Here is a 57,671-nt window from a genome sequence, read left to right on the forward strand (position 1 = left end):
ATCACGGCGAGCCCGAGGGCCACCCTGTAGTAGGCGGACATCGCGGCGAGGTCGCCGACCCTGAGGGTCAGCGTGCCCATGGTGGTGTCGGTGGGTAGCAGGTCCGGCATCGGTTACTCCTTCATCTGGCTGTACCCCCCTACAGCTACTTGAAGCTTCAACTTATTCCCGGGGGCCCCGGTCGACCACGCGGCCGCGCAACACCACCGCGCGGAGCGCTGCCAGCGTCCCGATATCGACCCGCGGATCAGCGGCACAGATCACGGCGTCGGCGGCGGCACCCTCCTCGATCCCGGGGAAGCCCAGCCACGTCCGGGCCGACCAGCAGGCGGCATCGAGCGCGGCCACGGGTCCGAGGCCCGCGGCGGCAAGGGCCGCGACCTCGTCCGGCAGGCGTCCGTGGGCGATGACGCTTCCCGCGTCCGTCCCCGCGAAGACCGGGACCCCGGCGTCGAAGGCCCGCCGCACCATCGCGTGACGACCACCCCACAGGGTGCGCATGTGCGCGGCGTAGTCGGGGTACTTGGCGGCGGCCCCGTCGGCGATCGCCGGGAAGGTGTCGATGTTGATCAGGGTGGGCACGATCGCGACCCGCTGCTCGACGAAGCGGGGCACGTGCCGGGGCAGCATGCCGGTCGCGTGCTCGATGCAGTCGATCCCCGCATCCAGCATGGCGTCGAGGGTCTCCGCCGCGAAGCAGTGGGCCGTGACCCGCGCACCCTCGGCGTGGGCGGCGTCGACGGCCTCGCGGATCGCCCGCGGTGGGAAGGCGGGGGCGAGATCACCCAGGCCGCGGTCGATCCAGTCCCCCACGATCTTGACCCAGCCGTCCCCGCGCCGGGCCTGCTCCGCCACCGCGGCAGCCAGATGCTCCGGCTCCACCTCGACGGCGTAGTCGCGGAAGTAGCGCCGCGTCCGCGCCACGTGCCGGCCTGCGCGGACCAGGCGCGGCAGGTCCTCGCGCTGCTGGATCCACCGGGTGTCGTTCACCACGCCCGCGTCACGGATCAGCAGCGTCCCCGCATCGCGGTCCGCCAGGGCCTGGCGTTCGGCGACGTCGTCGGGCACCAGGCCGCGACCGTCGAGGCCCACGTGGCAGTGCGCGTCGACGAGACCGGGCAGCACCCACCCCTCGAGCACGCGCGCCGGCCGGCCGGAAGGACGTGCGAAGGTGAATCGACCGTCCCGGACGTAGACGTCGCGGACCGTCCGGGTGGGTGAGAGCAGCACGGTCCCGGTGAGGTGGAGGTAGCCGCCGTCGTCCGGACTCATGCCGCCGTGTCCTGCCCCGTCCGCAGGAAGGACCGGACGAGCGCGGCTCCGTCCTCGGAATCGTGGGGGCGGTGACCGCCCGGTGCCTGGCGGTGGATCGCTCCGGTCCCGGCGAGATAGTCCGCGACCTCCTCGTAGAGCGGTTCCCAGCCGCCGGTGAGGACGGACGTCGGAACACCCGGCACGATCGACAGCGGCGCCTCCCACGGCGGGCTCTGCAGCCGCAGGCGCGCTGCGCCCCGCCTTCCCTCGGTGGTGTCGGCCGTTCCCGCCTCGGCCGAGAAGGTTCGGCGGAAGAGGCTCCTGCTGAATTCCTCGTCCGACACGGGGTGCCGGGCGGCGAACAGCGGCGCCATCAGGGCGATGTGGGCGGACGTGGCCGGGAGATCCGCGGTCAGCGAGAAGCAGGCGGGTTCCACGAGCGTCAGCGTCCGGACGAGGTCGGGCCGCTCGACCGCCAGCATCATCGCGGCCACGGCGCCCTGCGCGTGCGCGACGACGTGTCCGCCCGCGCCGAGGGCTTCCGCGATGATCGCCTGGTCACGGGCATGGTCGGTCGGCAGCGGCTCCTCCGTCGCGGAGAAGCCGTGCCGCCGGACGTACAGGCAGTCGAAGTCCAGCGACAGACCGTGCTGCCGGGGCCACGCCGCGGCGCCGAAGGACCCGGCGCCGTGCACGAACACCACGCGCTCACCGCCCGTCACGCCGCGACCCCACCGCTCGGGCACCGGCCGGCCAGCACCGCGGCGGCTACTTCCCGAGGAACTTCTCGAAGCCCTTCGGGAGATTCATCGCCGACGGGTCGAAGTCCGGCTGGCCGCCTCCGAAGGCCGCCCCGGTCGGCGCAGCGGCACGCGCGGCGGCCCGTCGCTGCTCCGCCTCCTGCGCCTCGAGCGCAGCCTTGGCCGGGTTGCCCGAGCGGGGCTTCTTCTTCCCCTTGGCAGCCGCGGCCTTGGTCTTCCGCGGGCCACCGAATCCGCCCGGGCCCGCCATGCCCGGCATCCCCGGGATACCGCCGCCGGAGGCCATCTTCTTCATCATCTTCTGGGCCTGCGTGAACCGTTCGAGCAGGCCGTTGACCTCGGACACGTGCACGCCGGAGCCGCGGGCGATCCTCGCGCGGCGCGAGCCGTTGATGATCTTCGGGGCCACACGCTCGTGCGGGGTCATCGAACGGACGATCGCCTCGACGCGGTCGATCTCGCGCTCGTCGAAGTTCTCCAGCTGCTCGCGCATGTTCGCCGCACCGGGCATCATCATGAGCATCTTCTTCATGGAGCCCATGTTGCGGATCTGCTGCATCTGGGCGAGGAAGTCGTCGAGCGTGAAGTCCTCCTGGTCGGAGAACTTCTTCGCCATCCGGGCGGCTTCGTCCTTGTCCCAGGACCGCTCCGCCTGCTCGATGAGCGTGAGGATGTCGCCCATGTCGAGGATGCGCGAAGCCATGCGGTCCGGGTGGAACAGCTCGAAGTCGTCGAGGCCCTCGCCCGTCGAGGCGAACATGACCGGCTTGCCGGTGACCGAGGCGACGGAGAGCGCGGCACCACCGCGGGCGTCGCCGTCGAGCTTGGTCAGGACCACACCGGTGAAGTCCACGCCCTCGTTGAAGGCGAGCGCCGTGTTGACCGCGTCCTGGCCGATCATCGCGTCGATGACGAAGAGGACCTCGTCCGGCGTGACGGCCTCACGGATGTCCGCAGCCTGCTGCATCAGCTCGGCATCGACGCCGAGGCGGCCCGCGGTGTCCACGATCACGACGTCGTGCAGGCGGGCGCGCGCCTCGGCGATGCCCTGGCGTGCGACGGCGACGGGATCGCCCGTGGCGGACTCGAACTCGGAGCTGACGCCGGGATGCGGTGCGTACACCGGGACACCGGCGCGCTCACCGTTGACCTGGAGCTGCCGGACCGCATTGGGCCGCTGGAGGTCGCACGCCACGAGGAGGGGGCTGTGCCCCTGGCCCTTGAGCCACTTCGAGAGCTTGCCGGCGAGGGTCGTCTTACCCGCACCCTGCAGCCCCGCGAGCATGATGACCGTCGGCGGGTTCTTCGCGAGACGGATGCGGCGCGTCTCGCCGCCGAGGATCCCCACGAGCTCCTCGTTGACGATCTTGACGATCTGCTGGCCGGGATTGAGTGCCTGCGAGACCTCGAGCCCGAGGGCGCGTTCCTTGATGGCGGACGTGAACGCCCGGACCACCGGGACGGCGACGTCGGCGTCCAGCAGTGCCCGCCTGATCTCACGCACCGTCGCGTCGATGTCCGCCTCGGTGAGGCGGCCCTTGCCGCGCAGGTTCTTGAAGGTCGCAGTCAGCCGGTCGGAGAGTGAATTGAACACGTGCCGTGAACTACTTTCATCGGGGGACAGGGAGACTCAACTCCCTAGGGTATCAACTGGCGACCGGGCAGCACCGCCCGCACAGGGGCCGTGGCCCGGCGCGGCGCGCAAGTCCCGGCGCCCCCTCCGGGAGCGGGACACACGCAGGGATAAGTGGCACAGTGAAGGCGTGGACACTCACTCGCTCGCAGAACACGATTCCATCCCCGCAGAAGCCGACACCCGCGTGCGGACCCTGCTGATCCTCGGAGCGTCCGGGGATCTGACCGGGCGGCTCCTCCTCCCCGGCCTCGCGCGGCTCATCCGCATGCGACGCGGCGACGGGCTCACCCTGGTGGGGGCGGGTTCCGACGACTGGACGGACGCGCACTGGCGCGAGCGGATCGACGGGGCCTTCGCGACCGCCATGGAGAAGGCCGACGACGCCGGCCGTGCGGCGCTCCAGGACGTGCGGGACCGCAGCTCTTATCATTTCCTCGACGTCACGAAGGACGGCCTGGCCGACCTCGTCCACACGCTCGAGGGCCCGGTCGCCGTCTATTTCGCCCTTCCTCCGGCGGTCAGCCAGCTGGCGTGCAGCGCGCTCGGCCCCGACTCGCTGCCCAAGAGCACCCGCCTCGTCATGGAGAAGCCCTTCGGCACCGACCAGGCCAGCGCGCACCGACTCAACGAGAAGCTCGCCCGGCTGGTCCCGGAGCAGAACATCCACCGCGTGGACCACTTCCTCGGCAAGGCGACGGTCTTCAACATCCTGGGCCTGCGTTTCGCGAACCGGATCCTCGAGCCGGTGTGGAACAACCTGCACATCGAGAAGGTCGAGGTGATCTTCGACGAGGACCTCGCCCTGGAGAACCGGGCGCGCTACTACGACGGCGCCGGCGCACTCCGTGACATGATCCAGAGCCATCTCGTCCACGTGATGGCCCTCCTCGCGCTCAACGCGCCGTCCACCCTGCACGAGCGCGACCTGCGCGACCACATCGGATCCATCCTGCGGGCGAGCACCGTGGACCTCGACAGCCCGGCGAGCAGCCGACGCGCCCGCTACACCGCCGGCACGATCGGGGACCGCTCCATCCCCGACTACACGGCGGAGCCGGGTGTGGACCCCTCGAAGAACACGGAGACGCTCGCCGAGGTGACGGTGTCGATCAACAACGAGCGGTGGTCGGGCGTGCCCTTCATCCTGCGCTCGGGGAAGGCGCTCGGGGCCAAGCGCAAGGAAGCCGTGATCACGTTCCGGCCGGTCAGCCACCTGCCGCTGGGGTTCACCGGGCAGGACGCACCCACCAAGCTGAGGATCGGCTTCGGTCCCGACACGCTGCAGCTGGAACTGGACGTCAACGGCCCGGGTGACATCTTCTCGCTGGACCGCGCCACGCTCAGCGCGGACCTCAACGAGACCGATCTGCTCCCCTACGGTGAGGTGCTCGACGGCGTGCTGGCGGGCGACCCGACACTCTCGGTCCGCGGCGACACCGCCGAGGACTGCTGGCGGATCGTCGAGCCAGTCCTGAAGGCCTGGGCCGAGAACCGCGTGCCGCTCGAGGAGTACACGGCCGGATCGGCCGGGCCCGAGGACTGGCCGTCGTCGCACGGTCGGGCCTGACCGGCACCCGCCACTCGCAGCACACGGAAGGCCCACGGAGCCCACAGGACCCGCAGGGAGCACAGACAGGAGGAGGGCCACCCCATCGGGTGGCCCTCCTCCTGTCTGTCTGTCTATCTGTCTGTCTGTCTGTCTGTCGGTCGATGGGGGCCGGAGCCTCCGGGACGGCCTACAGGGCCGCGTCCCCCCGCTCGCCCGTGCGGACCCGGACCGCCTCCTCGACCGGGATCACCCACACCTTGCCGTCACCGGCGCGGCCGGTGTTCGCCGTGGAGACCAGCACGTCGACGATGTCGGTGACCCAGGCGTCCGCCACCAGGACCTCGACGCGTGCCTTCTGCAGGAGGTCGACGGTGTACTCCGCACCGCGGTAGACCTCGGTGTGGCCGCGCTGGCGGCCGTAGCCGCTGGCCTGGCTGACGGTGAGACCCTGCACACCGTAGTTCTCGAGAGCTCCCCGGACGCCGTCGAGCTTGTCCGGACGGACGATCGCTGTCACCAGTTTCATGAATGGACGCCTTCCGTGACGTTCTGCTGCGTGGACTGCCGGTCGGGCTGGGCATCAGCCGGCTGCTGTGCGGGCCGGGCGAACATCTGCTCCGCGAACGGGTGGAAGGACCCGCCGACCCCCAGGCCGCCGAACTCGTAGGCGGTCTCCGCGTGCTCCGAGAGATCCACGCCGGACACCTCGTTCTCCCCGCTGATACGGAAGCCGATCGTCTTGTGGATCGCGAGACCGATGATCGCGGTCATGACCGCCGAGAGGGCGATCGCGATGGCAGCGGCGACGACCTGCGCGAGGAGCTGGGCTGCGCCACCACCGTAGAACAGGCCACCACCCTCGCCGTCGACGGGAAGCATGATGAAGCCGATGGCCAGCGTGCCGAGGATCCCCGCGACGAGGTGGACGGCCACGACGTCGAGCGAGTCGTCGAAGCCGAGGCGGTACTTGAGGCCGACGGCGAGGGCGCAGACGGCACCGGCGACGAGGCCGAGGCCGACGGCACCGACCGGGCTGACGTTGGCGCAGGCCGGCGTGATGGCCACCAGGCCGGCGACGATGCCCGACGCTGCCCCGAGGGAGGTGGGGCGTCCGTCACGGATGCGCTCCGTCATCAGCCAGCCGACCATCGCCGCTGCGGGAGCCGCCATCGTGTTGATCCAGATGAGGCCGGCCTCCTCGGCCGAGCCCGCCGCTCCGCCGTTGAACCCGAACCAGCCGAACCAGAGGAGCGCTGCGCCGAGCATGACGAAGGGGATGTTGTGGGGGCGCTGTGCGGGGTCCTTGCCGAAGCCCTGGCGCTTGCCGAGGATCAGGGCGAGGACGAGCGCGGCGACGCCGGCGCTGATGTGCACCACGGTCCCACCGGCGAAGTCGACGGCCTCGCCCACGGCTCCACCGACGGCTCCGTCCGCACTGAGGAGGCCTCCGCCCCACACCATGAAGGCGAGCGGGCAGTAGACGGCCGTGACCCAGATGGGGACGAAGATCGTCCAGGCACCGAACTTCGCACGGTCGGCGATGGCACCGCTGATCAGCGCGACGGTGATGATGGCGAAGGTGGCGCCGTAGCCGGCGCCGATGAGGTCCTCGGTGCCGAGGAGGCTGGTGAGGCCGAAGGACGCGAACGGGTTGCCGAAGAGCTGGGCGACGCCGTCACCGCCGGTCATCGAGTAGCCCCAGAGGACCCAGACGACACCCACGAGTCCGACGGCGATGAAACTCATCATCATCATGTTCAGGGCGGCCTTGGCGCGCGTCATCCCGCCGTAGAAGAAGGCGAGGCCGGGGGTCATGAGGAGAACGAGGGCGGCGGAGACCATCACCCAGACGTGGCCTGCTGTCAGATCCATCAAACACGATCCTTCCAAAGGGGCGGGTACTTCCCGCCCCTCAAGAATGGGGTGGCCGTGTTTCCGTCCCTGGGGCCGCGCATTGCGGGCAGGTTACATCAGTCTCACGCACGTAAAAGACGCGTGACGCGCATGTTTCAGGAACATTTCAGCACTGCCGACCGCTCCCGGCGGGGCGGTCGTCGCGGGCCCGCTGCCTCAGTTCAGGAGCGCGTCGACGAAGGCCTCGGCGTCGAAGGGGGCGAGGTCGTCCGCACCTTCGCCGAGGCCGATCAGCTTGACCGGGACACCCAGGCTCCGCTGGATGGCGACGACGATGCCGCCCTTCGCGGTGCCGTCGAGCTTGGTGAGGACGATCCCGGTGATGTTCACGACCTCCGCGAAGACCCGGGCCTGGCTCAGGCCGTTCTGGCCGGTCGTCGCGTCGAGCACCAGCAGGACCTCGTCCACCGTGCCCTGCTTCTCGATCACCCGCTTGACCTTGCCGAGCTCGTCCATCAGGCCCACCTTGTTCTGGAGGCGCCCTGCGGTGTCGATCAGGACGACGTCGACCTCCTGGTCGATCCCGGCCTTGACCGCCTCGAAGGCGACCGACGCGGGGTCGGCTCCGTCGACGTCGGACTTGACGGTCGGCACGCCGACGCGTGAACCCCAGGTGGCCAGCTGCTCCGCGGCGGCGGCACGGAAGGTGTCCGCCGCTCCGAGGAGCACGTCCTTGTCGTCGGCCACGAGGACGCGGGCGAGCTTGCCGACGGTCGTCGTCTTCCCGACGCCGTTCACTCCTACGACCATCACGATGGCCGGACGGTCGGCGTGGCGCTGCGTCGCGAGGGACCGGTCCATCGACGGGTCGACCAGCTTCACCAGCTCCTCCCGGAGCATGTCCTTGACCTCGGCGGGGTCCCTGCTGCCGGCGACCTTCACCCGCTCGCGGAGGGCGTCGACGAGTTCCATGGTGGGCTCGGTGCCGAGATCGGCCATGAGGAGGGTCTCCTCGACCTCGTCCCACACGTCCTCGTCGATCCTGTCCCTCGACAGCAGGGCCAGCAGTCCCTTGCCGAGCGCGTTGTTGGAGCGCACCAGCCGGGCGCGGAGGCGGGCCAGGCGACCCTGCACCGGGTCGACGGTGTCGAGGCTCGGGCCGGCGGGGGTGTCCTCGAGGCCGCTGAGGTCGTCGGGGACGAGGACGTCCGTGGTGACGCCGTCGGGGCGGTCGAGCACGTCGGTCGACGTCGAACCGTGCGCACCGGCGAGGGGCTGGTCATCGGGATCGCGCGGCGAGGAGTACAGGCCGGGCGGCGTGCGGCGGCCGCGGACCAGGACGGCGGCGACCGACCCGATCACGGCGAGCGCGAGGACGACGAAGATGACAGGCAGGAGGATCTCGTTCACTGATCCACCTTCTCACACGGTCCCTGGGGCCGCAGGGGATGCTCCTGCGGCCGATTGAGCATCAGGCCACGGGCGGTGACAGAATGCGAGGACCATGGCCGGATCCCCTCGCGCGCGCAATCGCCCCTCGTTCAGCATCGTCCCCCGGGGCAGGAAGAGGGGGAACGACGACGGTCCCCCTCGCGAGCGCATCCCGCGGGAGATCCGGGTGCTCATCGCCGCGGCCTTCGTGATCGCCATCGGCTTCGGCCTGGTGGCGCCGATCCTGCCGCAGTTCGCCCGCAGCTTCGACGTCGGGGTAACGGCCGCAGCAGTGATCGTCAGCGCCTTCGCCTTCACGCGACTGGTCTTCGCACCGGCCGGCGGGTGGCTCGTGGAACGCCTCGGCGAGCGGCCCGTGTACATCGTCGGACTGCTGATCGTCGCCCTCTCCACCGCCGCATGCGCCTTCGCCGGCGACTACTGGCAGCTCCTGGTCTTCCGTGGCCTCGGCGGCATCGGTTCCACCCTGTTCACGGTGTCGGCGATGGGCCTGATCGTCAGGCTCGCCCCGCCCTCCATCCGCGGCCGTGTGTCCGGCGCCTACGCGACCGCCTTCCTGCTCGGCAGCATCGGGGGCCCGATCCTCGGCGGGGTCCTCGCGAGGTTCGGGCTCCGCGTGCCCTTCCTCGTCTACGCGGGTGCGCTGCTGGTCGCCTCGGCGGTGGTCTTCTTCCAGCTGAAGGGGACGTCGCTGGCCGAGCGCAGGGCGGCCCGGGACCAGGCGCCCCTCACGGTCCGCGAGGCCCTCGCGCACTCGGGGTACCGGGCCGCCCTCGTCTCGAGCTTCGCCAACGGGTGGTCGTCCTTCGGCATCAGGATGGCGCTCGTGCCGCTCTTCGCGTCCGCGGTGCTGAACGCCGGGCCGGAGATCGCCGGGACCTCCCTCGCCTTCTTCGCCGCCGGCACGGCCCTCTCGCTCACCGTCTCGGGACGCCTCGCCGACAGCATCGGTCGCAAGCCGCTGGTGATCACCGGGCTGATCGTCAACGGCGCCGCGATGGCCGCCCTCGGCCTGTCCGGGAACGTCGTCGTCTTCCTGGGCATCTGCGTGGTGGGCGGGATCGGGACGGGCCTGCTCAACCCGGCGCAGCAGGCGGCGGTCGCGGACGTGATCGGCAACGGGCGCAGCGGCGGCAAGGTCCTGGCCGCGTTCCAGATGAGTTCGGACCTCGGCGCCATCGTCGGCCCGATCGTCGCCGGGGTGGTCATCGACCGACTCCTCGTCGGCTCCTACGAGGCGGCTTTCCTCGTGACCGGCGTGCTGGCCCTCGTGGCGGCGGCGGTGTGGGTCGGTGCCCGCGAGACGCTTCCGCGGCCGGCCGCCGCCGGTCCGGACGCACCCGCGACGGCGGGCGGCGGTGTCCGGTAGTGGAGGACCCCGCGGTCAGTCGAGGACCCGCTCCACCTCCGCCGCGAGCCGCTGGCTGATGACGGTGGACACGCCGTCGCCGCGCATCGTCACCCCGTAGAGCGCGTCCGCCACCTCCATGGTGCGCTTCTGGTGCGTGATGATGATCAGCTGGCTCGATTCCCGGAGCTCACGGAAGATCATGATCAGCCGGCCGAGATTCGTGTCGTCCAGGGCGGCCTCCACCTCGTCCATCACGTAGAACGGCGAGGGCCTGGCCTTGAAGATCGCGACGAGGAGCGCGACGGCGGTCAGTGACCGCTCACCACCCGAGAGCAGGGACAGGCGCTTGATCTTCTTGCCGGCGGGCCTCGCCTCGACCTCGATCCCGGTCGTGAGCATGTCCGCCGCATCCGTGAGGACGAGGCGACCCTCGCCGCCGGGGAACAGGGTCGCGAAGACGCGCTCGAACTGTTCGGCGGTGTCCCGGTACGCGGCGGTGAACACCTGCTCCACGCGCTCGTCGACCTCGCGGATGATGTCCAGCAGGTCCTTGCGCGTCGCCTTCAGGTCAGCCAGCTGCGTACTGAGGAACTGGTGGCGCTCCTCCAGCGCCGCGAACTCCTCGAGGGCCAGCGGATTGACCTTGCCGAGCGCCGCGAGGTCGCGTTCGGCGCGCCTGAGCCTCTTCTCCTGCTGCTCGCGCACGTACGGGACGCCCGCGGGGACGGTCTTGCCGTCGTCGTCGACCGGCGCCCGGAGGGCCGCCCACTTGTCGGTGGCCGGGGTGGTGTCCTCGGGTACGGGCAGGTGGGGCCCGAACTCGTCCACCAGGTGGTCCGGCGTCAGCCCGAGTTCCTCGATGGAGCGGTTCTCGAGGGCCTCGATCCGGAGCCGCTGCTGCGTGCGCGCGAGTTCGTCGCGGTGCACGGAATCGGTGAGACGGCCGAGCTCGACGGCGAGCCCGGCGTTCCTCTCCCGCACCTCCTGCAGCTCGGTGTCCTGCTGCTCGCGCAGCCGCTCGGCGGTGTCGCGCTGGTTCGCGGCAACGGCGATGGAGGCCACGGCGTGGTGCTCGGCCCGCCGGGCCGCCCGGGCGACGGCGGCGGCCCTGAGCGCCTGCGCCCTCCGGATCCTCGCCTTCTCCGCCGCCTGCTCGCGGGCCCGCCGCTCCGACTGCGCCGCACGCTCGAGCGACGCGGCCCGGCCGGCCAGGGCGGAGAGCTGCTCCTCCCGGCTCCGGAGGGCCAGCCGTGCCTCCAGCTCGCCCTGGCGGGCGGTGACGGCGGCCCGCTGCAGGGCGTCGCGCTGTCCGGTCGGCGGCTCGGCCTCCACCGGCTGCCGCTGCAGGTCCTCCAGCCGCTGGGCCGCCTCCCGGAGCCGTGCCTCCTCACGCTCGAGGTCGGCCTCGGCCGCACGGACGAGCGCGGTCAGGCGGTCCCCCTCACCGGAGGCGGAGCGGACGGCGGCGTTCAGCTGACCCAGCTTCTCCGCGACGGCGGCCATCCGCGCGTCCGACTCGTGCAGCCGCTCGAGAGCGGCGTCGACGCGCTGCTGGGCCTCCTGCTGCGTGCTCCGCGCCGCGGACAGGCGGAAGCGCAGCCTCTCGGCCTCGGCGATGACCCGTGCGAGCCCCTGCTCGGTCTCCTCGGCGGCAGCGCGCAGTTCCACATAGCCTGCGGCTCCGGGTGTCCCTCCCCGGGCCGTGTGCTCGGAGAGGACGTCGCCCTCGAGGGTCACGGCGACGTCGGCGAGCCCCTCCCTGACAGCCACTCCGGCGGCCTCGAGGTCCTGCACCACGAGCACGCCGCGCAGCAGGTGCCCCAGTGCGGAGTGGAGGGCCGGCGGCACCTCGACGACGTCGAGTGCCGCGACGCCGGCGGGAGGCACCTCCGGGCCCGTCGTCGCGTCCGGTCGCGGCGGGCGCGCTCCCGACCGGGTGGCACCCCCGGATCCGGGCGCGACGACGAGCGACACCTGGCCGGCGTCGTCGTCCTTCATCAGGGTGAGTGCACGCAGGGCCGTGTCGAGGCTCCCGACAGTGACCGCGTCCGCCGCGCCGGAGAGCGCCGCGACCACCGCCTTCTCGAAGCCGGGCGCCACCTGGAGGAATTCGCCGAGCGGCCGGTGCACGTCATCGAGGCCGGCCGCGAGGAGCGCGCCCGACCCGTCGCGCTGCCGCAGACCCTCGCGCTGCGCCTCGAGACGCGCAGCGAGAGCCCCACGTCCGCGCTCCGCGGTGCGCTCCTGATCGACCAGCACCTCGAGCTCGCGGGCGGCGGTATCGAGGACGGCGGAGGCCTCCTCGTACTCGGCGTCGAGCCCCTCCTCCCCCTCCTCCTCACCGGCGACCTGGCCCTCCAGGGCGGTGAAGTCGCGTTCGGCGGTGCGGCGGCGTTCTTCCGCCCCGGCAATGGACGCACGCAGGCGTCCGAGTTCCGCGACGGCCGACTCGACCCGGGACCGCGCGGCTCCGACCGTCCCCGCGAGCCGGGCGTCGCCTTCCCGGCGATCCGCGGCAGCCCTCAGGAGCCGCGCGAGCCGTGCATCCTCGGCGGCGGAGGCGTCTTCGGCAGCGCGCCGGGCAGCGAGCGTCTCCTCGAGCGCGCGCCCCAGGTCGACCACCTCGGACTCCAGGGCGGACACCTCCGCGCGGAGGCGTTCGGCCTGGCGGTCGAGCTGGTCCGGATCGCGCCCGGTGTCGGAGTCCGCGCCGCCCTGGCCCAGCAGATGACCGCGGTCCTCGGCGCGTGCGGCGAGGGCGGCGAGCTTCTCGCGCGCACTCGAGAGTGCGTACCAGGTCTCGCGCGCCCGGTTGAGGGCGGGCACGGCGGCGGCGGCCGCCTGCTCGAGGGTGGCCTGGCGCTGCCGACCGGCCGCGAGCTGCACCTCGACCTCCTCGCGGCGTGCCTGCAGAGCCGCCTCCGCGGCGACGTCGCGCTCGAAGCCGGACCGCAGGGTCACGAGCTCGTCGGCGAGCAGGCGGGACCGTGCGTCGCGGACGGCGAACTGCACCTGCTGGGCCCGCCTGGCCACCTCCGCCTGCTTGCCGAGGGGGGTCAGTTGACGCCGGAGCTCCCCCGTGAGATCCGTCAGCCGGGCGAGATTGGCCTGCATGGCGTCCAGCTTGCGCACGGTCTTCTCGCGACGCCTCCGGTGCTTGAGGATCCCGGCAGCCTCCTCGATGAAGCCGCGCCGGTCCTCCGGGGTGGCGTGCAGGACGCGGTCCAGCTGCCCCTGCCCCACGATCACGTGCATCTCACGGCCCAACCCGGAGTCGGAGAGGAGCTCCTGGATGTCGAGGAGGCGGCAGTTCTTGCCGTTGATCGCGTACTCGGATCCGCCGGCACGGAAGAGCGTGCGGGAGATGGTGACCTCGGCGTACTCGATGGGCAGGGCGCCGTCCGCGTTGTCGATCGTGAGCGAGACCTGGGCCCGGCCGAGGGGCGCGCGGCCCGAGGTGCCGGCGAAGATCACGTCCTCCATCTTGCCGCCGCGCAGGGTCTTGGCCCCCTGCTCCCCCATCACCCAGGCCAGCGCGTCGACGACGTTCGACTTGCCGGAACCGTTCGGCCCGACGACGGCGGTGACGCCCGGCTCGAAGTCGAAGGTGGTCGCCGAAGCGAAAGACTTGAACCCTCGCACGGTTAGACTCTTCAGATGCACGGTGTCAGGATCTCCAGGTGGGGTAGGACTTCCCCAATCTACTGGACCACACCGACCGTGCGCGGTATTGGGCGGACCAGAGGGCACGGCATCGGGTGGACAAGAGGGCGCGCTCCCGGAATCCCGAGTGACCCGCCCAGGTATTAAGAAGTAGGCTTACAAAAGTTTCAGCAGTATCCAGAGGCGTCCAGGCCGATCCACCCGTGGGTCCTTCACGGCCATTCACCGGCGCTGACCAGTTGACGAGGCAGGAAATTTGACCGGTAACGCGACGTTTCGACATGAAAACACGGCCTTGCTCGCCGTCACGAGTGTGGAGGCGCCGGTAGTCGTCAGTTCCGCAGAGTTCGACGAACGGCTGGCACCCAGCCTCAAGAGGCTTCGGCTCTCCAAGCGGCTCCTCGAGCGCGTGGCAGGTGTCACCGAGCGGCGCTGGTGGTCCCCGGGGTCCGACTTCGACGATGCCGCCATCGAGGCCGGCGCCAAAGCGATGGCCGAGGCGGGGATCGAGCCGGGCGACGTCGGGCTCCTCATCAACACCTCGGTAACCCGCCGGAACCTCGAGCCCTCGGTGGCCGTGAAGATCCACCATTCCCTGGGCCTGCCGTCCTCCGCGATGAACTTCGACCTCGCCAACGCCTGCCTCGGTTTCGTCAACGGCATGACGCTGGCGGCCAACATGATCGACTCCGGCCAGATCAAGTACGCCCTGATCGTCGCCGGCGAGGACGCCCAGCGGACCCAGGAGGCGACCTTCAACCGCCTCAACCGCGCGGACTCGACCCGCGAGGACTTCCTCGCCGAGTTCGCCACGCTCACCCTCGGCTCCGGCGCCGCCGCCGCGGTGATCGGCCCGGCGGACCTCCACCCGGGCTCCCACCGGATCCTCGGCGGGGTGTCCCGCGCGGGGACCCAGCACCACGAGCTGTGCATCGGTGGCATCGACGGCATGTACACCGACACCAAGGGACTGCTCGACGGCGGGCTGGAGCTCGTCGTCACGGCGTGGCACGAAGCCCAGACGGACGGCTGGAACTGGGACGGCATGGACCGCTACGTCACGCACCAGGTCTCCAACTCCTACACGAACGCCATCATCAAGGCCGTCGACCTGGAGCGCGAACGGGTGCCCATCACCTTCCCGCACTGGGGCAACGTGGGCCCGGCGTCGCTGCCGATGACCCTCGCCCAGGAGGCGCAGTCGCTCAGTCCCGGCGATCGCGTGCTGTGCCTCGGCGTGGGCTCCGGCCTCAACACGTCGATGATGGAGATTGCGTGGTAGCACTCCCCGGCGTCGATCCCTCGTGGTCGGCGTATCTCGACGTGCCCTCGACCAGCGGGGCGGACGCCCCCGGGACACACCACCGCTGGCACTACCTCGACAACGGCGCGGGTGCCGACGGCGCTCCCGTCCGCGGGACACTGCTCTGCGTCCACGGCAACCCCACCTGGTCCTACCTCTGGCGCACCTACCTGGCGGCCGGGCTCGGGGAGGGCTGGCGCGTCGTCGCCGTCGACCAGCTCGACATGGGGTACTCCGCCCGCACCGGCGTCTTCCGCCGCCTCGAGCACCGCATCACCGATCTCGAGGACTTCGTCGCGGCGCTCGGCCTGCACGGTCCCGTCGTGACGGTGGGGCACGACTGGGGTGGCGTCGTCAGCCTCGGCTACGCCGAACGCAACCGCGCGGACCTCGTCGGCGTGATCCTGACCAACACCGCCATCCACCAGGATCCGGCCCGCTCCATCCCCGCTCCCCTGCGGCTGGCACTGGCGCCGGGCGTCCACGGCCTGGGCACGCGGACCACCACGGCCTTCCTCGACGTGACCCTGGCCCTGGCCCGGCCCGCGCTGGACCCGTCGGTGCGCCGCGCGTTCCGCGCGCCCTACCGCACGCCGGACGATCGTCGGGGCATTGCGAATTTCGTCTCCGACATACCCGCGGATCCGTCGCATCCGAGCCACGCCGCACTGACCACCACCGCCGAGGGCATCCGGACGCTCGACGTCCCGGTGCTGATGATGTGGGGCCCGCACGATCCCGTCTTCTCCGACACGTACCTCGAGGACCTCGCCCAGCGGCTGCCCCAGGCGGACATCCACCGCTTCGAGCACGCGAGCCACCTCGTGCAGGAGGACGCGGACACGGCAACCACCGCCATGCAGTGGCTCGCCGCGCGCTCCGTCGCGGTGCCGACCGGCGACGCGGAGACCACCGCATCCGCGCGCTCCGCCGGGCAGGACGAACGCCCGGCCTTCTCGCCGCTCGGCCGGCGCCTCCGGGATCTGGCGTCGGGCCCGGACAGCGGGACGATAGCCGTGGCCGAGCTCACCCCGAGCGGAACCAGGACGCTGTCGTGGAAGGACCTCGACGACGACGTCGCCGCCGTGGCGGCCGGGCTCACGGCCCTGGGCTACGGACCGGGCAGCCGCGTCAGCCTCCTGGTCCCGCCGGGGATCGACCTCACGGTCCTCATCTACGCGTGCCTGCGGATCGGGGCGATCATCGTCGTCGCCGACGCCGGCCTCGGCGCGCGCGGCCTGAGCCGCGCCGTGCGCAGTTCAGCACCCGACGTCGTCATCGGGATCGAACGCGCCCTGCTCGCCGCGCGGGCCTTCCGCTGGCCGGGCCGCAGGATCAGCGCCACGTCCCTGACCGCGGCACGACGGCGGGCCCTGCGGGTCGATGCGTCGCTGGGCGACCTCAGGGCCGCGCGTGCGACGGCGGATGCCGGGGTGCAGCCCGAGCCGGACGCCGATGCCGCCATCCTCTTCACCTCGGGTTCCACGGGACCGGCGAAGGGGGTGGTCTACACGCACCGTCAGCTCTCGGCGATGCGGGACACCGTCGGCGCCACGCTCGGACTCGGCCCCGGAGCATCCCTCGTCGCGGGATTCGCGCCGTTCGCCCTCCTCGGCCCGGCGCTCGGCGCCACCTCCGTGACACCGGACATGGACGTCACCGCTCCCCGCACGCTGACGGCGCAGGCCCTCGCCGACGCAGCAGCGGCGATCGACGCGACCGTCGTGTTCGCCTCCCCCGCGGCGCTCAGGAACGTCCTCGCCTCTTCGGATGCCCTGTCGGAGGACGGCCGGACCGCGCTCGGGCGCATCTCGCTGCTGCTCTCGGCCGGAGCCCCCATCCCCGTGCCGCTGCTGGAGGAGGTCCAGGCCCTGGTCCCGGCCGCCGCCCTCCACACGCCGTACGGCATGACGGAATCCCTGCTCGTCGCCGACACCGATCTCGGCGGCATCCGGCGGGCTGCCGCTGCGGCGGCCGCCGGGCTCGACGGCGCAGGGAACGGTGTCTGCGTGGGCCGTCCCGTGCACGGAGCGGTCATCGCCATCAGTCCGCTGGCCCCGTCCGGTCCGGACGTCCAGGACCACGGGCACGGCGCCCGACCACACCGGCCCGCTCCGGGCGCGGCGACCGGTGAGCCCACCACGGCCCCCGGTGTCACCGGCGAGATCCTCGTCGACGCGCCGCACGTGAAGGACCGCTACTTCCGGCTGTGGAGGACACAGCAGGACTCCGTGCGGACGCACCCGTGGCACCGCACGGGGGACGTGGGCCACCTCGACGCCGAGGGCAGGCTCTGGGTCGAGGGCCGCCTGGGCCACGTCATCACCTCCGCTGCGGGGATCCTCACGCCCGTCGGCCTGGAGCAGGCCTTGGAGATGCTGGGCGACGTCCGCCTCGCCGCCGTCGTCGGCGTCGGGCCGGCCGGCACGCAGGCCGTCGTCGCCGTCCTCGAGACAGCAGCGTCCCGAAGCGCGGCAGCAGCGTCCGGGCGACCGGTCCGACGGCGGGCCGGAGCGTCCGCTTCGTCCCTGCTGCGGAGACCGGACCAGCGGGCCCGACTGGCCGCCCCCGATCTGGCGGCCGCGGCGCGCGAGGTGGCCCGGGAGCGCGGAGTGGACCTGGCCGCCGTCGTCGAGGTTCCTGCCCTGCCGGTGGACATCCGCCACAATGCCAAGATCGACCGCGCACGCGTGGCCGCCTGGAGCGGCCGGTTCCTCTCGGGCGGCCGGGCAGGGTCCCTGTGACGGTCCTCGTCACGGGGGCCAGCGGCATGCTCGGCCGCGCGGTGGCGCAGCAGGTGCTGTCCACCGGGCGGGAGGTGCGCTGCTTCCAGCGGCGCCCAGCGGGGATCGCCGGGACCCAGGAGGTCCTCGGCTCCGTCGATGATCCCGCAGCCGTAGCCCGCGCGGTGGCCGGCTGCTCGTCGGTCATCCACCTCGCCGCAAAGGTCTCCTTCGCAGGTCCCGCTGCCGAGTTCCACCGGATCAACGTCGAGGGGACGCGCCTCCTCCTGAACGCGGCGGAGCAGGCCGGCGTCACCGACGTCGTCCAGGTCTCCTCACCCTCCGTGGCGCATGACGGCACATCGCTGGTCGGCGCACCGGCAGGCCCCGCCGATCCTGCGCATGCGCGGGGTCACTATGCGCGGAGCAAGGCCGCCGCCGAGCTGCTGGCGCTCGGCCGCAGCACCCGTGGCTTCCGGGTTGCGGCGGTCCGTCCCCACATCGTCTGGGGTCCCGGGGACACGCAGCTCGTGGAGCGCGTGATGGAGCGGGCACGCGCCGGCCGCCTCCCGCTGCTCGACGCCGGCACCGCCCTCATCGACACGACCTACGTGGACAACGCGGCGGCTGCGATCGTGGCGTGCCTGGTCCGGATGGACCGCGCCGCGGGACTGTCACTCGTGGTCACGAACGGCGAACCCCGGCCCATCGCCGAGCTCCTGGCCGGTATCTGCCGCGCGGGAGGCGTGACCCCACCGACCCGGAGTGTGCCCGGATCGCTCGCCCGGGGAGCGGGAGCCGTGATCGAGCGCTTCTGGACCGCCCTCGAGCGGTCCGGGGAGCCACCCATGACGCGCTTCCTGGCGGAGCAGCTCTCGACCGCGCACTGGTTCGACCAGCGGCACACCAGGGCGGTCCTCGACTGGCGTCCGGCGGTCGGCATCGACGAGGGGTTCGAGCGGCTCGCCCGCCACTACTCGACCTGACACCGGCCTGCAGACCGCCTGCCCCCGCTGGCTTCGCGCACTCCTGTCCCACCCGCCCGGTCGTCCGGCAGCCGGACCGACCTCCATCACGCCGAGCACGCGCCGTCGTCCGCGGCCGGAGCCTGCGGAGCCTGCCCCGTGCTCGACGTGCACGGCGCTCCCGACCGCTCGGACATGGTGCCGGCCGGCGTCGGAACGGGGGTACGACGAAGGGCGGGATGCTGTGCATCCCGCCCTTCGTCAGGCGTCACTGCTGGAGCTCGACCCCACTCCTTCGGCTCGCAGCGTGACCGCGGACCGGGTGGGCCGACCGATCGATCAGCGGGTGTAGTAGCCGTCCACCGACATGACGGACACGGGGTGCACCTGCGTGCCCTGCGACGGGTTCAGTGCGCTGATCATCTGGCCGTTGCCGAGATAGATACCGACGTGGCTCCCACCGTTCTGGCTCACCAGGTCACCCGGCTGGGGGTTGCCGGTGGGGCGCAGGGCGGCGAACTGGGACCACGTGGTGCGCGGGAGGTTGATGCCGTTCTGCGCGTAGACCCACTGGACGAAGCCCGAGCAGTCCCAGCCACCGAAGGCCGTGCCGCCGTAGACGTAGCCCGATCCCTCTCCCTGCATGGCCGTTCCGACGATGCCGGTGGCGCCGATCGACGAGGACTGGAGGCTGTAGGTCGGCGCGTCATCGACAGGGGCGGCGACGGGCGCGGCTACGGGAGCGGCGACGGGCGCTGCTGCGGGAGCGGCGACGATCGAGGCGGACTGCACCGAGTACTGCTGCTGGGGAGCGGCGGATCCGCCGAGTGCGATGGACTGGCCCGGGTAGATGACCGAGGCGTAGCCCAGGCCGTTCGCCGAGAACAGGGTGTCCAGGCTGACGCCGTGGGCCGCGGCGATGCTGCCGAGGGTGTCACCGGACTGGACGGTGTAGGTACCGGCTGCGGCGGGGGTGGCCACGACCTGCTGGACGGGAACCGACTGGACGCTGATCTCGCCGGAAGCGCTGGCGGGCAGTGCCGCGCCGAGCATGAGGCCGGAGGCCGCGACGACGACGGCGGCGGGCTTGCCGGCGATCGAGGCGCTCGCGGAGACGGCCCGTGAGGCGGTGACGAGGGGGTTGACACGCGTGGGGACTGCCCGGTGGCGTGCGATATGGCTCTTCTTGGACATGCTGATGCCTTTCCCAATGCCTACGAAGTTAGCTGTCGGGTTCGGATGGGACATCCGGACGTGGTGTTCGTGCACCACCGCCCCAGAGCTGGTGCACGCGCGTCTTGACCCCTAGGACCCGTGAGTGGGTCCGCTATCGGTTCCCCCGCCCCTGTCGATGTGTGTAGCGAACGGTCCGTCCTCATCGACAGGGTTAGGCAGAGAGAGGAGGGGCGCCCCTCCGTGGTGGAGCGGGCGCGGGTTCAACGGTACGCGGTGATCCCCGACTTGTCACGTTTGGATCACGGACGGCCGGATGCCGCTGTCCCGGCGCTGCTCAGGGTCTCGCGTTCCGCGGCCGGGGCTGGCAGACGGGGCAGAAGAAGGAGGACCTGTTCATGAAATGCTCCCGCCGGATCAACGTGGTCCGTCCCTCTGCAGCACACCTGCGGCACGGCCGGCCTGAACGCCCGTAGGCCTCGAGATCGCGGGCGAAGTAGCCCGATGCACCGTTGACGTTGACGTAGAGGGAGTCGAAGCTCGTCCCCCCAGCGGCAAGGGCACGGGTCATCACCTCGGTGGCGGCGTCCACGATGCGCCGAGTGTCGGGTCGGCGCATCGTCTCCGTGGGCCGCGCGTAGTGGAGGCGCGCAGCCCACAGCGCCTCGTCGGCGTAGATGTTCCCGATCCCCGAGACGAGTCCCTGGTCGAGCAGGGCACGCTTCAACCCCGTGCGACGGCGGCGCAGGCGCTGGTGGAACTCCTCGAAGGAGAATGCCGGATCGAGGGGGTCGCGGGCGATGTGCGCGGCCTGGTGGGGCACGAGCGCGGTGTCGCTTCCCCCCAGCCCACCGGGGTGACCGTCCGGTGTCGGCTCGAAGCCCGTGACGAACATCCCGCCGAAGATCCGCTGGTCGACGAAACGCAGATCCGTGGGCAGGGCGGAGCCGTCCTCCCCCGTCGCCCGCGACAGGGCCAGGCGAACCTTCAGGTGCTTCTCCGGGGGCGCCGCTGCGTCCTCGATGAGCAGCTGCCCGCTCATGCCGAGGTGAGCCATCAGCGCCAGCGGCGGGGCGGCGTCATCCGCCGCCGGATCCTCGAGGACCATCCAGAGGAACTTCCCGCGCCGCACCACATCGGTGATGCGCGCGCCGGTGACGTCGCCGACGAAATCCTCGACCCCGTTGACATGACGACGCAGGGATCGTGGATCGAGGACGTCGACCTTCTCGACCGCCCGCCCGGTGACCCAGCGGGACAGTCCCCGCCGGACCACCTCCACCTCGGGGAGTTCAGGCACTCATGCTCCGTCGTCGGAGTCTGAGCGCTCGGGGAGCCCCGCGTGGTCGGTGTGCCTCCGCGCGCCGCCGGAGCGACCGGTCACGACACCTGCAGGACGCACGTCGACGTCGCCGGCTCCCGTGACGGTCGCAGGCACGTCCTGAACGTCGGCGAGGAGCTTCCACGAAGCAGCCGCAGCCGCCTGCTCGGCCTCCTTCTTCGAGTGCCCACCACCCGCGCCGTACTCCACCCCGCCGATGACGAGACGCGCGGTGAAGGTGCGCGCATGGTCGGGACCCGTCCCGTCGACCTGGTAGTCGATGGCGCCGAGCCGCCTGCCCGCTGCCGTCTCCTGGATCCGGGTCTTCCAGTCCGTCCCCTCACCGAGCACGGCGGAGTCCCGCAGGAGGGGACCGATGAGGCGCATGACCATGGCGCGGGCGGTCTCGATGCCGTGGCTCAGGTACGCGGCGCCGATCACGGCCTCCATGGTGTCGGCGAGGATGGAGGCCTTGTCCCGCCCGTTGGTCAGCTTCTCCCCCTGGCCGAGCAGCACGTAGCTGCCGAGGTCCAGTGCCCTGGCGACGCCGGCGAGCGCCCTGGTGCTGACCACGGCGGACCGTCGCTTCGCCAGTTCACCCTCGGACAGATCCGGGTTGTCCCTGTACAGCGCGTCCGTCACCGAGAGGCCGAGCACCGAGTCACCGAGGAACTCGAGGCGCTCGTTGGTGGGGATGCCGCCCTTCTCGTACGCGTAGGACCTGTGCGTCAGGGCAAGACGAAGCGTCTCGGTGTCGATAGTGACACCGAGACGCTTCGAGAGTTCTTCTGTATTCTTCACGACCGCATCAGCTGATCACGCGTCGGACCGGCGTTTTCCGCCGCTGCGCGGAGCACGGCAGCGGAAGGTGCACCGATGTCAGACGTCGGCTACCTTGCGGCCCTTGTACTCGAGGAACAGCGGGGTGCCGGCCGAGTCGGTGACAACCTTGGCCTGGTGGGCGAGGCTGTAGGTGACGCGACCGTTCTCGAGGGTCTTGACCAGCCTGGGGGCGGTTGCCTTCCACTGGGACCGGCGTGCACGGGTATTCGCGCGGGACATCTTCCGTTTCGGGACAGCCACGGCTAACTCTCTTCCTTCTCGTCTGACTCTGACTTGGGTGCCGCATCGTTCTCGGCGGCAGTGCCCGCCAGCCCTGCGAGGGCTGACCAGCGGGGATCCAGTACTTCGTGGTGGTGGTCCGGATCGTCGTTCAGCCGTGCTCCGCACTCGGAACACAGGCCCTGACAATCCTCCCGGCACACCGGCTGGAATGGCAGCGAAGTGACCACCGCATCCCTCAGCACGGGCTCCAGATCGACGGAATCGCTCTCCACCCGGTGCTGTTCTTCGTCCTCTTCCACCGACAGCGACGCAGAGTCGCTGTAGAAGAAGAGTTCCTGGAGGTCCACGTCGCGGTCGAACCGCAATGGCTCCAGGCAACGGCCGCACTCGCCGGTCACCTCGACGTTTGCCGTTCCCGACACCAGGATTCCCTCGTGGACCGATTCGAACCGCAGGTCCAGCTCCATGTCGGAGCCCTCCTGCACGCCGATCAGCGCCACGCCGAAATCCTTGGGTGCCGGAACATGTTCTTCGATGGTCCGCATGCTCCCCGGACTGCGTCCGAGATCCTTGACACTGAATGTCAGGGGCGAACTGAGATCGCTGCTAATGGTGACTCCTGTAGAACATATGACCGACGTACCATCCTAGCCCGATGGGACCGGCAGGCCCAAAACGCGGCCGTACGTCTACCCTCGGAGGGTGACCAGCCCTTCCATCCCTCCGCATCCTGCTGGGACACCGGATGGCCTCCCGCGGGTGCTCCGCCGGACTCTGCACTTCAGCACGGTGCTGCTCGTCCTGTGGCTCCTCACAGCCTACGAGCTCTTCTACAACCCGCCTCTCGCCGAGACGGGTCGCGCAGATGCGGTGTTCGTGCTGGCGGGTGCTTCGGACGAGCGCCTCGCGGTGGGACAGGATCTCGTCGACACGGGCGCCGCACCCCTCCTCGTGCTGTCGTCGACGGGCCTGCCGGGCAACACGCAGGCGGACGCCCTGTGTGGAGCGGAGACCCGGAGGACCACGTGTTTCCGCCCGGATCCGCTGACCACCCGCGGCGAAGCACGATCCATCAGCGACATGTCCCGGGATCGCGGCTGGGACGACATCATCGTCGTCACCTCGACGTACCATGTGACGCGCTCACACCTCAACATCTCCCAGTGTTCGAAAGCCACGGTCACCATGGCTGCATCGCACCCTGATCTCGGTCCAGGGCAGTGGATCGCGAGATTCACCGAGGAGAGCATCGCACTCGCTACGTCCGTCCTCCGTCCGGTCTGCGCCAACCGGGTCTGACAGACCGCGCCGGCGAACGGCCCTCAGACCCGGTCGACGAGGCGTCGGAGGACGGCGTCGGGCACGAACGGACGGATGTCGCCCCCCAGTGCGGCCACCTCCTTCAGCAGGGTGGAAGAGACGTGGGCGAAGTCGGTGCCCGTCGGCAGGAAGACGGTCTCGACATCGGCCAGGTGCCGGTTCATCGTCGCCATAGGCAGCTCGTAGTCGAAGTCGAGGCTCGAGCGAAGGCCCTTCACGAGCGCCGTCGCTCCGTTCTCGCGGCAGAAGTCCGCCAGGAGGCCGGCGCCCATGGGGACCACGCGGATGTTCGGCAGGTGCGCGAGGCTGTCGACGCAGAACGCGATGCGCTCCTCGCCGGAGAAGCGGTAGTTCTTGGCGTAATTGGTCGACACCGCGACGAGCACCTCGTCGAACAGGCTCGCTGCACGCCCGATGACCTCGATGTGTCCGTTGTGGAGGGGGTCGAAGGATCCGGGGCAGACGGCGCGGCTCATGCCTCCACGGTACCGAGTCCCGCTCCCGGGTCCACCCCTCGGCCGCCGTCACCGGGATACTGGTGGCATGAGCACCGATGCCGAGCGAACCTCTCCGCACCTCCCCACCACCCGCCCGGCCGCCCCGTGGGCGAGAACCGCTGCCGGCGCGAACCTGCTCGGCGGGGACGGAGAGCTCGGGATCACCATCTTCGAGGAGGTCACCGCCCTCGCGCAGAAGCACGCGGCGATCAACCTCGGGCAGGGCTTCCCCGACGAGGACGGGCCGCGGGAGATCCTCGACGCCGCGAGGTCGGCCATCGCCGACGGGGCCAACCAGTACGCTCCCGGACAGGGCATCGCCGTGCTGCGTGACGCCATCGCCGCCCATCAGGAGCGCTTCTACGGGCTCACCGTCGATCCCCGGACCGAGGTGATCGTGAGCACCGGCGCCACGGAATCCATCGCCGCGGCCATTCTCGCCTTCGCCGGGCCGGGCGACGAGGTGCTGACCTTCGAGCCCTTCTACGATTCCTACGGCGCCGTGATCGGCCTCTCCGGAGCCACCCATACGACAGCTCCCCTGCTGGCGCCGGACTTCCAGCCGGATGCCGCCTCGCTCGCGGCGGCCTTCACGGACCGCACGAGGATCGTCGTCGTCAACAACCCGCACAATCCCACCGGAAGCGTCTTCCGGCGGGAGGCACTGGAGACGATCGTCCGGCTGGCGGAGCGGCACGGTGCCATCATCGTCACCGACGAGGTGTACGAGCACCTCCGCTTCGGCCCCGAGCACATCCCGATCGCCACGCTCCCCGGAGCGGCGTCGCGCACCCTGACCATCTCTTCGGCAGGCAAGACCTTCTCCGTGACGGGATGGAAGGTCGGGTGGCTCAGCGGGCCGGCGGAACTCGTGGCTCAGGTGCGCACCGTCAAGACGTTCCTCACCTATACCTCCGGCACTCCCTTCCAGAGTGCGGTGGCTTTGGGCCTCGGCCTGCCCGACGAGTTCTTCGACTCCGTGGCGGCCACCCTCCGGCGGAAGCGCGACCTCCTGGGCGAGGGACTCCGCGCCGCGGGATTCGAGGTGTTCGAGCCCGAGGGGACGTTCTTCACGACGGTCGACGCGTCCCCCCTCGGTATCGACGACGCGACGGCCCTCGCCCGCAGGTTGCCCTCGCTCATCGGCGTGGCCGCCATACCGGTGGCGATGTTCTGCCACGAGGACGGCGCCGCCCGGACGAGGTCGCTCCTCCGCTTCGCCTTCTGCAAGCGCTTCGACGTGATCGAGGAGGGCGCCCGGCGCCTGGCCACCCTCCGGGACCGCGTATGAACGTCCCGGATGCCACGGCCGGCCACGACGGCCCGAAGGCCGCCGACGGCGACGACGAATTCGACGTGCCGACCCGCTGGCTCCCCGTCGCGGGTGCGTACGCGGAGATCGACGAGGACGCCTACATCGACGGCGCACTGATCCTCAGCATCGGTGGCGCCCAGCAGTCCCACGTCGACGTCGCGCACCCGGGCCGTGTCTTCTACGAGTACCTCCAGCGCATCGCCCACGTGATCGACCTGCTCGGAGCACCCGGCGCACCCTTGAGGGTGCTCCACCTCGGCGCGGGGGCACTCACCCTGGTCCGCTACGTCCACGCGACGCGACCCGGGTCCGCGCAGGTCGCCGTCGACCTCGATGCCGAGCTGATCGACTTCGTCCTCGCGGAGATGCCGCTCGCGGACGGTACCGGCTGCGACATCGTGATCGGCGACGCCGCCGATGTCGTGCTGGAGGAGGCCGACGGATCCTTCGACGCCGTCGTCCTGGACATCTTCGCCGGATCGGACGCCCCGGCCCACCTCACCTCGCCGGACTTCGCGGCCCACCTCCTGCGCGTCTGTGCACCGGACGGCGTGGTGCTCGTCAACGTGGGCGACGATCCGCCGCTCGCCTTCGCCCGGGCGCAGAGCCGGCAGCTGTCCTCCCTCGCGGAATCGACGGCGGTCCTCACCGAGGCCGGGATGGTGGACGGCAGCTCGGCGGGCAACGTCGTCGTGGCAGCCCGTCCCGCTCCCTGGCCCGCGTCATGGACCGCCGCGCTGCTCGCGGCCGGCCCGCACCCCGCCGCGGTCCTGGTCGGACCGGCGAGGGAGGCGTTCGACGCCGGGGAGCCGCGTCCCGCGCGGTAGCCCTCGATCAGCGCCTGCGGTCCCGGGCGGTCGCCCTCCTGTCAAGGAAGATCCGGTCCGGCAGCGACACCCTTTCCGTCACTAGCCTGAAAGAGCTTGAGCAGCCGGGCGCGAGGGACCGTCCCACCCTGGGGAGACCGGAGCCATGCGGCACACGCTGAGCATCACCATCAAGCTGGACATCGACTTCCGATGGGCGCGTATCGACGTCCGCGGCTGCCTCACGCGGGGCAGCTGCCGCGCGCTCGTACCGATCGTCGACCGCAGCTTCCGCATCCTGCAGGAGCCGAACGTCGTCATCGACCTGACGGGCGCCACGCACATCGATCGTGAGGGGGTGGACACCCTGCGGAACCTCGGCATCGTCGGCCCCACCGCGCATCCCCTGCTCACGGAGCGGACCGGCACCTGCTCGCTCGTCGTGCCCGACGACCTCCCGGAGTGCCCCTCGCTCCGGGCCCGCCCGGGCGGCGTCCACCGGTCCGCGGTGTGAACGGCCACCGGGGCCGGCACGCCGCGCCTCCCTCACGGCCGGCCCGGGGATGCTCGTGACCTTCCACGGACGGCCTCGGTGAACGGCATCGCGTGACTGATCGTCACGGCGTCAGCCCCGGGGTGGCGCGTCCTGTCGTCCGTGCGCTGGCACGAGGTGAGGTGCCACCGCTGACGCCCGCTCCGGGAGCGGTGCGAGCTGCGAACGCCCATCCGTGGCGCACAGCTGACCGAATCATGTGCAGATCATCGGGGTGGTCGACGGCTGTACGCTGAAGGAGATCGTCACCCGACGGTCGAAGCCGCGGCCGACGCACGGGAACGAGAGGGGGAGGAACAGTCATGACTGCACCTGCCCTTCCGTATGTCCGGTCGCTGGTGCTGGTCTCCCTGATCCTCTCGGTCTCCTCCGCGTCGCATGTGCTCGCCGCCGGTCATGTGCCGGCGCCCGGAGTCATCCTGCTGCTCGGCGTGCTCCTGCTCCTGCCGATGATGGCGCTCGCGCGGCGCACCGTCTCCTTCCGGTCCGCCCTCCTCGCGATGGGTGCGGGGCAGGCCCTGCTGCACAGCCTGTTCTCCCTGACCGCAGTGCCCGCTGTCTGCCAGAGCTCCTCGGCGATGCCGGGCCACCACGCCGCCTTCGAGCTGGCCTGTTCGCCGGTCACGCAGGACGGGATGGCGGGAGCTACCGGAGGCGCCCTGATGCTGCTCCTGCACGCTGTCGCGACGATCGTCCTCGCGGCGGCCGTGGCGACGAGCGATCACGCCGCCACCCTGCTCCGAGCCTGGCTCCGACCTCTTCTCACCGGCGCCGGTGTCATCCCCCTGCCCGCGACCCCGCACCGCTCCGCCGTCGTCCTCGTGCCGACGCCCGTCGCTCCGTCCACCGTGTACGGCGCAGTCCCCCCGCTGCGCGGGCCGCCGTCGCCCGCCGCCTCGACCGCCTGAGCCGCGTCCTCCACAGGGACAGGGGCTTGCGGGCGGTCACCGACCCGTCATCCCCCATCACCCGCTGCCCGAGATCAGACCGCCCTTCGCGGTGGATCGGGCGCACCTCTGGAAGGCTCCACCATGTCGAACACATCCCTGCGGAATCGCCGCACCCTCTCGACCTCCGCCGTCGCGCTCACCACGGCCGGCCTCATGGCGCTGGGCCTCGGCGCGGCGAGCGCGCACGTCAGCGTCGCGCCCGCATCGACCACCGAGGACGGCTACTCGCAGCTCACCTTCAGCGTCCCCAACGAGTCAGAGACAGCTGCGACGAACAAGCTCGAGGTCCAGCTGCCCACCGAGCAGCCGTTCACGTCCGTACGGGTCAAGCCCGTGGAGGGATGGACGGCGGAAGTCGTCACCGGGGCGCTGCCCGAGCCCGTCACCACCGCCGACGGCGCGACGCTGACAGAGGCCCCCCTCTCGGTCGTGTGGACGGCGGAACCGGGCGCCGAGATCTCGCAGCAGGAGTACCAGACCTTCTCGATCTCCGTGGGCCGGCTCCCCGAGGCCGGCACCACGGTCATGCTGCCTGCCACGCAGTCCTACACGGACGGCGATGTGGTGGAGTGGGACGACGAGGTCGTCGAGGGCGCGGAGGAGCCCGAGAAGCCGGCGCCCTCGTTCCTGACCACCGCGGCGGTCGAGGGCGAGGACGGGCACGGCGCACACGGTGCTGCGGCCGAGACCCCCGAGGCGATCGACGCCGAGCCCGCCGCAGCCAGCACGGACACCGGCTCGGTCTCCGCCGTCGGCTGGATCGGCCTCGTCGCCGGACTGCTCGGCCTCGCCGCCGGCGCCACCGCTCTCGTCCGTACGCGCCGCCGCGCCTGACACCCCCGATACCGGCGCGGTACCGGCGTGCGAACCGGTACCGCGCCCTCGGGAGCCCGAACGCCCCCGCCACGACCGGAGGCCGTGCCCCTGCCCGACCCGTGGGTGACGGGTCAGGACGCCGCCGGCTCCAGGAACCAGAGGCGGGTCTCGCCGTACTTCTTCTCCGAGAAGCGCTCCAGCCCGCCCGGCCAGGACGGCTCCGGTGATCGGGCCGAACGCTCGACGACGACCACGGCTCCCTCCGCGAGGCGTGACGCGAGGGCCGCGAGCACGGCGATCACCCCGTCGGCGTCCACCGTGTAGGGCGGATCCATCAGGACGAGGTCCCAGGTCAGTTCCGGCGCCACCCGATCGAGGTACGTCTCCACCTTCGACCTGTGCACCCGGACGGCGGTCCAGCCGAGGACGCGGTTCACCAGATCGGCGTTCTTCTGCGCCACCAGCGCCGCGCGATCGGCCGATTCGACCAGGTCCACGGTCGCGGCCCCACGGCTGGCGCTCTCGACCCCGAGCGAGCCCGATCCGGCGTACAGATCGAGGACGTGCGCGCCGTGCAGGACGCCGTAGGACTCCAGCCGGGAGAAGAGCGCCTCCTTCACGCGGTCCGTGGTGGGCCGGGTGCCGTTCCCCTCCACGCTGGCAAGGGTCGAACCGCCCGCGGCTCCGGCGATGATGCGCGTCATCCTCCGACTCTATCGCCCGTCGCCCGTCCGGCCGGTCCCCTCCCGGCGTCCGGCGCAGCGGGAAGGCCGTAGACGACGGCGTCCTGATGGCGGAGCGACACCTCCACGGCGCAGCCGGGGAGGATACCCATCGCGACGGCGTCTGCAGGAGCCAGGTCAGCGGCCATCCCGGCGGCATGGACCCGGATCGCCTCACCGCGATGCTCGATGTCGTCGACCATGGCCGTGACGCGGCTCGTTCCCGAGGCGGCCCCGTGATCCGTCCCGTGATCCGTCCCGGCGGGAGGACCACCGGGTCGCGCGACCGAGACCGCGGCGGGACGGATCGCGAGTGCGAACTCCTCGCCCGCGCGTCCCGGACCCTCCCACGGCACCACCAGACCGTTGGCGCCCGTGAACCCCGTCTCCGTCCGCCGGCCGAGGAGGAGATTCAGTCCGGCCAGCCGCGCACCGAACGCTGTCACGGGCCGCGTCAGGACCTCCATGGTCCGCCCGGCCTCGACGACACGGCCGCCGTCCAGGATCAGCACGCGATCGGCGAGCAGGAAGGCATCGAGCGCGTCGTGCGTCACGATCACGGCGGAGCGCCCCTGCAGCACCTCACGGAGCAGTGTGCGGATCGCGGGCGCGACGGTGACGTCGAGGGCGGCGAGTGGTTCGTCGAGCAGCAGCAGCGCCGGGTCCGTGGCCAGGGCCCGGGCGATCGCGACCCGCTGGGCCTGACCGCCGGACAGCCGTCCGGGGCTGCGCCCGGCCAGTTCGGGTGTGCCGACCCGCTTGAGCCAGGCGGACGCGGTGGCGCGCGCCTCGGCCCGCGACAGGCCGCGGCTGCGCGGACCGAAGGCCACGTTCTCGAGGACGGAGAGGTGCGGGAACAGCAGCGCCTCCTGTGCGAGGAGGGAGACGCCCCGGCGCCGCGGCTCGATGAGCACGCGCCGCCCGGGCCCGACGTCGAACAGGACATCCCCGCCCAGCGTCGCCCGGCCCGCCGACGGTGCCAGGAGACCGGCGAGCAGGCCGAGGAGGGTCGACTTCCCGGCCCCGTTCGGACCGAGCACCGCGACGGTCTCACCCTCGGCGAGATCGAACGCGACGTCGAAGCCGCGTTCTGGCAGTGCCCCCGCGAAGGTCAGCCGCATCAGTCCACCCGCCCCGGCGCGGCGGCCGGCGCCTTCGGCGACGCCGTGCTCCGCGGATCGAGACTGCCGAGCGGGCGGACGCGGTGGGCGACGCCGACCACGACGACGGCGACGACCACGAGGACGAGGGACAGGGCCACGGCCGCATCGGGATCTGTCTCCCGCTGCAGGTAGATCTCGAGCGGGAGCGTCCGCGTGCTGCCCTGGAGGCTCCCGGCGAACGTCAGGGTGGCGCCGAATTCGCCGAGCGCCCGGGCGAACGAGAGGACCGCGCCGGAGACGAGTGCGGGGAGCACCAGCGGCAGGGTGATCCGCCGGAGGACCGTCCAGCGGCCGGCGCCGAGCGTAGCGCCGACGGCCTCGTAGCGGGTCCCGACGGTCCGCAGGGCTCCTTCGAGGCTGAGCACCAGGAACGGCAGGGCGACGAACGCCTGGGCCAGCACGACGGCCGTCGTGGAGAAGGCGACGTCGATCCCCAGGGACGCGAGGCCGCTCCCGATCAGTCCGCGCCGACCGAAGGTGTAGAGCAGGGCGATACCCCCGACCACCGGCGGCAGCACGAGGGGCAGCAGGACGAGGGACCGCACGAACCGTCGGCCGGGAAATGAGGTCCTCGCGAGGACGAGCGCGAGCGGCACACCGAACAGCACACAGAGGATCGTGGCGGACACCGAGGTGCGGAGGCTGAGCAGGAGAGCGGCCCGGGCCCCCTCGGACGTCACGAGCGGGATGAACCGGGGCCAGTCGATGCGCAGCGTCATGGCCGCCAGGGGGAGGACCACGAACACGGCGCCGACGACGGCGGCAGCGACCACCCAGCGCGGGAGGGCAGCCGTGTTCACGGGCCTGGCCGTCCCTGGCCGGGCCGCTCGTGCGGCGTCAGGGCGCACCGAAACCAGCCGCCGTCAGGACGGTTCGGCCCTCGGGACCCGTGACGAAGTCGACGAACGCCTGCGCCGTGACCGCCTCCGGGCTCTCCGCGAGGGCGGTGATGGGGTAGGTGGTGGCTCCCGCCCCCGCCTCGGCCAGGTCGATGCCGAGCACCGATCCCCCTCCAGCGCGGACGTCGGTCCCGTACACCAGGCCGGCATCCGCCTCCCCCGACGTCACCTTGCCCAGCACGTCGGTGACGGAGGACTCCTCACTGACCGGGTCCAGGTCCACGCCTTCGGCATCGGCCACGGCCACGGCGGCGGCTCCGCAGGGCACCTGCTCGGCACAGACCACGGTCTTCACGCCGGGGCGCGCGGCATCGGCGAGGGACGAGATTCCCGCGGGGTTGTCGGCCGGGACCGCGAGCTGGAGCGTGTTCGTGGCGAAATCGACCGCGGTCCCGGCGAGCAGTCCCTCGTCGGACACCCGCTGCATCGTGCGGGTGTCGGCGGAGGCGAACACGTCGGCCGGCGCCCCCTCGACGATCTGCGTCACGAGGTCGGAGGATCCTGCGAAGGTGAGCCGGACCTCAGTGCCGGGGTGCCCGTCCTCGAACCGCCCGGCGAGCTCGGTGAAGGTGCTGGTGAGGGAGGCGGCGGCGAACACCGTGATGCTCCCGTCGATCTCCGCGCCGTTCGCCGCGGCGGAGCCTCCGGCGCCCGTGGCATCCCGGGCTCCGCCGCAGCCCGTCAGGAGGAGCACGATGCTGGCGACGGCGGCCGGTACCGCACACAGTTGCCGCCCCGGGGTCCGCCCGGGGCGGCCGCGGCGGGCGTCCCGTCCGTGGCTCCGGACCCCCGGCGCGAGGCGGGCGATGATCACGCCTTCCCTCCCGGGGTCTCGATGATGACGGTGGTGGCCTTGATGACGGCGATGGCGATCGATCCCTTCTCCAGCCCGAGATCCCGGACGGCCTCGCTGCTCATCAGCGACACCACGCGATGCGGGCCGCACTGCAGCTCGACCTGCGCCATGACCGTGTCCTGCAGGACGTCCGTGACGATCCCGACGAACCTGTTGCGCGCGGACCGCCCGATGTCGGAGGGATCACCCGGCAGCACGGCGTTGCGGTGAGCGAGCGTCGCCAGCTCGTACGCATCCACCACGAGCCGCCCCGCAGGGTCCTTCGTGCTCGCGAGGATGCCGCCGTCGATCCAGCGTCGGACGGTGTCATCGCTGACACCGAGATAGCGGGCCGCGTCCCCGATCCGTATCTGCGTCATGATCGAAACCCTACATCCTCGGATGCGGAGCGATACTGATTCAGCCCTTCTCGAGGAAGGCTTCCTTCTCGGGGTTCAGGTACAGCTCGATGGCCAGTGCCAGGCCGGGGTATCCCTCGAGGTCCGGATCCTCCCCGACGACCTCCTGGGCGTCCGTCCGCGCCTTCTCGATCACCTTCCCGTGCTGGGTGATCTTCAGGAACCGCAGGGCGGACCGGCCACCCGACTGGGACGCGCCGAGGATGTTGCCCTCCCGGCGCAGTTCGAGGTCCTTCTGCGAGAGCTCGAAGCCGTCGGTCGTGGACGCCACGGCGGAGAGCCGCTCGCGGCTGGGGTGCTCGGGCTCGAGCTTCGTCACGAGGAGGCACGTGCCGGCGTGGCCGCACCGGCCGATCCTCCCGCGCAGCTGATGCAGCTGCGAGATCCCGAAGCGGTCGGCGTCCATGATCACCATGAGGGTCGCGTTGGGCACGTCGACGCCCACCTCGATGACCGTCGTGGCGACGAGGAGCTGCACGCTGCCGTCGGCGAAACGCGCCATGACATCGGCCTTGTCCTGGGGATCCATCCGCCCGTGCAGCATCCCCCGCGTCACGCCCTGCAGCTGCGGGACCGCGCCCAGGTCGTCGGACAGGCCGACGACGCTCGTGAGCTCCTGCTGGCCGCCGGGGGCCTTCTCCGGCGCCGGGTCCCCGTAGAGCGGAGCAGCGACATCCTCCTCGGACCTGCCCTCGTCGCCGATCTTCGGGCACACCACGTACACCTGGCGGCCGGCGTCGATCTCCTCGCGGGCCCTGGCCCAGATCCTGTCGATCCATGCGGGGTGCTCGGTCAGCCCGACCTCGTGCGTCGCGATCGGGCTCCTGCCCGCGGGAAGCTCGGAGAGCGTCGACGTCTCCAGGTCCCCGAACACCGTCATCGCCACGGTGCGCGGGATCGGGGTGGCCGTCATCACGAGCACGTGGGGAGAGGTGCGGGCCTTGGTGCGCAGGGAGTCCCGCTGCTCCACGCCGAACCGGTGCTGCTCGTCCACCACGATCAGGCCGAGGTCGAAGAACTGCACGTTGTCGGAGAGCAGCGCATGCGTGCCGATGATGATCCCCGCGTCGCCGGAGGCAGCCTCCAGGAGGGACGTCCGACGCTGGGCCGTGCTCATCGAACCGGTCAGGAGGACCACGCGCGTGCCGTCCGCGGAGCCACCGAGCATCCCGCCCTCGGCCAGCGGTCCGAGCGTACGCGTGATCGACTGGAGGTGCTGGGCTGCGAGCACCTCGGTCGGCGCGAGCAGCGCGGCCTGTCCACCGGCGTCGATCACCTGCAGCATGGCCCGGAGCGCCACCAGCGTCTTGCCCGAGCCCACCTCACCCTGCAGCAGCCGGTTCATCGGGTGGTCGCGGGCGAGGTCGTCGGCGAGGGTCCGTCCGACGTCGAGCTGACCCTGCGTCAGGGTGAACGGGAGGCGCGCGTCGAACTGGTCGAGCAGTCCGCCTGCTCGCGCCGGCCTGGCGGTTGCGTCCTCCCTCGCCGCCAGAGCCCTGCGCCGCGCGAGAGCCGCCTGCAGCACGAACGCCTCCTGGTAGCGGAAGCGGTGCTGCGCCCTGTAGGCATCCTCGACCTGCTGCGGCCGGTGCACCAGCTCGTAGGCGGTCGCGAGGCTCATCAGCTTGTCGCGGCGGGCGATGGACGCGGGGACGGGATCGTCAAGGTCCGTGAGTCGCAACGTGTCCAGGATCGTCCCGACCGCTATCGCGATGCGCTCGCTGCCGAGCTTCTCCACCGCGGGATAGACCGGGATCGGGCGGTTCACGTACTCGGGGTCGCCGTCGCCCTCGTCCAGCAGCACGTAGGCGGGATTCGTCAGGGACAGCTTCCCGCGGTAGACCGTCACCTTGCCGGAGAACATGGCCCGGACACCGGGCCGGAGATCGCGCTCCGCGCCGTAGCCGTTGAAGAAGGTGAGGCTCATCGCACCGATGCCGCCCTCGGCGTCGTCGGTGATCACGACTTCCAGCAGCATGCCCTTGCGCGTGCGCATCCGCCGTGAGTTCGCGGACTGCACGCGGGCGATCAGCGTCACCTCCTCGTCCACCGGCACCTCCGCGATGGGGGTCAACTCCCCGCGCTTGAGGTAGGTGCGGGGGAAGTGGTTCAGCAGCTCGCCCACCGTGGTGATGGAGAAGTGCTTGGCGAGCAGCTTCGCGACGGGGCCCAGATGGCGGTCGAGAGGTGCATCGAGCTCCGAGGCGGCCGTGGACCGCGCCGCGTCAGGACTCACCGGCCTCGGCTCCCGGAACCGGCACCGCGAGCTGCGTCACGGAGATGTTGACGGGATGTCCTGCCTCGTGGATGAGGGCCAGGGCCGGCGCGGCGTCCGGCACGTGCACGTGGATCCTCCAGCGATAGCCCTCCTCGACCGCCGTGACCGCGCTCATGATGACCGAGTCGCCGAGTTCGTCCAGGTGGAGCCTGAGCGTTGCGGCATCCAGGGGGCTGAGGTTGATGGTGCACATGACCTCGACGCCGTCCGCGTCTCCCCCGTTGTGGATGTGGGGTGACTGGATGTCGTAGCCGTGCAGGCCGTCGAGCAGCTCGTCCTGCAGCTCCTCGCCGAGGGCTGCAGCTCGCAGGGCGTCGAGGATGAGCAGGAAGCCGACACCGCCGGCGTCGACCACTTCCGCGTCCGTCAGGGGCCCGAGCTGGCTCTCGGTGTTCACCACGGCCTGCAGCGCGTGCTGGACCGAGGCCCGGAGCGTGAGCGCCAGCGTCGAGTTGCTGTCATCCGATGCGTGTCCCGCGGCCGTCTCGGCGGCACCCCTCGCACTCGCCTCGAGGACGGAGAGCATGGTGCCCGGCACGGGGTCGCTGAGAGCGGACCAGCTACGGATCTGGGCGCGGTGCAGGGAGGAGGCGAGGAGGGTGCAGGTCAGCCGGCTGGTGCCGTGGAGCGGCTCGGCGAACGCGGAGAGGAAGACGGCGAACAGGGTGCCCGAGTTCCCCAGGGCCTCTTCCATCGCCGCCCGACCGGCGACGGCCAGCAGTTCACCCAGGTCCGCGGTGTCGGCATCATGAGCGGCGCGGGCGGCGGAGCGGACCGTCAGGTACAGGTTGGTGCCGGTGTCCCCGTCCGCCACCGGGAAGATGTTGATGGCGTTCAGGCGGTCACTGTGGTTCCCGAGCGATTCCTCGGCCTTGCTCAACCAACGCTTCATCGCCACGGCGTTGGCGGTGATCTTAGTGTGCAAAGTGGTCCCATCCCCTGAGAGCTGTCGCCTGCGACGCCAGAGTCACCAGCGGACTGCCCGGCCTCACCGAGCCTACCGCAGTGAAACCGGGTGGCAGCAGAACATCCTGCGGGAAGGTGGCGAGCAGGCCGTGGTCCTCGCCGCCGCCGAGGACCCACTCCATCGGGTCGACACCGAGCAGCCGGGCGACCGGCCGGAGCGGATCCGCATGGTCCAGGAGGGCCTCGGGGTCGAGGTCCAGGTGCACCCCGCTGGCGGTGGCGATCCGCCCGGCGTCACGGACGAGGCCGTCGGAGATGTCGAGCATCGCGCTCGCCCCGGCGTCGGCAGCGGCGGGGCCTGCGGTGAGCGGCGGGAGCGGGCGCAGCTGGGCTGCGACGAGATCCTCCCCCAGCGGGCCGAAGTCCTGGACGGGACGGCCGTCCTCGAGGATCGCGAGGCCTGCGGCGGCGCGGCCGAGCATCCCGGTCACGGCGACGAGGTGGCCTGGTCGCGCCCCCGATCGGAGCACCGGCGCCCTGCCTCCCAGTGTCCCCGTGACGGCCGCCGTGATGACGAGCTGCGCTCCGGCGCCGAGGTCCCCGCCGACGACGGAACAGCCGGCGGCACCGAGACCGCGGATGGCTGCGGCGAGTCCCCGGGCGCAGTCCTCCACCCAGTCCACGGGTGTCTGCGGCGGAAGGGTGAGGCTCACCACCAGGGAGGTCGCCGAACCGCCCATGGCGTTGATGTCACTCAGGTTCTGTGCCGCTGACTTCCAGCCGACGTCGTAGCCGGTGGTGCGGAAGCCGTTCGGCCGGACCAGGCGGAAGTCATGGTCCTCGACGAGCGTGTCCATGCTGATCACCGTCCTGCCGTCGGGGGACGCCACGATAGCGGCGTCGTCGCCGGGCCCGAGCAGGGCGGCCGCGCCCTGCTGGAACAGGGGCAGGATCCTCGAGAGCACGGCATTCTCCGTCGTGGCACCGACCAGCGGCCCGGCGACCGCGCCGTCGGGCGACGAGGGGGGCGGCGCAGCGATGCGACCGGGCGCCCGGGCGGGATCGAGCGAGGGATCGGACGTGGCCATATCCCCACGGTACGTCGAGGTCCTGACGATCACAGCGATGATTCCGAGAAGTCCCGTTCCCGTCCGGCCCGCCTCCCCCGCCCCGTCGAGCCGGTCAGCCACCCCACCGCCTATACTCGGCCTTTGCCCAGTCGCCGCCTCGGGGGATGAATTGAAAACTGTCATGCTCGTCTTCGGGACCCGTCCGGAGGCCATCAAGATCGCACCGGTCTTCACCGCGCTCAGGAGGACGACGACGCTGGACGTCCGCGTGACCGTGACCGGCCAGCACCGGGCGATGCTCGACCAGGTGAACACCCTCTTCGGCATCCGGCCCGACCACGATCTCGACATCCTCGAGCAGGGCCAGGAACTGCACTCCATCATGACGAGGACGATCAACGGACTGAGCCCACTCCTCCGCGACGACCCGCCCGCAGCGGTGCTGGTCCAGGGCGACACCACCACCTCGACGGCAGCGGCGATCGCTGCGTTCTACCGGCAGATCCCCGTCGTGCACCTCGAGGCGGGTCTCCGCTCGGGAAACCTCCAGTCCCCTTTCCCGGAGGAGGCGAACCGCAGGATCACGTCGCAGATCGCGGCACTGCACCTCGCCCCGACCAGCACCAGCCGGCAGAATCTTCTCGACGAGAAGATCGCTGCCGCAGACATCGCGATCACCGGGAACACCGTCATCGATGCCCTGCTGCAGGTGGTCCGGGACCACCACCCGTTCTCGGATCCGCGGCTGGAGGCGCTGGTGGGAAGCGGTCGCAGGATCCTCCTGGTCACCACCCATCGCAGGGAGAACCAGGGAGCAGCGATGCGCGGCATGGCGCGTGCGATCGCCCGAATTGCGGAGAACGAGCCGGAACTCACCGTGGTGCTCCCCCTGCACATGAATCCGGTGGTGCGGGAGGCCATCGTCCCCGCCCTCAGGGACCGGCAGAACGTGATCCTCACCGAACCGCTCGCCTACGGGGAATTCGCCCGGCTGCTGTCGCTGGCCGCCGTCGTGCTGACCGATTCCGGCGGGGTGCAGGAAGAAGCCCCGAGCCTCGGGAAGCCTGTGCTCGTCATGCGCGAGAACACGGAGCGGCCGGAAGCCGTCACGGCGGGGACGGTCGCCCTCGTGGGTGCGGACGAGCATGCCATCGTCGACAGTGTGACCGCGCTCCTCCACGACGACGAGCACTACGCGTCCATGGCCACAGCAGTCAACCCCTACGGCGACGGAAGGGCGGCTGAGCGCGTGGTGGCGGCGGTCGAACAACTGCTCGGCGTGGGCACGCGCCTCCCTGACTTCACACCACTCCCGTGAAGCTGCCGGGCGTGCGATCGCCCGTTCTCCTCTAGGCTTGGTGGAGCGAAAGACCGGCGGCGCCCGCAGCGCGAACCGCTCGGCATCAGCACTCCAGAAGGATGTTTCCCCCTGATCTCCCCCGGCACCCCTGCCCGCCCCGTGTCGCGCCGCCGACTCCTGCAGCTCTCCCTCGCCGCTGCCACCGCCGTCGCGGTGACACCTCTCAGCGGCTGCACCGCCGAGACCCGACCCGGTCCACCCTCCCCCTCCGCGAGAGCCGGCGGACGGCCCACCACCCGGGACCGCTCGATCCGGCTGGGAGACCGCCTCTCCGAGGATCTGCCGTACCGGGTGCTGGAGGACGGCGACGGGCTGGAGCGGGTGGTCCGCGAGGATCTCGCGGACCGGCCTGGCGGGACCCGGCCGGAACCGGTTGCCCTGGCCGCCTTCGGGCACATCACCGACCCGCATGTCCTGGACGCGACGAATCCCGGGCGGCTCTCCTTCCTCTGGCAGTACCTCGATTTCGAGGAAGGCTACCCGACCTCCGGAAGGTTCCGGCCCCAGGACGTCCTGACCGTGCACGTCCTCGACGCGACCGTCCGGGCGTTCAACGCCCTCGGGCAGGGGCCCGAGAGCGGGCGCCCGCTCGATGCCCTGGTGGTCACCGGGGACCTCAGCAACTCGTTCTGCACCAGCGAGCTGGATGCGGTGGTCACAGCCTTGGACGGTGGGAGAGCCACCGCCAACCCGGTGGGGCGCTACGAAGGCATCCAGGACCACGGCCGTTCCCCCCGGGACCTGTTCGCCGACGTCTGGCATCCCGACCCCGAGCCCGACGGTGCCGACCCGGACAACTGGAAGGCGCGGTACGGCTTTCCGACCGTCGAAGGGCTCCTCGATGCCGCCAGCAGTCCCATCGACGCCCCGGGTGCCGACGTCCCCCGGTTCGTGGGGTTCGGCAACCATGACGAGACCGGGCGGTACGGGGGGTCGCGGATCTCTCCCGGCGAACAGTTCGTCGATCTGGTGCGCACGGGCTCGCGTCTCCCGCTGGAGCTCCCGGCCGGGATGAAGGAACCCGATTTCTGGGAGCAGGCCAAGGGTGGAGAGGCGGATCGGGAGCGACTCCTGGCCGAGCTGCCGTCGCGGACGACCACGGCGTCCGAAGAGCGCGACGTGTTCGACAAGGCGGCCTTCCGAAAGGCACTCGCGCGCTCCGAATCCGCCGTGGAGCAGCCGATCGAGGAGGACGCGCTCTACTACTCCTTCGATATCTCCCCGGAGGTCCGCGGCATCATGCTGAACACGGCGAGCCCCGACGGCAGCGGGCGAGGGTGCCTGGACCGTGAGCAGGCTTCCTGGCTCGTCGGTCAGCTCGAGGCCGTGTCCGGTTCCTACCTCGACGAGGAGGGGAATACCCAGATGTCGGAGGCCGAGGACAGGATCACGGTGCTCTTCAGTCACCACCCGCTCCGGTCATTCGAGGATGATGCGACGACGGTGGACGACGGCGGGGAGTCCCTGGCACGGGACGAAGTCCTCTCGATCCTCTCGCGGTTCCCGAACCTCGTCCTGTGGCTGAACGGCCACGAGCACAGGCACCGGGTGGAGGCACACCGGGGGCGGAACGGCTCGGGCGGACTCTGGGAGATCACCACGGCCTCCCTGATCGACTTCCCGCAGCAGTCACGCGCTGTCGAACTGGTCGACAACCGGGACGGCACACTCTCCATCCTGGCAACGCTCCTCGATCACTCGGCGGCGGACGACGTCCGCCGCGACGGCGAGCAGAGCCCGGCGTCCCTTGCTGCCCTGAGCCTCGAACTCGCCGCGAACAGACCCGGGCTGGACCCCGGGTCCGTCCAGGGAGCCGCCGGGGACCAGAACGTGGAGCTGCTGGTGGCAGCACCCTTCTGACCTTTAAGACGTGGGGCACCATCCCCGGCAGCCCCCTCGAGCCCCCGCTCCTGTACTATCGCTCGCGGGGGTACCTCAGTGTGGTGGTGCGACCGCAACGGTCTCGTGGTGGCAGTTCGTCGATCATGTTCCCTACCCATACGGCGTACTAATCGACAGGACACATCATGACGGTGCAGGTAGTCATCCTCGCGGCGGGCATGGGCACACGGCTCGCTCGTCCCCACCCCAAGCCACTCACGGAGCTGAGCGACGGTCGAACCATCATGCAGCAGCAGGTGGAGAATCTCACGTCCGAATTCAGGAAGAAGCTCCGCCTGTCGATCGTCGTCGGCTTCAAGCTCGAGATGATCCTCGAGCATGTCCCGAACGCATCCTTCGTCTACAACGAGGCCTTCGACCAGACGAACACGTCCAAGAGCCTCCTCAAGGCTCTCCGGAACTCCGCCAAGGGCGGTGTCCTGTGGATGAACGGAGACGTCGTCTTCGCCCCCGAGATCGTCAAGTACCTGCGGCCCTTCATCGAACAGGATCTCTCCTTCGTCTCCGTGGACATGTCCTCCGTCAGTGACGAGGAGGTCAAGTACACCGTCGACGACAACGGGCACATCGACCAGCTGTCGAAGTCCGTCGAGCACGCTCTCGGAGAAGCGGTGGGCATCAACTACATCTCGTCCAAGGACAAGAAGAAGCTCATCAAGCGCCTTGCCCAGGTCGGTGACCAGGACTACTTCGAGCGCGGTATCGAGCTCACCATCGCCAAGGACGGTGTCCAGTACACGCCTGTCGACATCAGCAACTTCTACGCCGTCGAAGTGGACTTCGCGGACGACCTGGAGCGCGCCAACCAGGAACTCGACGCGCGCGTCACAGCGGACGTCTGATCCACCTTCCGAAGGACAAGCACTTATGGCACGTTGGACCACCGCAGAAGACGCAGTGTCCGGGATCCGTCGGATAGCGAAGCGGAAGCTGCGGACAGCGTGGCAGAGTCTCCCGGTGGAGCAGCGGAAGAAGATCCGGCAATCCCTCCATCCGGCGGACGCTGCGAAGGTCGAACGGGCGGCGTCGACCCTCACCTCTCCACGGACCCTCACCGCGGCACCCGTCCAGAAGCCGGTCCTCACCATCGGCGTGGTGGTCGAGGACGGCACGCAGGATCTCGTCGCCACGCTGCAGAGCATCCTGCGACAGAAGTCGGTGGCCCTCGCGGTGGTCGTGGTCGACACGACCGGCGACGACGGCATCGTCAGGGACGCTTCCTCCTACGCCAAGCGGGACGCGCGCATCGCGCTTCGGCCTGCCACCGGCATCCCGGCGCCGGCTGCACGTCACGCGGTGGTCGAAGCCGCCAGGACGCAGTGGATCATGTTCGTCACCGCCGGGGACCTCGTTGCCCCGGGCGCTGCCGCCGCCGCGGTCCGGTCGCTCAAGGGGTCGCGGTCCGACGTCGCGGTCGGCACCGTCGGGGTGCGGAAGGGCGCCAAGTTCGTCACCCCGGCCGTGCAGACCGCCCTGCACGGAACGGCCGAGCTCACGACCACGCTGCAGCATGCCCCGGACCTTGCGGCGGACACCTACATCAGCAACAAGGTCTTCTCGAGGTCGTTCTGGCTCGAGCACCTGATGGACATCGACGTCGAAGGCGATCTCTGGCAGGCCGAAGCGGTCCGGGCCGCCTATCTTCGTGCAGGGACCATCGACCTCCTGCCGGGAAGGCTCAGCGACGTCGTCGGCGACAGCGGTGGGGACTCCCTCACCCGCGAGCAGCTGTGCAGCATCGGGGTGCTCGACGAGTACCTCCGGCGGATGTCGGCAGTGATCACCGAGGGTCTCGGACGTCTGGCCCCGGAGGCGGCGGAACGACTGCTGACCCGGCTCCTCGGCACCGATCTCTTTCCCTTCTTCGAGGTCGTCCCTCGCACCGACGACATCTACTGGTCCCGGCTCGTGGCGGGGGTCCAGGAACTCCATGCCCTGGCCCCCTTCGCCTGGGAGGGCATCCGGCTCCACAATCGCCTCATCCTCGCGGCGGTCCTGGACGACAACCGGCCTGATGTGGTCACCATCTGCAGCTCCCGCAGCGATCTCGGGTCCTCGTTCGCCACGTCGTCGCAGCCGGGTCCGCTCCGTGCGCAGCCTCCTTATCTGTCGGACCTCACGAGACAGCCGTCCGAGGACCTGCTCGCCTGTCAGGACATCGACCTTCGCGTCATCAGCAAGATTACCGGAATGGAGTGGGGCGACGACGGCTGCCTCAGGATCACCGGCCACGCCTACATCTCCTCGATCGACCCTGCTGCGGGCGCTCTCGTCATCGAGGCCATGCTGATCGACGACGACGGCAACGAGGTCCTGCCGCTCGTTGTAGGGAGGTACCGCGATCCGGCCATCGACTGGGACGCGAACGACAACTGGACCAGCTATGCGGACAGTGGCTTCAGTGTCAGCATCGACCCGGCCGCCCTGCCCGCCGGGGACACCGCGCCGTCGTCTTGGTCGCTCGGGCTGCGCCTCACAGCGCAGGGTCAGGTGCTGGAATCGCCAGTCACCCGCCGGGACACCTCGGGTGCTGCCGGCACCGTACCCATCGCCCCCATGAACGGGGATCACCGCATCGCCGTCGAGTTCAAGCCCGGACGTGGTCTGACCCTGGTGCGGGTGGCCCCCATGTACTCGGCGACGGACGTGCGGCTCGACGGGCGCACACTGACGATCACGGTCGAAGCACACTCCGCGCCGCTCGCCTCGAAGATCACGGTGGAGTGCGCGAAACTGGCCCTCCGGAAGACCGCCGTGTGCGTGGACGTACGCGGTAACGTGGCCGACTACCGCCTCGTGATCCCCCGCCTCACCGCAGAGGCCTCACCGCGCGCCGAGCACCAGTGGGACCTGCGCCTGGACAGCGGCTTCAAGACTCCCCAGCCCATCGCGTGGCGCCCCGGGAGCACGGGCTTCACGGAGCAGCTGGACCGATCGCGCCGCCTGCGCCTGAAGTTGACGGGCTACGGCTTCCTGGCCCTCGAAGAGCGGCGTTACCGGGTCGAGGCGGACGATCTCCGCGTCTCCGAGGACGGCTGCTACCTCACCGTCCTCGGTACGGCGGACTTCACGAGCATCCATGCCCCGCGGCTGGTGCTGTCCAGTGGGAAGGCAGTGATCGAGGCGGACCAGGTGGCGCTGAACGTCACGCGCAACCAGGGGAGCAACCGCTTCACCGTCCGCTTCCCCCTCGTGAGTTCTCCCTGGGAGGGCCGGGATCAGATGCCGGAGCCGGGAGCCTACAGCCTCCGGTACATCCCCCAGAAGACAGAGGACAACGTAGGGTACTGGCTCCCCGCGGCACCTGCCCTCCAGGAGATGCTGCCCTCCCGCGAGCTGCGTGACACCCTCGAGGTCGGCATCAGCAGGACGGCTGTCGCCGGAGCCGTTACCGTCCACGTCCGCCCGCCACTGGCTGCGGACGAACTCGGACGCTACAACCAGCAGATGCTGCGCAGCGAGATCGACCGCGCGGAGCTGCCGCTGCAGGACTCCGTCCTCTTCATGTGCTTCGGGGGACGTCGCGCAACCGACAGCACGCGGCGCATCCTCGAGGAGTTCCAGCGGCGCGCGACCGTCGGGGACATGTACTGGGCGATCGCTGATCACTCCGTGCCCGTACCTGATGGCGCCCGGCCGGTCCTGATCGGCTCACGGCTCTGGTACCGCCTGTTGGCCGAGGCAAGGCTGCTCGTCAACAACAACAACTTCCCTTTCTACTTCCGGAAGCGGGAGGGGCAGGTGTACATCCAGACATGGCACGGTACACCGCTGAAGAAGCTCGGGAACGACGTCGCCCGCACCAATTTCTCGCTGTCCTACTGGAACCTCATGCAGCGTGAAGCGACCTACTGGGACGCGCTCCTCGCACAGAACGACTATGCGGCGCACGTCCTCGCCACCTGCTTCGGTTTTACCGGGCAGGTGATCACCGAGGGGTACCCGCGGAACGATTCCCTCAGGGCCCCCGACGCCGATCTCCGCCGCGCAGCGGTGCGTGACCTCCTCGGTATTCCCGAAGGTCGTCGAGCCATCCTCTACGCACCGACGTGGCGCGACGACGCCAAGAACACGTCGAAGCAGTACGAGCTGGTCACCTACCTGGACTTCGAGGCAGCCCAGGAGCAACTCGGCGAGGACTATGTCATCCTGCTGCGTGGACACCACAACATCGCCGGCCAGCGACAGACGGCGGGGAACCGGTTCGTCATCGACGTGACGGAGTATCCCGAGGTCAATGATCTGTATCTTGCTGCGGACGTCCTGATCAACGACTACTCGTCGGTGATGTTCGACTTCTGCGTGACGGGAAAGCCGATCATCTTCCTGACCCCCGACATCGCCCAGTACCGCGATTCGACCCGCGGCTTCTACTTCGATCTCGAAGCGCAGGCTCCCGGTCCACTGCTGATGACAACACCCGAGGTCGTCCATGCCATCAAGTCCCTGCCGTCGATCCAGGTGCGGTACGCGGATCGGTACCGGACCTTCGTGGAGACCTATGCGCCGATGTGTGACGGATCTGCGACGCAGCGGGTGGTCGATGCGCTCCCGCTCGGCTCCGTCACCCGGGCCAACGCCATGTGACGATCGGTCGCGCCCGTTCACTGCTTGGTGAGGAGCCTCGATCCCACCAGCAGGCTTCTCAGCCCCTCATCAGGAGACCTATGTCCATCGGGATACCCACCTCGCCCACGCCCAATGAATCCGGACAGTCCACGGACGCGGCCCTACTCCCTAACACCTCGGTACTTTCTCGGAGAGCCGGGCCCTTGGGCCCCGGGGAGGAGCATTACCTCCTGGGTGACGCGCAGCTGCACTCGGGAGATCTTGAGGCGGCTGCCCACCACCTCACGGCGGCACTGGACATCGACCCGAAAGCTGCTCGATGGCACTATCGGCTCGGCTACATCCGAGAGAAGCAAGGCCTCCTCACAGTGGCGAGGGAGCACTACACGGAAGCCTTGCGCCTCCAGCCTGCACATGAGCGGTGGGAACACCGCCTCCGGTCCGTCGAAGCAGCAGTGGAACGCCAGCGAGCCGCGGAGAAGGCCGAGACGGACGAGTTCCGGGCGGTGTACGCCGAGCGCCGATCTTTGCTGCGTGAGCGGAAGGCACCGAAGTGGCAGGAGATCGACGTTCTTGCGGCCGGGAAGCCGTTCTACCGTGATGACCCGGAGTGGTTGAGCGCTCTCGCTGACGCGCTCTTTTTCATGAATCGTCATTCAGCGGCCGCCGAGAACTTCACGGCAGCCGCCCGCCTGACACCCGGTGATGCCCGCCTCCACTTCATGGCCGGTTGGGCACACCATCTGGCCGGCGCTGAGCACCTCGTCCAGAGTCATTTCGCACAGGCAGTCGCCGCCGACGCCGAGTTGCAGGCGTCGCGCTTCGGAATCGGAGCCTTCTTCCAGAAAAAGGGCGAGTGGCGACTTGCCGCCACCCACTACGAAGCCGCTTTCCGCCATGACCCTTCCGACGCGGAAATCGCCTACCGTTGGGGATTCGCGCTGCAGCGCTGCTACGACTGGCGGGGTGGAGCAGCCGCGATCAGGACAGCGATTGCCCTCGACCCGGCGCAGGCTCAATGGCACTATCGCCTCGGGTTCTCTTTCGAGCGCAGCGGGCAGTGGGCAGAGGCGGCCGATGCGTATTCCTACGCCCTCAGCCTGTCGGAACCGCGCAACGAGTACTGGTCCTACCGACTGGGCAGCGTCCTGACGGCTGCCCACCGCCATGAAGAAGCGTGTGTCGCCTTCCTCGGCCTGGAAGCCACAGGTTCCCACTCTTCGCGGGATCAGGGTGGAGCCGGACCGACCGCGTACCTGCGCGAGGTGCTGATCGCCGGGTTGTCCGCAGCGCAGTCCGCCCAAACGTCGGGGCAATGTGCACGTCTGGCCGCCTTCGCAGAGGAGCAGGGCGCCCTGGACATCGCAGCGGCGGCCTATGCGGCGGCCGCGAAGCGGTCCGAGAAGCATCAGCCTCGACTGTTTTTCTCCCTGGGTTCCGCCCTCTACCGCCTCGGGCGCTTTGAAGAGGCGACCGCAGCCCTCCGGGAGACGCGCCTCCTCAAGCGGCCGCACGGGGTCAACACCGCCACCTACTTCAAGAACGCGGCGCTGAAACAATCAATGATCTACGTCGAGTACATGGAGACCCTGCCCGTCAGAAAGGGCGTCATCCTCTACGAAAGCAGCCAGGGTAGTTCGATCGGTTGCAATCCACTCAACATCTTCCGGACCCTGATCAGGGATCCTCGCTTCTCGGCCGTGACCCATGTCTGGGTGGTGAACGATCCGACCAGGATTCCCGATGAACTCCGGGGACTGCAGAACGTCATCTTCGCAGCACGGGACAGCGACCTGTATGTGCGCTATCTCGCGACGGCTGAGCACCTGATCAACAACAATACGTTCCCCCCGTATTTCAGTCGCCGGGCCGAGCAGCGGTACCTCAATACCTGGCATGGAACGCCCATGAAGTCACTCGGACGCGACATCAAGGACGGCTTCATGGACTATCGGAACGCGACCCGGAACTTCCTGCACACGACCCACATCCTGGCTCCCAACGAATTCACCGCCCGGATCCTGCTCGACAAGTACGAGATCTCCGGGCTCTTCGACGGTCAGATCGCGGTGACAGGGTATCCACGCGTCGATGCCACCGTCGATCTCGCGGAGGACGGACGCGCGAAGCTGCGCGCCCGGCTGGGACTCGGTCCGTCCCAGAAGGTCGTCCTCTACGCACCCACCTGGCGCGGATCACTCGCGGACAGGACACTCGACAACGATCGCCTGATGAGCGATATCGAAGCCATGGCGTCCACCGACGCGCGCCTGTTGTTCCGGGGACACCCGGTCACCGAGGCCCTCCTCGATGAGGCCGGCATCGCGGCGCACCTCATCCCGGCAGACATCGACACAAACGATCTACTGTCGGTCATCGACGTCCTCATCACCGACTACTCGAGTATCGCCTTCGATTTCATGGCCACTGGACGTCCGATCATCTACTACGCATACGACCTGGAGGAATACCAGCAGAGTCGCGGTCTCTGCCTGGACATCGCCACCCTGCCCGGGAGCCTCTGCCTCGATGCCTCCGAACTGCAGGAAGCGCTCCGTGAAGCGCTAGAGCCCCGGACAGGCCCCGTGTCTACACCCCACGAATACGTGGGCCTCGAGTGCGGCAAGTCGTCACAGCGTGCCGTGGACTTCTTCTTCTTCGGCTCGTCGGAGTGGACGCTGCCTCCGCAGGAGGATCGGAGGAAGACCATGCTCATGTATCAGGGCTCCTTCATCCCCAATGGAATTACGTCCTCGTATCTAAACCTGACCTCGCATCTCGATCCGGCCGAGACGCAGGTCTTCGTGGCGATCGAGCCGTCCTCGGTGGCCTCGGATGAGCGGCGGGTCGAGAAATTCGGTCAGAACCCGGAGCACGTCCGGGTACTTCCTCGCGTGGGCGGACAGTTGATCGGTGCCGAAGAACGCTGGGTCGTCGACAAGTTCAATGCTCAGGGTGACCTCGAGAGCGAGGAACAATGGGAGATCTATCGTGCGGCCTTCGCGCGGGAGTTCCGACGCATGTTCGGGACAGCACAGTTCGACGCGCTGGTGTGCTTCGAAGGCTACGCCCGGTTCTGGGCAGCGCTCTTCGCCGCGGGACCTTCGGAGTCGACGACGAAGTCGATCTTCCTGCACAACGATATGCAGAGCGAATGGCTCCACCGCTTCCGCTACCTAGAATCGATGTTCCGCCTGTACCCCCTTTATGACTCGTTGATCTCCGTGACGGAGAGCGTCTCCGAGGAGAATAAGCAGCAACTATCGAGTCAGTTCGGTCTCGATCCCGAAAAGTTCCACTACAGCAATAACCTCGTCAACGCCGACGCAACGGTCGCGTTGTCGCAGGAACCGGTACCTGAGGACATCGAAGAGTGGATCGGCGACTGCCCGACGCTCTTCGTCACAGCGGGTCGCCTCTCCCCCGAGAAGGACCATTCGAAACTACTGCAGAGCTTCGCCCTGCTCGCCGCGGACCATCAGGAGTCGAAACTCATTATTCTGGGCGACGGTCCTCTGCGGAATCGTCTGGAGAGGCAGATCGAACAGCTCGACCTGACATCGAAGGTGCTTCTGGCAGGTCTTCGACTGAACCCGTTCCCGGTGATCAGGAGAGGTGACTGCTTCGTCTTCTCGTCCAACTACGAGGGACAGGGCCTCGCAGTTCTGGAAGCCCTTATCCTTGGGAAGCCTGTGATCTCGACGGACGTCGTCGGTCCCCGGAGCATCTTGGAGGACGGATTCGGACTCCTTGTCGAGAATTCCATCGAGGGGTTGAAAGACGGAATGAGCACTTTCCTCGCGAAGTGGCCCGTTCACCGATCCTTCGACTACTCCTCCTACGAGGCCGATGCCCTCCGTAAATTCGTCAGCATCGCACTCGCTGACGCGCCAGGTATTACACAGTGACGGAACTCAGCCTCATCCCGTCAGTGGATAGGCTCATGCAACCCACAGCGCTGAAGCCCGGCCTCCCCCAGTACTGAGCAGGATGACATACAACCGCCGTGGACGAGGGTCACGGCATAGTGCACTCTGCTGAATCATCTCGTTCTACTCAGGAGTCAACACAAGATTGCGTCGATATGCTGAGTTCTTCTGACAGGCCGGGGGAAGCGATGTGTACCAGCCCCCAGTCCTCCATCACCTTTTTTGAGGCAGTTGCTCCGGCACCTTCCCGCCCTTGAAAACGTTCAAGTAACTCGATGCCAGATGCCCGATGTCGATGGCCTGACGTGCACCTCCTGCTTCCGAAGCGAGGTGCCCAGCCATCACGGTGCCTGAGGGACCTAACGCGAGGAGGAAAAGATCAACATCGTCGACGTCGTGCAGCCGACGCTTCAAATCAGGCAGGGTCACATACGCGTCAGATGGTTCGGAATCGACGCGAATCACCCCGGCGACGTTGTCGAAGAGTTCCGGCAAAAGTTCGAATCGTGACCCCCTTCCAGCAACAACACAGATCCTTTTGCCCTCCCAAACTCTTCTCCAAGCCGCGACGGCGTCCGTGCCGTGCCGCTGGAAGAATGGAGGACGTGAGATATGCGTGTTGCCCCACGATGCAGTGGATACTTCAAGAATCGGTCCGAGAACGTGCCAGTTCTCGGACCAGATGCCCATCCACAATCGCGTGGTGAAAACTGTCGGTAGCGCGAGGAGCAGGCGGTCCGCCGTCATGTCGTACCCGGCGAGCATCCGCCGAAGATCAGCAGCCAGAGAGGTATTCGACTTCTGATACATCAAGTCGAACTCAGGTTGCACCATCAGCTTGATTTCCCCGTCGCCCCATCTCGCGATGGATTTGCCTGCGACCAGTTGGTCCATTGTGTCCATCATCGAGAGCTGACGGTTCTGGATGACTCGGCGGACCTCGATCAGCAAATCACGCAACTCGATACGACCGAGAACTTCCAACATCCTGGCCTGCTCCCAGGACTGTGACTGCAGGAGCGCGATATTCCGTGCCTGAGCCTCGAGGATCCTGCTCTGTTGTTCGACAATGCCGACAAGTCGGTCAAGACTATCTGCGGCAGAAGCGGGGTCGCCCTGCGTATACTCGCTCATCTTCTTACCCATCTGCTGTGGCTTGGACGCACGTGAAAGAGATGTATGTCGACCAGGTGTCGTCATGGAGTTCTGCAAGCGTAGAAGAGGTCGCGGTCGCTCGGCGCCCTGGTGTCCCAGAAAAGCCTGTGGAATCCGCACGTCCTCTACCTACACGTGTCCGCCTAGCCTATTACGCCTGATATGCCGCGCACACACCGGCGTGCATGCGTTGCACTCGGCAGCACCTGTGGTGCGATCGAAACCATGCCGAACCTAGACGCCCTCAAGGATGCAGATACGCGAACCTCGATCGTCAGCGCTACTTATGACGTGCCAGCGCTCCCTCCTCTAAGTACCGCGCAGGATTCGGACAACTTTGCCGCAGGTCAGGGATCGACGTGGTCACAGGTGTCATGATTTCGTCATGCCCGCTGGGGGCGCCACTATTTTCCGAGGTCTCACTATGTTCCTGCTTCCGAATGCGCTGTCACTACCCGAATCTGCGTCTTCCCTGAGTGGGAGGACCAGGACGACCGACCACGCTTTCTTTTCGAACCCGTCACCGGCGCGTACCGCACAACAAAGGCCGTCCAAGCAACACCCGTAAGACCCGTCCTGCCGCCGCGCTGGCTGCGGCACCTGCTCACGAGATTCGCCATGCCTGCTGATGCCGGCTGGCCGATACTCCCTCATTGCGTGCCTGTCCCCAAGTCTCTTGACGCCTCCACAACGCGTGCCTCCGGAATCCCTAGCCCACGAGGAATCATGACCAGCCCCCTCTCCATCAAGCCTTTCCTTACAAAGATCACGAGCGTCGTCACCACGCTGCTGATGCTCCTCCTCGTCATCGGAGCACAGGGCGCAGCTGCCACCCCGCTGATGATTCCTTCGACCATCAGTCAGACTTCCGATATGCCCACGGGTCTCGCTTCCCCTTCCCAGGAGCTTACGAGCGTGAAGCTCACCTGGAACGCGTGGGTAAATGCGCCGCGCTACCGAATCCAGTTCTCCACCAAGCCCGACATGTCCGGTGCCACGTACTACCGGTACGGCACCACGAGTGCGACGATCACGGGGCTCACCAAGGACACCACCTACTACTTCCGCGTCCGAGCCCTCGCGGCCGACAATACGACGGCACTCAGTTCCTACTCGGACGCCATCAAGGTGAGCACGAAGACCGATTCCCCGTCCCCCACGGGCCTGAAGTTCACGGAGCAAAGCGAATTCGGCATCAAGCTGGCCTGGAACGCCTGGAACAACGCGCCGCGCTACCGCGTCCAGTTCTCCACCACGCCCGACATGACCGGCGCCACGTACTACCGCTACACCACCACCACCGCCGACATCCGCGGCCTCACCCCCAACACCACCTACTACTTCCGGGTCTCGGCCATCTCCGCCGACGGAACCACCAGCCTCAGCCCCTACTCCACCGCCATCACCGCCAAAACCACCGCCGCTGCCCCAACCGCGACGCCGGCACCCACAGGCCTGAAGTTCACGGAGCAAAGCGAATTCGGCATCAAGCTGGCCTGGAACGCCTGGAACAACGCGCCGCGCTACCGCGTCCAGTTCTCCACCACGCCCGACATGACCGGCGCCACGTACTACCGCTACACCACCACCACCGCCGACATCCGCGGCCTCACCCCCAACACCACCTACTACTTCCGGGTCTCGGCCATCTCCGCCGACGGAACCACCAGCCTCAGCCCCTACTCCACCGCCATCACCGCCAAAACCACCGCCGCTGCCCCAACCGCGACGCCGGCACCCACAGGCCTGAAGTTCACGGAGCAAAGCGAATTCGGCATCAAGCTGGCCTGGAACGCCTGGAACAACGCGCCGCGCTACCGCGTCCAGTTCTCCACCACGCCCGACATGACCGGCGCCACGTACTACCGCTACACCACCACCACCGCCGACATCCGCGGCCTCACCCCCAACACCACCTACTACTTCCGGGTCTCGGCCATCTCCGCCGACGGAACCACCAGCCTCAGCCCCTACTCCACCGCCATCACCGCCAAAACCACCGCCGCTGCCCCAACCGCGACGCCGGCACCCACAGGCCTGAAGTTCACGGAGCAAAGCGAATTCGGCATCAAGCTGGCCTGGAACGCCTGGAACAACGCGCCGCGCTACCGCGTCCAGTTCTCCACCACGCCCGACATGACCGGCGCCACGTACTACCGCTACACCACCACCACCGCCGACATCCGCGGCCTCACCCCCAACACCACCTACTACTTCCGGGTCTCGGCCATCTCCGCCGACGGAACCACCAGCCTCAGCCCCTACTCCACCGCCATCACCGCCAAAACCACCGCACGGACTGCGCTGGCCCCCGTCGCCAATCCGCTCCGGGTTGCCAGTTACAACGTGAAGTGCGCAAACTGCTTCGCTGGCGATCCGAACGAGCTCCCGTGGTCGGATCGTCGAAGCGCTGTAGTCTCGAGCATCAAGAACCAGCTCCCCGATGTGCTCGGCGTCCAAGAGGCCTCACAGGGCTGGTTGAAGGACGACTCTCGACCAGGCGGGATTTCACAGTTCGAGGACCTCGCCGAGCGCCTGGTCGCCAGCGGCGCTCCCTACAAGCTGACGAACACCAAGCGGAACAACTGCGTGAATCACGCGACGCCGACAAACTGCGTCTACCAGTACCAGGGGGCTTCGCAGGGCACCAAGCTCCTCTTCAACACCAACACCGTCGAACTGGTCACCGAAGGCTCACTCGCCCTGCCGTCACTGTCAGGCGAGGACAACGGCCGATACGTGGCCTGGGGGACCTTTCGGCAGAAATCCACCGGGAAGAAGTTCTTCGTAGCCAATGCCCATCTGCAGCCGGGGGGTGGAGCCGAATACCAGACACTCCGCGATCAGCAAACCAAGAGCGTCCTCGCCGAGATCAAGCTGAGGAATACGGAGAACCTTCCAGTTCTCATCACCGGGGACCTGAACTCACACAAGTGGACGGATCCGGCGAACGTACCCTACGACGTCCTCACGGCAGCGGGCTACGTAGACCCCTTGGGGAATACGTATGCGACGGATCAGCCGAGTTCTGGCGCTACTGCAGAATCGCGGATCGGGACGTTCTATGACAGCTTCAACGCCTTCAACCGCCTGGCCAACGCGCGGAACGACTCCGGAAACGGGACGTACCTCGACTACATCTTCACGTCGAAGATGAGGGTTGCCGAATGGGAGACGGTTGTGAACGTCGATGCCTACGGGAACTTCGTAGGCGTTATCCCCTCGGACCACAACATGATCCGGGTGGACGTCGGACTGCCCTAGTTCCACGCCGGCTCGCCGGGACGGCGCACCCTCCTGCATGGAGGGTGCGCCGCTTTATCTGATCCCCTCTAAGGACGCTCGAGCCATCCTCCGCAGCGGGTTGTCCTAGGAAGTGTCTACGCTCTCCTCGAGCTTGCGGTCCACGGCAAGGTGCATCTCGCGTCCCCACCGGGCCGTGACCGCAGGATCCGAGAAGCGTTCAGCCGTACCGCGAGCGGCCGCCCGCATGGCGCGCAATTCATCTGCCGACGAGGACGAGATCTTAGCTATGCGCTGTGCCACGGCCTCCACATCACCAGGCGGCACGAGGAAGCCATTGACTCCGTCCTCAATGAGATCCGCCGGCCCATAGGGGATGTCGTAGGCGATGGGCAGGCAGCCTCCGCTCATCGCTTCCAGCAGGACGAGGGGCAGACCCTCCGTGGTGCTCGTCAGCAGCGTGAACGACGCCGCCCAAAGGTTCTGCCGTGCAGTCTCGCTGAAGCCCGGTAGGTGAACCGAGGACGCCAACCCCGATTCATCGACGAATTGCTCCAACCGGCCGCGGTCGGGCCCGTCACCGAAGATCATGAGACTGCAGTCGGCCCCCGAGTCCCTCGCGATCTTCACCGCCTTAATGGCATGTTGCACACGCTTGCGTCCGTTCAGACTCGCGAGCATGACGCCAACGCCGGAGTCGCGCTCCTGATCGACGTCGAACGGCACGAGTTCCGTGCTGTTCGGCACCACCCCTGTCGTGGCCGAGGCACCGTACACGTCATCGACATCCTTCTTCTGCGCTGCCGTCAGGAAGATCACGGCGTCGAACGAGGACAGCCGCTCGAAGGTGTAGCGGCGGACGCGGCTCAGCTCCCCGTGCGGCGGCAACTGGCCTGCGGCCATGTGCGAATTGTGGACCAGATGCATGGTGATGACGTTGGGCCTGCGGTAGCGCGTGATGAAGTTGGCCGTCGATTTGCTGTCGATGATCATGAAGGTCTCCCGACCGGCGACCACGACATCCAGCCAGAACAAGTACAGGGGCCACATCTGATTCCAGGAGGCCACTTGAAGCCCGTTGCTATCGCACAGCGTGACAAGGCGACCGCCCTCCGTGCCGAAGTCGGTAAGATCCCGGCGGTCGGACGCGTATACCGACCCGTCTGCTCTCAGGTAGTCGATTTGAAGGACGATAGCACCCGTCTGGTCGTACCGTACCCGCCTCCGGAGCTCTCCTGCGAAGAGCTCGTCCTTGCCTTCGTTCAACGCGACGGGCCGGTACTCGCCCTTCACGCGCGGACCAGATCGGGCTGAATCGAGTGCCGGGTCAGGAAGCGACCGAAGCTCGTCCCAGAGATTGCGCAGCTGCATACCTGGGATCAATTCCCGGCTTACCTCGAGTTCGCAGGCGATATCGGGATAATCCGGTTGATAGTCGAAGGTGAGTACGTCGACGTGCTGCCCGCCCTCCGTGACGAAGGCTCTAGAACGACGGAGCATTGCGCTGGTCATGCCGCCGTAGTCGAAGGGTATGCCCCAGGTGACAGCGCAGTGGTATCCATCGGGTAGGACGTGCTGGCCGGTGACCGCGCCGGAGTGCAGCATAGGAGTGAGTTCCCTTTCGTGGTAGGTCCTGAGACGTGCGCTGCCGTCAGGGACTAGCTGAGAACCATGCTCATGCTGCCGTGGCGGGTGGCGTAAACCTGAAGTGACACGGGGTCGCCGTGGAGCGGCATCCTCGTCGTAGCGTGGCTACCGGCACATCTTGCTTCCAGCGTGAAGTCGACCGTACTGGGCCGGAGGGACCGTGTCACTGCAGGATCGAAATCGAACTGCAGGCGGTATGCGCCCTCCCCTGTCACGACTGCTTCGCTCGCCTCGACCCGGAAGAAGTCCTGCTGTTGGCGGGCCCGCATCGCGCAGAAGAAGGACGGTGTCTCTGGAAGAGCTGTGTCAGGCGACGACACCTGGGCCAGGACTTGGATTCCCAGCCGCCCACCAGATCGGACGCAGTAGTCGGTGGAAGTAATTGAAACGGTCAAGGCTACGGGCGCCCGGTGCTTGCGTTCCCACGCCTCCCGCATCACCTCGGCCCATCTCGAGACAATCGAGTGATCTGAGAAATCGCGCGCTCGCTCCATGGCGGCGACGCGGAGGGTAAGTTGCTCGTCCTCGGGCAGGGCCAGGAAAGATTCGATGCATTCGGCCAGCTTCTCGACATTTCCGTACTCGACGATGAAGCCGTTCACGCCTGTATCGATGATCGCTGCCGGACCGTACGGGACATCGTAGGCGATCGGAATGCATCCCGCCGCCATGGATTCTACGAGCACCAGCCCCATCGCCTCGGAGGTGCTCGTCAGCAGGGAGAAGGACGCGGTCTGAAATTCTGAGCGGATCTGCTTGCTGTGCCCGCGCAATCGCACGAAGTCGCCAACGCCCAGCTGGCTGATAAGACCCTGAAGGGCGTCGCGCTGGGAGCCGTCCCCGAAGGCGTCCAGCTGTACCGCGAGATCGGACGACGAGCGGACGCGATGGATTGCCCGGATCGAGTGGTCGACGCGTTTCCGGCGACTCAGAGTCGCCACTTGAATACCACGGCCTGGTGTTCGACGCCTGCTGCGATCAGCCTCCGCGTCGATGCTCCGGCTGTTCGGTAGAACGAAGGAATTACCCGCGTCCGCATAGCGCCGATGAACGTCCGCAGCCTGGTGCTCGGTCAGGTAAACGACGCCGTCGAAACGGTCAAGGTGAGGAAACACCTCCTGTGCCGATGGAGTCAGTTCGGAGGCGAAACCGTCAGCGTGGGACATCAGGTGCGATTCGTGGACGACGTAGAGCACCACGGCGCTATCGCGCCTAAAAGTGGCCATGAACCGTGCCGTGTTCTTGTTGTCGACTACGAACCAGGCGGCCGCATCCCCGATGAGAAACTCCAGCCAGGCGCGATACAGACCCCACGACGAGCCGAAGTTCCTCAGGGGCAGGCCCTCGTCGTTGCAGAGGATAAGTGAACGCCCCCCGTGGACTCCATGCTGCTGGGCATCGTGGCGATCTGAGAGAAGGAGCGATCCGTCCGTCCGGAAATGATCGACCTGCAGCAGAGTACCGTCGACAGCGTACCGAGCGCGGCGGGTGTGGGGGCCGTCGAGTTCCTTGACAGGTCCGGACCACGTCGCGAGCGGTGCGAAATCGACGAAGTCCTGACCCACGTCCGGGACGTCGAGTCCCTCGACCATGGTTGGCAGGTCCTCCCACAAATTCAGCACCGACGTGCCATCCGAAAGGAAGCCTTCTTTCGACAACCGGGACCGGATCTCCGCGTAATCACGAAAATCGTCGAAGGTGAGAATCTCCACGGGTCGTCCGCCAAACTCGGCGAATGCGCGCGACCTGTGGAGCATCGCATTGGTTCGCCCTGCGAACTCCGTCGGTAGGCTCCACGTCACCGCAAAGTGCCGACCCGCCGGCAACACCATTGCGACGTGTTCTCCGTCCGCTGCTTTAGACATGTTTCTTCCCCCAGAATCCTCGTGTATCAACGACTACCTTGCCCTCGAGACTTTCGGTTGGAATCTCCCGGAACCGGTCATGATCCACCAGGAGGACGACCACCCCTGCGGCGTCGACCGCGTCCTGCGTCTCGCGCCACTCCACGTTGGCGATCCCGGACACCACCGATGGCAGGTTCCGCCGGTCCCTGAGCGGGGTTGCCACCAGGAGGCGCGCATGTGGTGCGGCAGCTGCCAGCCGTTGCACGATCTCCACGGCCGGCGATTCCCGGATGTCGTCGATGTTGGCCTTGAACGCCAGACCCAGGCAGGCGATGACCGGCGCCTCGATCCCCTCGATCGCGGCGAGGATCTTATCCACCACGTGTCCGGGCTTGCTGTCGTTGACCTCACGGGCCGTCCGGATCAGGTTGGCGTGTTCCGGGTCCGCGGCGACGATGAACCAGGGATCCACGGCGATGCAGTGTCCGCCCACCCCCGGTCCAGGGCTGAGGATGTTGACGCGCGGATGATGGTTGGCGAGCCGGATGAGCTCCCACACATCGATGTTCAGGGTGTCACTGATGACGCTCAGCTCGTTGGCGAAGGCGATGTTCACGTCCCGGTACGCGTTCTCCACCAGCTTGCTCATCTCGGCCGTCGCCGCATCGGTGATGTGGATCTCGCCCTGGCAGAACGTCTGGTAGAGCTGACGGGCGGCTTCCGAGGCGTGACGCGTCAGGCCACCGACCACGCGGTCGTTGGTGACGATCTCGATCATGATCCGGCCGGGCAGCACCCTCTCCGGACAGTGCGCCAGGTGCACCACGGGCTTACCGTCCGATCCGTCCAGGCTCAGATCCGGCCGGAGTTCGAGGAGGTAGTCACCGAGACGCTGGGTGGTACCCGGAGGCGAGGTCGACTCGAGGATGACCAGTTCCCCGCCCAGGAGCTGCGGCGCGATTCCTTCCGCAGCAGCTCTGACGTAGGAGAGATCAGCGCTCTTGTCCGCCATGAACGGCGTCGGGACCGCCACGATATAGGCGGCCGCGCGCGGCGTGGTGGTAGCCGCCCGAAGGGCGCCCTGGCTCACGGCACCGGCGACGTGGATGCCGAGGTCGGGCTCCACGAAGGGAACGAGGCCGTTGTTCACCGCGTCCACGGTTCCCTGGTTGACGTCGACACCGACGACGGATAGACCGGTGGTGGCGAGGATCGCGGCCGTGGGCAGCCCGATGTACCCGAGACCGACGACGGCGACGTCGGCCCGATCGGACCCGGACGTACGCTCAGATATCAACGTGCTCATGTGGCCTTCCGTAGAACTTGAGATCGCCCTGTGCAAGGAGCTCGGAATCGCCGATCTGCCAGGTATGGCCGGACGCGTTCCGGATCTGGACGTA

Annotated in this window: 44 protein-coding genes and 1 riboswitch (2 of these 45 only partly in view); of the genes, 17 read left to right on the plus strand and 27 right to left on the minus strand. The window is 68.7% G+C overall.

All coding sequences use genetic code 11. From position 1 onward, the window contains the following. The 4 genes in view from NVV32_RS09385 to ffh are tightly spaced (at most 52 nt apart) and all read right to left on the minus strand, a layout consistent with a single transcriptional unit that may run on beyond the window. Positions 1–110 carry the beginning of a VOC family protein gene (locus NVV32_RS09385; RefSeq protein WP_055773309.1) on the minus strand. 784 nt of this gene lie to the left of the window's left edge, so only the first 110 of its 894 coding nucleotides appear in the window; its start codon is at positions 108–110; its stop codon lies beyond the left edge, outside the window. A gap of 52 nt (positions 111–162) precedes the next feature. Further along, complete coding sequence (locus tag NVV32_RS09390; RefSeq protein ID WP_055773307.1) at positions 163–1,272, minus strand: amidohydrolase family protein; 1,110 nt, start codon at positions 1,270–1,272, stop codon at positions 163–165. Next, a complete protein-coding gene (locus NVV32_RS09395; RefSeq protein WP_422389971.1) occupies positions 1,269–1,976 on the minus strand; it encodes an alpha/beta fold hydrolase in 708 nt (235 codons plus the stop codon). Before NVV32_RS09395 ends, NVV32_RS09390 begins: the two co-directional genes overlap by 4 nt. A gap of 46 nt (positions 1,977–2,022) precedes the next feature. Continuing rightward, complete coding sequence (ffh, locus tag NVV32_RS09400) at positions 2,023–3,609, minus strand: signal recognition particle protein (protein ID WP_422389972.1); 1,587 nt, start codon at positions 3,607–3,609, stop codon at positions 2,023–2,025. 169 nt (positions 3,610–3,778) lie between these two features. On the opposite strand from ffh, the gene NVV32_RS09405 reads away from it, so the two are divergent. Beyond that, complete coding sequence (locus NVV32_RS09405) at positions 3,779–5,218, plus strand: glucose-6-phosphate dehydrogenase (RefSeq protein ID WP_235499041.1); 1,440 nt, start codon at positions 3,779–3,781, stop codon at positions 5,216–5,218. 169 nt (positions 5,219–5,387) lie between these two features. Here the strand turns inward: NVV32_RS09405 and NVV32_RS09410 are convergent, their stop codons facing one another. The 3 genes from NVV32_RS09410 to ftsY all read right to left on the minus strand — a co-directional run bounded on the left by NVV32_RS09410 (position 5,388) and on the right by ftsY (position 8,464). Then, complete coding sequence (locus NVV32_RS09410; RefSeq protein ID WP_055773303.1) at positions 5,388–5,726, minus strand: P-II family nitrogen regulator; 339 nt, start codon at positions 5,724–5,726, stop codon at positions 5,388–5,390. Beyond that, a complete protein-coding gene (locus tag NVV32_RS09415; protein ID WP_055773301.1) occupies positions 5,723–7,072 on the minus strand; it encodes an ammonium transporter in 1,350 nt (449 codons plus the stop codon). Before NVV32_RS09415 ends, NVV32_RS09410 begins: the two co-directional genes overlap by 4 nt. Positions 7,073–7,270: 198 nt before the next feature. Then, a complete protein-coding gene (ftsY, locus tag NVV32_RS09420) occupies positions 7,271–8,464 on the minus strand; it encodes a signal recognition particle-docking protein FtsY (protein WP_055773299.1) in 1,194 nt (397 codons plus the stop codon). 94 nt (positions 8,465–8,558) lie between these two features. Between ftsY and NVV32_RS09425 the strand changes: the two genes are divergently transcribed. Next, positions 8,559–9,875 carry an MFS transporter gene (locus NVV32_RS09425; protein ID WP_422389973.1) on the plus strand — a complete coding sequence of 439 codons (1,317 nt, stop codon included), beginning with the start codon at positions 8,559–8,561 and terminating at the stop codon, positions 9,873–9,875. Positions 9,876–9,890: 15 nt separating this feature from the next. Here NVV32_RS09425 and smc read toward each other — a convergent pair whose 3' ends face one another. Beyond that, the gene (gene smc / locus NVV32_RS09430; RefSeq protein WP_422389974.1) at positions 9,891–13,520 is read right to left on the minus strand and encodes a chromosome segregation protein SMC; all 3,630 of its coding nucleotides are present in this window, start codon (positions 13,518–13,520) and stop codon (positions 9,891–9,893) included. 256 nt (positions 13,521–13,776) lie between these two features. On the opposite strand from smc, the gene NVV32_RS09435 reads away from it, so the two are divergent. From NVV32_RS09435 to NVV32_RS09445, 3 genes are read left to right on the plus strand one after another with little or no spacing between them, the layout of a single operon-like run. After that, on the plus strand, positions 13,777–14,802 hold the full coding sequence (locus NVV32_RS09435) for a 3-oxoacyl-ACP synthase III (RefSeq protein WP_422389975.1): 1,026 nt from the start codon (positions 13,777–13,779) through the stop codon (positions 14,800–14,802). Further along, positions 14,796–17,567 carry an alpha/beta fold hydrolase gene (locus tag NVV32_RS09440; RefSeq protein WP_422389976.1) on the plus strand — a complete coding sequence of 924 codons (2,772 nt, stop codon included), beginning with the start codon at positions 14,796–14,798 and terminating at the stop codon, positions 17,565–17,567. Before NVV32_RS09435 ends, NVV32_RS09440 begins: the two co-directional genes overlap by 7 nt. After that, positions 17,564–18,532: an NAD-dependent epimerase/dehydratase family protein gene (locus NVV32_RS09445; RefSeq protein ID WP_422389977.1), complete on the plus strand. Its 969-nt coding sequence runs from the start codon at positions 17,564–17,566 to the stop codon at positions 18,530–18,532. Before NVV32_RS09440 ends, NVV32_RS09445 begins: the two co-directional genes overlap by 4 nt. A 318-nt stretch (positions 18,533–18,850) precedes the next feature. On the opposite strand, the gene NVV32_RS09450 is transcribed toward NVV32_RS09445, so the two are convergent. From NVV32_RS09450 to NVV32_RS09470, 5 genes are all read right to left on the minus strand, one after another. Next, entirely contained in the window at positions 18,851–19,705 is an 855-nt protein-coding gene (locus tag NVV32_RS09450; protein ID WP_422389978.1) for an NlpC/P60 family protein, read from the minus strand. 2 nt (positions 19,706–19,707) lie between these two features. Further along, positions 19,708–19,884: riboswitch (cyclic di-AMP (ydaO/yuaA leader) on the minus strand. Positions 19,885–20,021: 137 nt separating this feature from the next. Continuing rightward, on the minus strand, positions 20,022–20,984 hold the full coding sequence (gene mutM, locus NVV32_RS09455; RefSeq protein WP_422389979.1) for a bifunctional DNA-formamidopyrimidine glycosylase/DNA-(apurinic or apyrimidinic site) lyase: 963 nt from the start codon (positions 20,982–20,984) through the stop codon (positions 20,022–20,024). Continuing rightward, a complete protein-coding gene (gene rnc, locus NVV32_RS09460) occupies positions 20,985–21,806 on the minus strand; it encodes a ribonuclease III (RefSeq protein ID WP_422389980.1) in 822 nt (273 codons plus the stop codon). Positions 21,807–21,884: 78 nt separating this feature from the next. Further along, positions 21,885–22,088 carry a 50S ribosomal protein L32 gene (gene rpmF / locus NVV32_RS09465; protein ID WP_055773285.1) on the minus strand — a complete coding sequence of 68 codons (204 nt, stop codon included), beginning with the start codon at positions 22,086–22,088 and terminating at the stop codon, positions 21,885–21,887. Between the two features lie 2 nt (positions 22,089–22,090). Then, positions 22,091–22,657: a YceD family protein gene (locus tag NVV32_RS09470; protein WP_055773283.1), complete on the minus strand. Its 567-nt coding sequence runs from the start codon at positions 22,655–22,657 to the stop codon at positions 22,091–22,093. A gap of 172 nt (positions 22,658–22,829) precedes the next feature. Between NVV32_RS09470 and NVV32_RS09475 the strand changes: the two genes are divergently transcribed. Continuing rightward, positions 22,830–23,369, plus strand: a complete 540-nt coding sequence (locus NVV32_RS09475) for a YdcF family protein (RefSeq protein WP_422389981.1) — start codon at positions 22,830–22,832, stop codon at positions 23,367–23,369. Between the two features lie 23 nt (positions 23,370–23,392). Here the strand turns inward: NVV32_RS09475 and coaD are convergent, their stop codons facing one another. Next, on the minus strand, positions 23,393–23,866 hold the full coding sequence (coaD, locus tag NVV32_RS09480; RefSeq protein WP_422389982.1) for a pantetheine-phosphate adenylyltransferase: 474 nt from the start codon (positions 23,864–23,866) through the stop codon (positions 23,393–23,395). 67 nt (positions 23,867–23,933) lie between these two features. Here coaD and NVV32_RS09485 point away from each other — a divergent pair, with 67 nt between their 5' ends. The 5 genes from NVV32_RS09485 to NVV32_RS09505 all read left to right on the plus strand — a co-directional run bounded on the left by NVV32_RS09485 (position 23,934) and on the right by NVV32_RS09505 (position 28,345). Continuing rightward, positions 23,934–25,178 (plus strand): aminotransferase class I/II-fold pyridoxal phosphate-dependent enzyme, encoded by a 1,245-nt coding sequence (locus tag NVV32_RS09485; RefSeq protein ID WP_422389983.1) that lies wholly within the window; start codon positions 23,934–23,936, stop codon positions 25,176–25,178. Continuing rightward, positions 25,175–26,029 (plus strand): spermidine synthase, encoded by an 855-nt coding sequence (locus NVV32_RS09490; RefSeq protein WP_422389984.1) that lies wholly within the window; start codon positions 25,175–25,177, stop codon positions 26,027–26,029. The genes NVV32_RS09485 and NVV32_RS09490 overlap by 4 nt, the downstream gene beginning before the upstream one ends. A 145-nt stretch (positions 26,030–26,174) precedes the next feature. Then, complete coding sequence (locus NVV32_RS09495; RefSeq protein WP_055773274.1) at positions 26,175–26,522, plus strand: hypothetical protein; 348 nt, start codon at positions 26,175–26,177, stop codon at positions 26,520–26,522. Between the two features lie 341 nt (positions 26,523–26,863). Beyond that, entirely contained in the window at positions 26,864–27,469 is a 606-nt protein-coding gene (locus NVV32_RS09500; RefSeq protein ID WP_422389985.1) for a hypothetical protein, read from the plus strand. Positions 27,470–27,592: 123 nt separating this feature from the next. Beyond that, on the plus strand, positions 27,593–28,345 hold the full coding sequence (locus NVV32_RS09505) for a YcnI family protein (protein WP_422389986.1): 753 nt from the start codon (positions 27,593–27,595) through the stop codon (positions 28,343–28,345). Between the two features lie 113 nt (positions 28,346–28,458). Here the strand turns inward: NVV32_RS09505 and rsmD are convergent, their stop codons facing one another. The 8 genes from rsmD to thiL form a co-directional block, all read right to left on the minus strand. Continuing rightward, a complete protein-coding gene (gene rsmD / locus NVV32_RS09510; protein ID WP_055773271.1) occupies positions 28,459–29,031 on the minus strand; it encodes a 16S rRNA (guanine(966)-N(2))-methyltransferase RsmD in 573 nt (190 codons plus the stop codon). Further along, positions 29,028–30,170 (minus strand): sulfate/molybdate ABC transporter ATP-binding protein, encoded by a 1,143-nt coding sequence (locus NVV32_RS09515; protein WP_422389987.1) that lies wholly within the window; start codon positions 30,168–30,170, stop codon positions 29,028–29,030. Before NVV32_RS09515 ends, rsmD begins: the two co-directional genes overlap by 4 nt. Continuing rightward, positions 30,170–31,012: an ABC transporter permease gene (locus tag NVV32_RS09520; RefSeq protein ID WP_422389988.1), complete on the minus strand. Its 843-nt coding sequence runs from the start codon at positions 31,010–31,012 to the stop codon at positions 30,170–30,172. The genes NVV32_RS09515 and NVV32_RS09520 overlap by 1 nt, the downstream gene beginning before the upstream one ends. A gap of 37 nt (positions 31,013–31,049) precedes the next feature. Further along, positions 31,050–31,838: a molybdate ABC transporter substrate-binding protein gene (modA, locus tag NVV32_RS09525; protein ID WP_422392028.1), complete on the minus strand. Its 789-nt coding sequence runs from the start codon at positions 31,836–31,838 to the stop codon at positions 31,050–31,052. A gap of 83 nt (positions 31,839–31,921) precedes the next feature. Then, entirely contained in the window at positions 31,922–32,326 is a 405-nt protein-coding gene (locus NVV32_RS09530) for a TOBE domain-containing protein (RefSeq protein ID WP_422389989.1), read from the minus strand. Positions 32,327–32,366: 40 nt separating this feature from the next. After that, a complete protein-coding gene (locus tag NVV32_RS09535; RefSeq protein ID WP_422389990.1) occupies positions 32,367–34,601 on the minus strand; it encodes an ATP-dependent DNA helicase RecG in 2,235 nt (744 codons plus the stop codon). Beyond that, on the minus strand, positions 34,591–35,535 hold the full coding sequence (locus tag NVV32_RS09540) for a DAK2 domain-containing protein (protein WP_422392029.1): 945 nt from the start codon (positions 35,533–35,535) through the stop codon (positions 34,591–34,593). The genes NVV32_RS09535 and NVV32_RS09540 overlap by 11 nt, the downstream gene beginning before the upstream one ends. 22 nt (positions 35,536–35,557) lie before the next feature. After that, positions 35,558–36,637, minus strand: a complete 1,080-nt coding sequence (gene thiL, locus NVV32_RS09545) for a thiamine-phosphate kinase (protein ID WP_422389991.1) — start codon at positions 36,635–36,637, stop codon at positions 35,558–35,560. Between the two features lie 163 nt (positions 36,638–36,800). Here thiL and wecB point away from each other — a divergent pair, with 163 nt between their 5' ends. From wecB to NVV32_RS09570, 5 genes are all read left to right on the plus strand, one after another. Beyond that, the gene (wecB, locus tag NVV32_RS09550) at positions 36,801–37,937 is read left to right on the plus strand and encodes a non-hydrolyzing UDP-N-acetylglucosamine 2-epimerase (protein WP_422389992.1); all 1,137 of its coding nucleotides are present in this window, start codon (positions 36,801–36,803) and stop codon (positions 37,935–37,937) included. A 141-nt stretch (positions 37,938–38,078) separates the two neighbouring features. Beyond that, positions 38,079–39,839 (plus strand): hypothetical protein, encoded by a 1,761-nt coding sequence (locus tag NVV32_RS09555; RefSeq protein ID WP_422389993.1) that lies wholly within the window; start codon positions 38,079–38,081, stop codon positions 39,837–39,839. A gap of 167 nt (positions 39,840–40,006) precedes the next feature. Then, entirely contained in the window at positions 40,007–40,723 is a 717-nt protein-coding gene (locus tag NVV32_RS09560) for an NTP transferase domain-containing protein (protein ID WP_055773251.1), read from the plus strand. 115 nt (positions 40,724–40,838) lie between these two features. Continuing rightward, positions 40,839–44,468, plus strand: coding sequence for a bifunctional glycosyltransferase/CDP-glycerol:glycerophosphate glycerophosphotransferase (locus NVV32_RS09565; protein ID WP_422389994.1), 3,630 nt, complete (start codon positions 40,839–40,841; stop codon positions 44,466–44,468). Between the two features lie 185 nt (positions 44,469–44,653). Beyond that, the gene (locus tag NVV32_RS09570; protein WP_422389995.1) at positions 44,654–48,358 is read left to right on the plus strand and encodes a CDP-glycerol glycerophosphotransferase family protein; all 3,705 of its coding nucleotides are present in this window, start codon (positions 44,654–44,656) and stop codon (positions 48,356–48,358) included. A 234-nt stretch (positions 48,359–48,592) separates the two neighbouring features. Here NVV32_RS09570 and NVV32_RS09575 read toward each other — a convergent pair whose 3' ends face one another. Beyond that, complete coding sequence (locus NVV32_RS09575) at positions 48,593–49,525, minus strand: GT-D fold domain-containing glycosyltransferase (RefSeq protein ID WP_422389996.1); 933 nt, start codon at positions 49,523–49,525, stop codon at positions 48,593–48,595. A 735-nt stretch (positions 49,526–50,260) separates the two neighbouring features. Between NVV32_RS09575 and NVV32_RS09580 the strand changes: the two genes are divergently transcribed. After that, positions 50,261–52,798, plus strand: a complete 2,538-nt coding sequence (locus NVV32_RS09580; RefSeq protein WP_422389997.1) for a fibronectin type III domain-containing protein — start codon at positions 50,261–50,263, stop codon at positions 52,796–52,798. A 105-nt stretch (positions 52,799–52,903) separates the two neighbouring features. Here NVV32_RS09580 and NVV32_RS09585 read toward each other — a convergent pair whose 3' ends face one another. The 4 genes from NVV32_RS09585 to NVV32_RS09600 all read right to left on the minus strand — a co-directional run. Then, positions 52,904–54,382: a glycosyltransferase gene (locus tag NVV32_RS09585; RefSeq protein WP_422389998.1), complete on the minus strand. Its 1,479-nt coding sequence runs from the start codon at positions 54,380–54,382 to the stop codon at positions 52,904–52,906. A gap of 53 nt (positions 54,383–54,435) precedes the next feature. Then, on the minus strand, positions 54,436–56,136 hold the full coding sequence (locus NVV32_RS09590) for a glycosyltransferase (protein ID WP_422389999.1): 1,701 nt from the start codon (positions 56,134–56,136) through the stop codon (positions 54,436–54,438). A 145-nt stretch (positions 56,137–56,281) separates the two neighbouring features. Then, positions 56,282–57,577, minus strand: a complete 1,296-nt coding sequence (gene wecC / locus NVV32_RS09595) for a UDP-N-acetyl-D-mannosamine dehydrogenase (RefSeq protein WP_422390000.1) — start codon at positions 57,575–57,577, stop codon at positions 56,282–56,284. After that, positions 57,558–57,671, minus strand: the 3' end of a protein-coding gene (locus NVV32_RS09600; RefSeq protein ID WP_422390001.1) for a glycosyltransferase family protein. It continues 1,809 nt past the right edge of the window; only the last 114 of its 1,923 coding nucleotides appear in the window; the start codon falls outside the window, past its right edge; its stop codon occupies positions 57,558–57,560. Before NVV32_RS09600 ends, wecC begins: the two co-directional genes overlap by 20 nt.

This window comes from Arthrobacter sp. N1 (assembly GCF_048288285.1).
Taxonomy (GTDB): domain Bacteria; phylum Actinomycetota; class Actinomycetes; order Actinomycetales; family Micrococcaceae; genus Arthrobacter_D.

Coding starts and splice junctions, on each gene's coding strand:
- NVV32_RS09580 (WP_422389997.1), top strand. CDS start 50,261: ATGACCAGCCCCCTCTCCATCAAGCCTTTCCTTACAAAGATCACGAGC.
- wecC (WP_422390000.1), bottom strand. CDS start 57,577: ATGAGCACGTTGATATCTGAGCGTACGTCCGGGTCCGATCGGGCCGAC.
- NVV32_RS09560 (WP_055773251.1), top strand. CDS start 40,007: ATGACGGTGCAGGTAGTCATCCTCGCGGCGGGCATGGGCACACGGCTC.
- coaD (WP_422389982.1), bottom strand. CDS start 23,866: ATGAGCCGCGCCGTCTGCCCCGGATCCTTCGACCCCCTCCACAACGGA.
- rsmD (WP_055773271.1), bottom strand. CDS start 29,031: ATGACGCGCATCATCGCCGGAGCCGCGGGCGGTTCGACCCTTGCCAGC.
- NVV32_RS09540 (WP_422392029.1), bottom strand. CDS start 35,535: ATGAAGCGTTGGTTGAGCAAGGCCGAGGAATCGCTCGGGAACCACAGT.
- NVV32_RS09585 (WP_422389998.1), bottom strand. CDS start 54,382: ATGCTGCACTCCGGCGCGGTCACCGGCCAGCACGTCCTACCCGATGGA.
- NVV32_RS09390 (WP_055773307.1), bottom strand. CDS start 1,272: ATGAGTCCGGACGACGGCGGCTACCTCCACCTCACCGGGACCGTGCTG.
- NVV32_RS09450 (WP_422389978.1), bottom strand. CDS start 19,705: ATGTCCAAGAAGAGCCATATCGCACGCCACCGGGCAGTCCCCACGCGT.
- NVV32_RS09485 (WP_422389983.1), top strand. CDS start 23,934: ATGAGCACCGATGCCGAGCGAACCTCTCCGCACCTCCCCACCACCCGC.
- NVV32_RS09425 (WP_422389973.1), top strand. CDS start 8,559: ATGGCCGGATCCCCTCGCGCGCGCAATCGCCCCTCGTTCAGCATCGTC.
- NVV32_RS09495 (WP_055773274.1), top strand. CDS start 26,175: ATGCGGCACACGCTGAGCATCACCATCAAGCTGGACATCGACTTCCGA.
- NVV32_RS09530 (WP_422389989.1), bottom strand. CDS start 32,326: ATGACGCAGATACGGATCGGGGACGCGGCCCGCTATCTCGGTGTCAGC.
- thiL (WP_422389991.1), bottom strand. CDS start 36,637: ATGGCCACGTCCGATCCCTCGCTCGATCCCGCCCGGGCGCCCGGTCGC.
- NVV32_RS09575 (WP_422389996.1), bottom strand. CDS start 49,525: ATGGGTAAGAAGATGAGCGAGTATACGCAGGGCGACCCCGCTTCTGCC.
- NVV32_RS09515 (WP_422389987.1), bottom strand. CDS start 30,170: ATGCGGCTGACCTTCGCGGGGGCACTGCCAGAACGCGGCTTCGACGTC.
- NVV32_RS09490 (WP_422389984.1), top strand. CDS start 25,175: ATGAACGTCCCGGATGCCACGGCCGGCCACGACGGCCCGAAGGCCGCC.
- NVV32_RS09505 (WP_422389986.1), top strand. CDS start 27,593: ATGTCGAACACATCCCTGCGGAATCGCCGCACCCTCTCGACCTCCGCC.
- NVV32_RS09500 (WP_422389985.1), top strand. CDS start 26,864: ATGACTGCACCTGCCCTTCCGTATGTCCGGTCGCTGGTGCTGGTCTCC.
- wecB (WP_422389992.1), top strand. CDS start 36,801: ATGCTCGTCTTCGGGACCCGTCCGGAGGCCATCAAGATCGCACCGGTC.
- NVV32_RS09410 (WP_055773303.1), bottom strand. CDS start 5,726: ATGAAACTGGTGACAGCGATCGTCCGTCCGGACAAGCTCGACGGCGTC.
- NVV32_RS09415 (WP_055773301.1), bottom strand. CDS start 7,072: ATGGATCTGACAGCAGGCCACGTCTGGGTGATGGTCTCCGCCGCCCTC.